Source organism: Acinetobacter sp. ANC_7682 (genome assembly GCF_056779795.1).
On sequence record NZ_JBWYIQ010000004.1, the window covers coordinates 57,672 to 115,103 of the forward strand.

55 protein-coding genes and 7 tRNA genes (1 of these 62 cut by a window edge) are annotated in these 57,432 nt (G+C 38.8%); 30 read left to right on the forward strand and 32 right to left on the reverse strand.

Going from position 1 to position 57,432, the window contains the following annotated elements:
* The 4 genes from carB to yhbY form a co-directional block, all read right to left on the reverse strand.
* Positions 1–155, reverse strand: partial view of a carbamoyl-phosphate synthase large subunit gene (gene carB, locus AC1M9D_RS02665; protein ID WP_481611445.1) — the 5' end (the start) only. It extends 3,079 nt beyond the left edge of the window; only the first 155 of its 3,234 coding nucleotides appear in the window; its start codon is at positions 153–155; the stop codon falls past the left edge of the window.
* Between the two features lie 14 nt (positions 156–169).
* Complete coding sequence (gene carA / locus AC1M9D_RS02670) at positions 170–1,312, reverse strand: glutamine-hydrolyzing carbamoyl-phosphate synthase small subunit (RefSeq protein WP_035266900.1); 1,143 nt, start codon at positions 1,310–1,312, stop codon at positions 170–172.
* 806 nt (positions 1,313–2,118) lie between these two features.
* On the reverse strand, positions 2,119–2,655 hold the full coding sequence (locus tag AC1M9D_RS02675; protein ID WP_092765927.1) for a DOMON-like domain-containing protein: 537 nt from the start codon (positions 2,653–2,655) through the stop codon (positions 2,119–2,121).
* A 15-nt stretch (positions 2,656–2,670) separates the two neighbouring features.
* Positions 2,671–2,994 carry a ribosome assembly RNA-binding protein YhbY gene (gene yhbY / locus AC1M9D_RS02680; protein ID WP_481611446.1) on the reverse strand — a complete coding sequence of 108 codons (324 nt, stop codon included), beginning with the start codon at positions 2,992–2,994 and terminating at the stop codon, positions 2,671–2,673.
* Between the two features lie 196 nt (positions 2,995–3,190).
* On the opposite strand from yhbY, the gene rlmE reads away from it, so the two are divergent.
* From rlmE to AC1M9D_RS02700, 4 genes are all read left to right on the forward strand, one after another.
* Entirely contained in the window at positions 3,191–3,841 is a 651-nt protein-coding gene (rlmE, locus tag AC1M9D_RS02685; protein ID WP_481611447.1) for a 23S rRNA (uridine(2552)-2'-O)-methyltransferase RlmE, read from the forward strand.
* 137 nt (positions 3,842–3,978) lie between these two features.
* Positions 3,979–5,868: an ATP-dependent zinc metalloprotease FtsH gene (gene ftsH / locus AC1M9D_RS02690; protein ID WP_035266907.1), complete on the forward strand. Its 1,890-nt coding sequence runs from the start codon at positions 3,979–3,981 to the stop codon at positions 5,866–5,868.
* A gap of 102 nt (positions 5,869–5,970) precedes the next feature.
* The gene (gene folP, locus AC1M9D_RS02695) at positions 5,971–6,825 is read left to right on the forward strand and encodes a dihydropteroate synthase (RefSeq protein WP_481611448.1); all 855 of its coding nucleotides are present in this window, start codon (positions 5,971–5,973) and stop codon (positions 6,823–6,825) included.
* Between the two features lie 162 nt (positions 6,826–6,987).
* Positions 6,988–7,299: a DUF5713 family protein gene (locus AC1M9D_RS02700; RefSeq protein WP_481611449.1), complete on the forward strand. Its 312-nt coding sequence runs from the start codon at positions 6,988–6,990 to the stop codon at positions 7,297–7,299.
* A 109-nt stretch (positions 7,300–7,408) separates the two neighbouring features.
* Here AC1M9D_RS02700 and AC1M9D_RS02705 read toward each other — a convergent pair.
* Positions 7,409–7,494, reverse strand: a tRNA-Leu gene (locus tag AC1M9D_RS02705).
* Between the two features lie 217 nt (positions 7,495–7,711).
* Between AC1M9D_RS02705 and AC1M9D_RS02710 the strand changes: the two genes are divergently transcribed.
* Positions 7,712–9,475, forward strand: a complete 1,764-nt coding sequence (locus tag AC1M9D_RS02710) for an alkaline phosphatase D family protein (RefSeq protein WP_481611450.1) — start codon at positions 7,712–7,714, stop codon at positions 9,473–9,475.
* A gap of 8 nt (positions 9,476–9,483) precedes the next feature.
* On the opposite strand, the gene AC1M9D_RS02715 is transcribed toward AC1M9D_RS02710, so the two are convergent.
* From AC1M9D_RS02715 to AC1M9D_RS02725, 3 genes are all read right to left on the reverse strand, one after another.
* Complete coding sequence (locus tag AC1M9D_RS02715) at positions 9,484–10,215, reverse strand: hypothetical protein (RefSeq protein ID WP_180028125.1); 732 nt, start codon at positions 10,213–10,215, stop codon at positions 9,484–9,486.
* A 119-nt stretch (positions 10,216–10,334) separates the two neighbouring features.
* A tRNA-Leu gene (locus AC1M9D_RS02720) sits at positions 10,335–10,420 on the reverse strand.
* A 9-nt stretch (positions 10,421–10,429) separates the two neighbouring features.
* A tRNA-Cys gene (locus AC1M9D_RS02725) sits at positions 10,430–10,503 on the reverse strand.
* 153 nt (positions 10,504–10,656) lie between these two features.
* Between AC1M9D_RS02725 and folD the strand changes: the two genes are divergently transcribed.
* Together folD and AC1M9D_RS02735 are read left to right on the forward strand one after the other, a co-directional pair.
* A complete protein-coding gene (gene folD / locus AC1M9D_RS02730; protein WP_481588548.1) occupies positions 10,657–11,505 on the forward strand; it encodes a bifunctional methylenetetrahydrofolate dehydrogenase/methenyltetrahydrofolate cyclohydrolase FolD in 849 nt (282 codons plus the stop codon).
* A 131-nt stretch (positions 11,506–11,636) separates the two neighbouring features.
* The gene (locus AC1M9D_RS02735; protein ID WP_481611451.1) at positions 11,637–12,317 is read left to right on the forward strand and encodes a class I SAM-dependent methyltransferase; all 681 of its coding nucleotides are present in this window, start codon (positions 11,637–11,639) and stop codon (positions 12,315–12,317) included.
* Positions 12,318–12,328: 11 nt separating this feature from the next.
* Here AC1M9D_RS02735 and AC1M9D_RS02740 read toward each other — a convergent pair whose 3' ends face one another.
* Both AC1M9D_RS02740 and AC1M9D_RS02745 read right to left on the reverse strand, forming a co-directional pair.
* Positions 12,329–12,760, reverse strand: coding sequence for a hypothetical protein (locus AC1M9D_RS02740; RefSeq protein WP_481593189.1), 432 nt, complete (start codon positions 12,758–12,760; stop codon positions 12,329–12,331).
* A gap of 143 nt (positions 12,761–12,903) precedes the next feature.
* A complete protein-coding gene (locus AC1M9D_RS02745; protein ID WP_481611452.1) occupies positions 12,904–14,733 on the reverse strand; it encodes a phosphoenolpyruvate carboxykinase (GTP) in 1,830 nt (609 codons plus the stop codon).
* 407 nt (positions 14,734–15,140) lie between these two features.
* Here AC1M9D_RS02745 and AC1M9D_RS02750 point away from each other — a divergent pair, with 407 nt between their 5' ends.
* From AC1M9D_RS02750 to AC1M9D_RS02770, 5 genes are all read left to right on the forward strand, one after another.
* On the forward strand, positions 15,141–16,064 hold the full coding sequence (locus AC1M9D_RS02750; RefSeq protein WP_180028129.1) for a diacylglycerol/lipid kinase family protein: 924 nt from the start codon (positions 15,141–15,143) through the stop codon (positions 16,062–16,064).
* Positions 16,061–16,837 carry a metallophosphoesterase family protein gene (locus AC1M9D_RS02755; protein WP_180028130.1) on the forward strand — a complete coding sequence of 259 codons (777 nt, stop codon included), beginning with the start codon at positions 16,061–16,063 and terminating at the stop codon, positions 16,835–16,837. Before AC1M9D_RS02750 ends, AC1M9D_RS02755 begins: the two co-directional genes overlap by 4 nt.
* Before the next feature lie 169 nt (positions 16,838–17,006).
* Positions 17,007–17,297 (forward strand): co-chaperone GroES, encoded by a 291-nt coding sequence (locus AC1M9D_RS02760; RefSeq protein WP_004810787.1) that lies wholly within the window; start codon positions 17,007–17,009, stop codon positions 17,295–17,297.
* A 69-nt stretch (positions 17,298–17,366) separates the two neighbouring features.
* On the forward strand, positions 17,367–19,001 hold the full coding sequence (gene groL / locus AC1M9D_RS02765; protein WP_035266940.1) for a chaperonin GroEL: 1,635 nt from the start codon (positions 17,367–17,369) through the stop codon (positions 18,999–19,001).
* A 149-nt stretch (positions 19,002–19,150) separates the two neighbouring features.
* Positions 19,151–20,320: a LuxR C-terminal-related transcriptional regulator gene (locus tag AC1M9D_RS02770; protein ID WP_481588543.1), complete on the forward strand. Its 1,170-nt coding sequence runs from the start codon at positions 19,151–19,153 to the stop codon at positions 20,318–20,320.
* A 35-nt stretch (positions 20,321–20,355) separates the two neighbouring features.
* Here the strand turns inward: AC1M9D_RS02770 and AC1M9D_RS02775 are convergent, their stop codons facing one another.
* The gene (locus AC1M9D_RS02775) at positions 20,356–21,585 is read right to left on the reverse strand and encodes a hypothetical protein (RefSeq protein WP_481611453.1); all 1,230 of its coding nucleotides are present in this window, start codon (positions 21,583–21,585) and stop codon (positions 20,356–20,358) included.
* Between the two features lie 329 nt (positions 21,586–21,914).
* Here AC1M9D_RS02775 and AC1M9D_RS02780 point away from each other — a divergent pair, with 329 nt between their 5' ends.
* The 3 genes from AC1M9D_RS02780 (at position 21,915) to AC1M9D_RS02790 (ending at position 27,134) form a co-directional block, all read left to right on the forward strand.
* A complete protein-coding gene (locus AC1M9D_RS02780; RefSeq protein WP_481611454.1) occupies positions 21,915–25,022 on the forward strand; it encodes a multidrug efflux RND transporter permease subunit in 3,108 nt (1,035 codons plus the stop codon).
* A 158-nt stretch (positions 25,023–25,180) separates the two neighbouring features.
* Entirely contained in the window at positions 25,181–26,518 is a 1,338-nt protein-coding gene (gene mgtE, locus AC1M9D_RS02785; protein WP_481593205.1) for a magnesium transporter, read from the forward strand.
* Between the two features lie 40 nt (positions 26,519–26,558).
* A complete protein-coding gene (locus AC1M9D_RS02790; RefSeq protein WP_035266953.1) occupies positions 26,559–27,134 on the forward strand; it encodes a DUF4112 domain-containing protein in 576 nt (191 codons plus the stop codon).
* 60 nt (positions 27,135–27,194) lie between these two features.
* On the opposite strand, the gene htpX is transcribed toward AC1M9D_RS02790, so the two are convergent.
* The gene (htpX, locus tag AC1M9D_RS02795; RefSeq protein WP_035266954.1) at positions 27,195–28,100 is read right to left on the reverse strand and encodes a protease HtpX; all 906 of its coding nucleotides are present in this window, start codon (positions 28,098–28,100) and stop codon (positions 27,195–27,197) included.
* A gap of 123 nt (positions 28,101–28,223) precedes the next feature.
* Complete coding sequence (locus AC1M9D_RS02800) at positions 28,224–29,081, reverse strand: lytic transglycosylase domain-containing protein (protein WP_416202016.1); 858 nt, start codon at positions 29,079–29,081, stop codon at positions 28,224–28,226.
* Between the two features lie 514 nt (positions 29,082–29,595).
* Here AC1M9D_RS02800 and ttcA point away from each other — a divergent pair.
* Complete coding sequence (gene ttcA, locus AC1M9D_RS02805; protein ID WP_035266955.1) at positions 29,596–30,519, forward strand: tRNA 2-thiocytidine(32) synthetase TtcA; 924 nt, start codon at positions 29,596–29,598, stop codon at positions 30,517–30,519.
* A 340-nt stretch (positions 30,520–30,859) separates the two neighbouring features.
* On the forward strand, positions 30,860–31,243 hold the full coding sequence (locus AC1M9D_RS02810; protein ID WP_092765941.1) for an SCP2 sterol-binding domain-containing protein: 384 nt from the start codon (positions 30,860–30,862) through the stop codon (positions 31,241–31,243).
* Between the two features lie 47 nt (positions 31,244–31,290).
* Here the strand turns inward: AC1M9D_RS02810 and AC1M9D_RS02815 are convergent, their stop codons facing one another.
* A complete protein-coding gene (locus AC1M9D_RS02815) occupies positions 31,291–32,406 on the reverse strand; it encodes a transglycosylase SLT domain-containing protein (protein ID WP_481586567.1) in 1,116 nt (371 codons plus the stop codon).
* A 366-nt stretch (positions 32,407–32,772) separates the two neighbouring features.
* Between AC1M9D_RS02815 and greB the strand changes: the two genes are divergently transcribed.
* A complete protein-coding gene (gene greB, locus AC1M9D_RS02820; protein WP_092765943.1) occupies positions 32,773–33,267 on the forward strand; it encodes a transcription elongation factor GreB in 495 nt (164 codons plus the stop codon).
* A 90-nt stretch (positions 33,268–33,357) separates the two neighbouring features.
* A tRNA-Ser gene (locus AC1M9D_RS02825) sits at positions 33,358–33,447 on the forward strand.
* A 141-nt stretch (positions 33,448–33,588) separates the two neighbouring features.
* Here AC1M9D_RS02825 and AC1M9D_RS02830 read toward each other — a convergent pair.
* Both AC1M9D_RS02830 and AC1M9D_RS02835 read right to left on the reverse strand, forming a co-directional pair.
* Positions 33,589–34,287 (reverse strand): pirin family protein, encoded by a 699-nt coding sequence (locus tag AC1M9D_RS02830; RefSeq protein ID WP_481611455.1) that lies wholly within the window; start codon positions 34,285–34,287, stop codon positions 33,589–33,591.
* 148 nt (positions 34,288–34,435) lie between these two features.
* Entirely contained in the window at positions 34,436–35,665 is a 1,230-nt protein-coding gene (locus AC1M9D_RS02835) for a L,D-transpeptidase family protein (RefSeq protein ID WP_481611456.1), read from the reverse strand.
* A 205-nt stretch (positions 35,666–35,870) separates the two neighbouring features.
* Between AC1M9D_RS02835 and hemE the strand changes: the two genes are divergently transcribed.
* From hemE to AC1M9D_RS02855, 4 genes are all read left to right on the forward strand, one after another.
* Complete coding sequence (hemE, locus tag AC1M9D_RS02840) at positions 35,871–36,944, forward strand: uroporphyrinogen decarboxylase (protein WP_092765946.1); 1,074 nt, start codon at positions 35,871–35,873, stop codon at positions 36,942–36,944.
* A gap of 17 nt (positions 36,945–36,961) precedes the next feature.
* Positions 36,962–37,762 carry a DUF817 family protein gene (locus AC1M9D_RS02845; protein WP_481611457.1) on the forward strand — a complete coding sequence of 267 codons (801 nt, stop codon included), beginning with the start codon at positions 36,962–36,964 and terminating at the stop codon, positions 37,760–37,762.
* 150 nt (positions 37,763–37,912) lie between these two features.
* Positions 37,913–38,383: a DUF3015 family protein gene (locus tag AC1M9D_RS02850; protein WP_035266978.1), complete on the forward strand. Its 471-nt coding sequence runs from the start codon at positions 37,913–37,915 to the stop codon at positions 38,381–38,383.
* A 59-nt stretch (positions 38,384–38,442) separates the two neighbouring features.
* Positions 38,443–40,320: an Lnb N-terminal periplasmic domain-containing protein gene (locus AC1M9D_RS02855; protein WP_481611458.1), complete on the forward strand. Its 1,878-nt coding sequence runs from the start codon at positions 38,443–38,445 to the stop codon at positions 40,318–40,320.
* A gap of 45 nt (positions 40,321–40,365) precedes the next feature.
* On the opposite strand, the gene AC1M9D_RS02860 is transcribed toward AC1M9D_RS02855, so the two are convergent.
* From AC1M9D_RS02860 to AC1M9D_RS02885, 6 genes are all read right to left on the reverse strand, one after another.
* The gene (locus AC1M9D_RS02860) at positions 40,366–40,725 is read right to left on the reverse strand and encodes a cupin domain-containing protein (RefSeq protein WP_481611459.1); all 360 of its coding nucleotides are present in this window, start codon (positions 40,723–40,725) and stop codon (positions 40,366–40,368) included.
* A gap of 72 nt (positions 40,726–40,797) precedes the next feature.
* Positions 40,798–41,346 carry a GTP cyclohydrolase I FolE gene (gene folE / locus AC1M9D_RS02865; RefSeq protein WP_171076769.1) on the reverse strand — a complete coding sequence of 183 codons (549 nt, stop codon included), beginning with the start codon at positions 41,344–41,346 and terminating at the stop codon, positions 40,798–40,800.
* A gap of 94 nt (positions 41,347–41,440) precedes the next feature.
* The gene (locus tag AC1M9D_RS02870; protein WP_481611460.1) at positions 41,441–42,124 is read right to left on the reverse strand and encodes a Smr/MutS family protein; all 684 of its coding nucleotides are present in this window, start codon (positions 42,122–42,124) and stop codon (positions 41,441–41,443) included.
* Between the two features lie 283 nt (positions 42,125–42,407).
* The gene (gene trpC / locus AC1M9D_RS02875; protein WP_481611461.1) at positions 42,408–43,214 is read right to left on the reverse strand and encodes an indole-3-glycerol phosphate synthase TrpC; all 807 of its coding nucleotides are present in this window, start codon (positions 43,212–43,214) and stop codon (positions 42,408–42,410) included.
* Positions 43,215–43,232: 18 nt separating this feature from the next.
* Entirely contained in the window at positions 43,233–44,279 is a 1,047-nt protein-coding gene (trpD, locus tag AC1M9D_RS02880; protein ID WP_481594150.1) for an anthranilate phosphoribosyltransferase, read from the reverse strand.
* 9 nt (positions 44,280–44,288) lie between these two features.
* Positions 44,289–44,873, reverse strand: a complete 585-nt coding sequence (locus AC1M9D_RS02885) for an anthranilate synthase component II (RefSeq protein WP_092765952.1) — start codon at positions 44,871–44,873, stop codon at positions 44,289–44,291.
* Between the two features lie 951 nt (positions 44,874–45,824).
* On the opposite strand from AC1M9D_RS02885, the gene glnA reads away from it, so the two are divergent.
* Together glnA and AC1M9D_RS02895 are read left to right on the forward strand one after the other, a co-directional pair.
* Positions 45,825–47,240 carry a type I glutamate--ammonia ligase gene (gene glnA / locus AC1M9D_RS02890; protein ID WP_481610727.1) on the forward strand — a complete coding sequence of 472 codons (1,416 nt, stop codon included), beginning with the start codon at positions 45,825–45,827 and terminating at the stop codon, positions 47,238–47,240.
* Between the two features lie 96 nt (positions 47,241–47,336).
* Positions 47,337–47,615: a hypothetical protein gene (locus tag AC1M9D_RS02895; RefSeq protein WP_481610726.1), complete on the forward strand. Its 279-nt coding sequence runs from the start codon at positions 47,337–47,339 to the stop codon at positions 47,613–47,615.
* 102 nt (positions 47,616–47,717) lie between these two features.
* Here AC1M9D_RS02895 and AC1M9D_RS02900 read toward each other — a convergent pair whose 3' ends face one another.
* Positions 47,718–48,212, reverse strand: a complete 495-nt coding sequence (locus AC1M9D_RS02900; RefSeq protein ID WP_481610725.1) for a polysaccharide deacetylase family protein — start codon at positions 48,210–48,212, stop codon at positions 47,718–47,720.
* Positions 48,157–48,561: a polysaccharide deacetylase family protein gene (locus AC1M9D_RS02905; protein WP_481611462.1), complete on the reverse strand. Its 405-nt coding sequence runs from the start codon at positions 48,559–48,561 to the stop codon at positions 48,157–48,159. Before AC1M9D_RS02905 ends, AC1M9D_RS02900 begins: the two co-directional genes overlap by 56 nt.
* A 158-nt stretch (positions 48,562–48,719) precedes the next feature.
* On the opposite strand from AC1M9D_RS02905, the gene AC1M9D_RS02910 reads away from it, so the two are divergent.
* The 4 genes from AC1M9D_RS02910 (at position 48,720) to AC1M9D_RS02925 (ending at position 51,774) form a co-directional block, all read left to right on the forward strand.
* Positions 48,720–49,211, forward strand: a complete 492-nt coding sequence (locus AC1M9D_RS02910) for a chorismate--pyruvate lyase family protein (RefSeq protein ID WP_481610724.1) — start codon at positions 48,720–48,722, stop codon at positions 49,209–49,211.
* A gap of 10 nt (positions 49,212–49,221) precedes the next feature.
* A complete protein-coding gene (gene ubiA, locus AC1M9D_RS02915) occupies positions 49,222–50,100 on the forward strand; it encodes a 4-hydroxybenzoate octaprenyltransferase (protein ID WP_481610723.1) in 879 nt (292 codons plus the stop codon).
* 107 nt (positions 50,101–50,207) lie between these two features.
* Positions 50,208–51,431, forward strand: coding sequence for an alpha/beta hydrolase family protein (locus AC1M9D_RS02920; RefSeq protein ID WP_481594153.1), 1,224 nt, complete (start codon positions 50,208–50,210; stop codon positions 51,429–51,431).
* Positions 51,432–51,543: 112 nt separating this feature from the next.
* Positions 51,544–51,774 (forward strand): hypothetical protein, encoded by a 231-nt coding sequence (locus tag AC1M9D_RS02925; protein ID WP_481610722.1) that lies wholly within the window; start codon positions 51,544–51,546, stop codon positions 51,772–51,774.
* Here the strand turns inward: AC1M9D_RS02925 and AC1M9D_RS02930 are convergent, their stop codons facing one another.
* From AC1M9D_RS02930 to AC1M9D_RS02960, 7 genes are all read right to left on the reverse strand, one after another.
* Positions 51,775–52,227 carry a DUF2726 domain-containing protein gene (locus AC1M9D_RS02930; RefSeq protein ID WP_481591272.1) on the reverse strand — a complete coding sequence of 151 codons (453 nt, stop codon included), beginning with the start codon at positions 52,225–52,227 and terminating at the stop codon, positions 51,775–51,777. It abuts the gene before it with no gap.
* A 65-nt stretch (positions 52,228–52,292) separates the two neighbouring features.
* A tRNA-Asn gene (locus AC1M9D_RS02935) sits at positions 52,293–52,368 on the reverse strand.
* Positions 52,369–52,474: 106 nt separating this feature from the next.
* Entirely contained in the window at positions 52,475–52,777 is a 303-nt protein-coding gene (locus AC1M9D_RS02940) for a hypothetical protein (protein WP_481610721.1), read from the reverse strand.
* A gap of 95 nt (positions 52,778–52,872) precedes the next feature.
* Positions 52,873–52,948, reverse strand: a tRNA-Asn gene (locus tag AC1M9D_RS02945).
* Positions 52,949–52,954: 6 nt separating this feature from the next.
* A tRNA-Asn gene (locus AC1M9D_RS02950) sits at positions 52,955–53,030 on the reverse strand.
* A gap of 153 nt (positions 53,031–53,183) precedes the next feature.
* Positions 53,184–53,810 carry a superoxide dismutase gene (locus AC1M9D_RS02955; RefSeq protein ID WP_092765960.1) on the reverse strand — a complete coding sequence of 209 codons (627 nt, stop codon included), beginning with the start codon at positions 53,808–53,810 and terminating at the stop codon, positions 53,184–53,186.
* Between the two features lie 161 nt (positions 53,811–53,971).
* Positions 53,972–54,730 carry a Nif3-like dinuclear metal center hexameric protein gene (locus AC1M9D_RS02960; protein ID WP_481611463.1) on the reverse strand — a complete coding sequence of 253 codons (759 nt, stop codon included), beginning with the start codon at positions 54,728–54,730 and terminating at the stop codon, positions 53,972–53,974.
* A gap of 169 nt (positions 54,731–54,899) precedes the next feature.
* Here AC1M9D_RS02960 and AC1M9D_RS02965 point away from each other — a divergent pair, with 169 nt between their 5' ends.
* The gene (locus AC1M9D_RS02965) at positions 54,900–56,087 is read left to right on the forward strand and encodes a trypsin-like peptidase domain-containing protein (protein WP_481611464.1); all 1,188 of its coding nucleotides are present in this window, start codon (positions 54,900–54,902) and stop codon (positions 56,085–56,087) included.
* A gap of 235 nt (positions 56,088–56,322) precedes the next feature.
* On the opposite strand, the gene AC1M9D_RS02970 is transcribed toward AC1M9D_RS02965, so the two are convergent.
* Entirely contained in the window at positions 56,323–57,327 is a 1,005-nt protein-coding gene (locus AC1M9D_RS02970) for a Tim44 domain-containing protein (RefSeq protein ID WP_481611465.1), read from the reverse strand.
* Positions 57,328–57,432: the final 105 nt, after the last annotated feature.

Below are 57,432 nucleotides of genomic sequence, written 5' to 3' on the forward strand. Positions count from 1 at the left end.
GCAGGGTTAGAGTTTACCAGAATTACACGGTAACCTTCTTCACGTAATGCTTTACATGCTTGTGCACCTGAGTAGTCAAACTCACACGCCTGACCGATAACAATTGGACCAGCACCAATAATTAAGATGCTTTTAATATCCGTACGCTTTGGCATTATTTGCTCCTCAATTACTTCTTAGATGCTTCAATAAGTTCGATGAAATGATCGAACAATGGTGCGCAGTCATGTGGACCTGGGCTTGCTTCTGGGTGACCTTGGAAACTAAACGCAGGCTTATCTGTACGATGAATCCCTTGAAGAGTTTGATCGAACAATGATTTGTGCGTCGCTTTAAGGTTTGCAGGTAATGTTTCTGCATCCACTGCGAAGCCATGGTTTTGAGAAGTAATCATCACTGTACCATCTTCGATGTTTTGTACAGGATGGTTAGCACCATGATGACCATGAGGCATTTTCACCGTTTTAGCGCCAGAAGCGAGAGCAAGAATTTGGTGACCCAAGCAAATACCAAATACAGGTACGTTACGAGCGTCTTCAACAATTGTTTTTACAGCTTCAATTGCATAGTCACATGCTGCAGGATCGCCAGGACCATTCGATAAGAATACGCCATCTGGATTTAGAGCAAGAACTTTTTCAGCAGGAGTTTGTGCAGGCACGACAGTTAATTTACAACCGCGGTCTGCGAGCATACGTAAGATGTTGGTTTTGACACCGTAATCATATGCAACAACATGAAATTTTGCTTCTGGTTGGGAGAAACCTTGACCTAATTTCCAAGAACCTTCAGTCCATTCGAAACCGTTTGGATCACAGCATTCTTTCGCAAGGTCTAAACCATTCAGACCGCCGAATGCACGAGCTTTTTCTAAAGCTTCTTCTTCTGTAATATTTTCACCAGCTAAGATACAACCGTTTTGTGCACCTTTAGCACGTAAAATACGTGTCAGTTTACGTGTATCAATGTCAGCGATAGCGACAACATTGTGAGATTTTAAGTATTCGCCTAAAGATTGCGTAGATCGGAAGTTGCTGTGCAATAAAGGTAAGTCACGAATGATCAATCCGTTTGCCCATACTTTATGAATTCGACCTGACTCAGCGTCTTCATCATTACAACCTGTGTTACCAATGTGTGGATAGGTAAGCGTAACAAGCTGTTGTGCATAACTTGGGTCAGTCAAAATTTCTTGATAGCCAGTCATGGCAGTGTTGAAAACGACTTCACCAGTCGTACTACCCGATGCACCGATTGACGTTCCTTTAAAGATCGTACCATCGGCAAGGGCTAAAATTGCTGGGGTGCTCAAACCAAAGCTCCTGAAATTTAGGCTGTAAAAAAGCGAGTAGACGAAAAAAAAGGAAGGCTACTTTAAAACCCACCCTCCTTACATCTGCTCGCTTGAACTTAACACGGCATTATACGCAAACACCTTGATAAAGTCCACGTAAATAAACCTGAATTCGTCAGATATATACCTTGTAATTTGTTTAAAAGTCTGCTTTTTAAACTTTGGACAAAAGTCTAAGAATGTAAGAATTGTTTAATAATTCAAAAGTTAAGTTTTATCACGATGTATCAAAATTTATGTAGACTTACAATTAATAAGCTAAGTTTCTGAAACAGAATAACAAAGCTTCTAAAAAGCTGATTTGTTAAATAGAACAAATGTTGAAGTTGCTCCAAATGCTTCCTAAAAGTTCGAAAAAAGTACTGATTAGGTCAATTTACCAGTATTTTAGAAAGGACTGATTAAATATGGAAAATAGAGGTAAATATTGAATTGCTTGTTAAAAGCGTAGGTTCAATTATTCAAAGATGAAATTGGTAGTTAGCATGTTGGGATTTAAAAATTAAACCGAGATCGAATTTAAAGAGATTTGAGGCTACTTCGGTGTCTGTGAAGAAATATTTAAGAGCAGATTTGGCTGTTCAAGTGATTAAGGACAATTTTGAAAATTAAAAATGAATAACAGGAATTACAAATATAACTAGATATAACACGTTGAGATCAGTTGTATAAAACTTAACTCTAAAAGAGGTGGGAAGAGTCTACAACTATAGAACTTAAATATTGGGGTAAAAAAATAGTGAGATTAAATCTCACTATTTTTTTTAAAACTGATGCAACCAATCGCGCTTGTTATGGAAGTCAGCCTCAGGACTACTATGCTGCATCGCATAATAATGTTTAGCTTGCGATGTGTTTAATACAGCGGATAAGCCAATAAAAATATCCTGCCATTTCAATTTATGTTTTAACATAAACTCCGTTAGATCAAGGCTCACATTTAAACCATAATGCGTCTTTTTGAGTGAATTCAGTTCTATGTCATAAGCTGCTTGCGGTGGCATATCTTCAGGGTAACGATACTCTTCAAATTGATACGCTTGCCAAGCTTGAGAAGGGGAGAGATTGACTTCACGATAAAAGTCCTGATCTTTCACCCCAATGAAAATTTCAAAGCAGGTTTCTTCCCAAAGAAAATCTCGTCGTGGATGTCCAGCTACAATTTCCGGATAGACTAAGTATTGATTTGGGTCACGTAACCAATAGCCCACATTTAGTGTATATGGACTCACTTGTTCAATTGCACCAACCAAGGAGATATCAAAGTAACGGTCAAAAGAATTTAGTTCGTAACTTGCCATTCAATGCAACTCAAATTAATCAGAAAGATGTGCGTGGCGAACAAGATTCGAAAGTTTAGGATTTTGTTTTGCCGCTTTCTTGTATAAAAGTGCAATTTTTCCAATGGTTTGAACAACTTCTGCACCAGTAACTTTGGCGATTTCAGTAATGACTGCTGCACGAGCATCACGATCTTCACCGCCAATTTTTACTTTAATTAACTCATGATCATTTAAAGCACGTTGAGTTTCTTCAATGACATTTTCAGTTAAACCTTGACCACCTAACATTACCACTGGGTTAAGTGCATGTCCGATTTGACGCAAACGTTTGCGTTCCTGAATTGATAAAGCCGCCATAAAGATAACCTAATTTTAAAAACGACTTAGTATAGCAAATCAAGAGATCAAACGCTTATGTTTCTCAGAAATAATCGATCAACTTAAATCAAAAAAACATAAACGATAATCTTGAATTAGATACAGATGAATACTGCAAGGGGGACAAAATTCACGTACAATAAAAAGTTAGAAGATTACGTGTATTTAAAGAGTTATGGCAACACGCATTACCAATCAGAAGTTATCCAAAAGTAGTCGTGCGTGGATGAGAGAGCATTTAGATGACCCGTTTGTGAAAAAAGCACAAAAGGAAGGTTATCGTGCGCGTGCTGCATATAAATTGCTTGAAATCCAAGAGAAATACAAAATCATTAAACCTGGTATGACTGTTGTAGACCTTGGTGCTGCACCTGGTAGTTGGTCCCAAATCGCTGGAAAATTAGTGGGTGATAAAGGTTTAGTGATTGCATCAGATATTTTGGAAATGGATGCACTTCCAGATGTGACGTTCCTGCAAGGAGACTTTCGAGAAGTGGAAGTTTTCGAAAAATTGTTAAATATTTTAAATGGACGAACTGTAGACGTTGTAATTTCAGATATGGCCCCCAATACATCAGGTAATAAGGCCGTTGATCAACCTCGACAAATTTATTTGTGTGAACTTGCATTAGACTTTGCCAATAAAGTTTTAGGTCCGAAAGGACAGTTTGTTGTCAAAGTTTTCCAAGGAACTGGTTTTGACGAATTCCGTAAGGAAGTTGTAGACAGTTTTGAAGTATTAAAAACTGCAAAGCCTGCTGCCTCGCGTGCTCGTTCGAAGGAAGTTTTTTTAATTGGACAGGGCCGTAAAAAGAATTCGCAATAAAGTGACTTGCCAAGTCGCTAAAAAATGTGCATTTTGTACCTTTTGAATATTTTATTGCGAAATTGATTTACTCGCTTTTTGTTAAAGGTCACCCAATTTTGGGCATGATCAAATTAGATTGATATGGGAATAAAGCTTTGAGCGATCTCTTTAAGAATGCCGTTTTATGGCTTGTTATACTTGGTGTGCTGATATTAATTTTCAGCAACATTAGTGACCGTGATAAGCCTGCTGCATTGAACTATTCAGAATTTGTTGCAGCGGTTAATGCTGGTCAAATTAAACAAGTTACCATTGACGGTGAACGAATTAGTGGCGAAAAAGTAAATGGTTCTCCATTTGAGAGTATTCGTCCTGCGGTTCAAGATCCTGAGTTAATGCCGAATCTCATCAAAAATAATGTCGTTGTTGAGGGTACTGCTCCGCAACGTCAAGGTTTATTGATGCAGCTTTTGATCGCAAGCTTTCCAGTACTTTTAATCATTTTGTTATTCATGTTCTTTATGCGCAACATGGGTGGCGGTGCTGGTGGTAAAAACGGCCCGATGAGTTTTGGTAAGTCAAAAGCAAAAATGCTTTCAGAAGACCAAATCAAAGTCACTTTCACAGATGTTGCGGGTTGTGACGAAGCGAAACAAGAAGTCGTTGAAATTGTTGATTTCTTGAAAGATCCAACAAAGTTTAAGCGTCTTGGTGCTAGCATTCCTCGCGGTGTCCTGATGGTAGGTCCACCGGGTACAGGTAAAACTTTACTTGCAAAAGCGATTGCTGGAGAGGCTAAGGTTCCATTCTTTAGTATCTCAGGTTCAGACTTCGTGGAAATGTTCGTTGGTGTTGGTGCATCACGTGTACGTGATATGTTTGAGCAAGCGAAACGCCATGCGCCGTGTATCATTTTCATTGATGAGATTGATGCGGTGGGTCGTCATCGTGGTTCAGGTACTGGCGGTGGTCATGATGAGCGCGAACAAACCTTGAACCAGATGTTGGTAGAGATGGATGGTTTCGAAGGCAATGAAGGTATCATCGTTATTGCTGCGACTAACCGTGCTGACGTGCTAGATAAAGCTTTACTTCGTCCGGGACGTTTCGACCGTCAAGTGATGGTTGGACTTCCAGATATTAAAGGTCGTGAGCAAATCCTGAATGTGCATTTGAAAAAATTACCTTCAGTGACTGGTGTAGATGTCAAAGTATTGGCACGTGGTACTCCAGGGTTCTCTGGTGCGCAATTGGCAAACTTAGTCAATGAAGCTGCATTATTTGCTGCACGTCGTAATAAAAATACGGTCGATATGCATGACTTTGAAGATGCAAAAGATAAGCTTTATATGGGGCCAGAGCGTAAATCAATGGTTCTTCGTGAAGAAGAGCGTCGCGCAACGGCTTATCATGAAGCAGGTCATGCGATTGTAGCTGAAATGCTTCCAGGCACAGACCCAGTACATAAAGTCACGATCATGCCACGTGGTTGGGCATTAGGTGTAACTTGGCAGCTTCCAGAGTTTGATCAAACCAGTCATTACAAAGACAAAATGTTGAATGAGCTTTCTATTCTGTTTGGTGGTCGTATTGCAGAGGAAATTTTCATTAATCAGATGTCGACTGGGGCTTCTAACGATTTTGAGCGTGCAACAAAAATGGCGCGTGCAATGGTGACTAAGTACGGTATGTCTGACAAGATGGGTGTCATGGTTTATGAAGAAGATGCTCAACAGTCATTTATGGGTAGTCTAGGTGGTCGTACTATTTCTGAAACGACTCAACTTGAAGTTGATCGTGAAATTCGCCGTATCCTAGATGAGCAGTACAAAGTTGCACGTGATATCTTAGAAAATAATAAAGATATTGCCCATGCGATGGTAAAAGCTTTGCTTGAGTGGGAAACGATTGATCGTGATCAAATCCGTGACATTATGGAAGGTCGTGAACCTCAACCACCTAAGGTATATGTGGCTGAGAATCCAATCGTAGATGTAACCCCTACAGATGGTCCTTCAACGCCTCCACCGTTACCTGCAAGCTAAAATGAAGGAGCCTCTTATGAGGCTCTTTTTTTGTGTTGAAATTATCCCTCATGTTTAAATTTTACTTGATATCATGTGAATGGATTTTCTAGGGACATCAATATGCAACTTATCTCTTTACCTAATCAGATTCTTAAATGTGGTGCATTGGAACTTGATTTGTCAAAGCCTCATGTAATGGGTGTGTTAAATGTAACGCCAGATTCGTTTAGTGATGGTGGTAAACACAATAGTGTAGAGGCGGCACTAGAGAGAGCAAAGCAAATGATTGCTGAAGGGGCGAGTGTTATTGATGTAGGTGGTGAGTCAACTCGCCCTGGCGCATCTGCTGTTGATGTTCAGGATGAAGTAGATCGTGTAGTTCCGGTCGTTGAAGCGTTGTCAAAATTGAATGTAGTGATCTCAATCGACACTTCTCAACCAGAAGTGATTAAAAAGGCGGTTAAAGCTGGAGCGCATATTTGGAATGATGTCAGAGCATTAACAAAGCCACATGCTTTAGAAACAGCTGCGGAATTAGATATTCCAGTCATTATCATGCATATGCGTGGTGAGCCAACCACAATGAACCAGTTGGATCAATATGATGATATTACTTTAGATGTGATTTCAGAATTGCAAACTCGATTAGATGCAGCATTAAATGCGGGAATTAAACCTGAAAATATCATGATTGATCCGGGTTTCGGATTTGCAAAAAATGCACATCAAAACCTGAAATTATTAAAAGAGTTGTATAAATTAAATGAGTTGCGATATCCAATGCTTTCTGCGTTATCTCGTAAGCGATTTATTGGTGAAGCTTTAGGTGGTGTACCTGCCCATGAACGTGCAGTGGGTTCGGTGACGGGGCATCTGTTAAGCATACAGCAAGGAGCATGTATGGTCAGAGCACATGATGTAAAAGAAATGGTGCAAGCTATACAAATTTGGACAGCAATGAATAGTGTCAGTTAAATTAAAGGGTGATTTAAGGCAGTTAAAATCATCAATGAAAATATTGGCTTAGTTATACTTTGACTCAAAGTGAGATTTACTCCTCGTTTTTATTGTTGGTTTAATGTCTAGCTTGTGTTATATAAGCTCGGTTTTTGTTAATGCTATTACTTGAGCTTTAATATGTTGAATGATGTACTTCTCCCGATGTTCGACGATGAATATTATCCTGATATTCTCGTGGCTGAAATTCAGCAACTCATTAAAAAATTCTCAAAGAAGGTATCTAAGGTGAATTCCGATGCTGAGATTTATCAAATCGCCAATGATATTGTGGCGGAAATTAATGAGATGAAACCTCAGTTCGAAGATCTTGACTCTTCTCTTGACGATGCAGCAGCAGACTATATTGTTGAGGCAATGATGATGGTCGTTCAGGAAGAGGGATTCTTAGATATCGAAATGGAAGAACTTGTTTCAAATAGAGAGTGGTAAATCGCTCTCTATTTTTTTGTGTTGTTATTGTTGTGACTAAACACTAGGCATAAAAAAAACCAGCTTACGCTGGGTTCTTTATTTACACCATTATTCTCTATTAGAAGAATGGTGCCCGAGGCCAGACTCGAACTGGCACGCTTTGAGGGCGGGGGATTTTAAATCCCCTGTGTCTACCGATTTCACCACTCGGGCATGTGCGCAATAATAGAGGACACTTTTAAGCTTGGCAAGAGAAAATCGTATTATTTGCTTTCTTTTCAATCAACTTGCATTGATTAGGTTAAAAATTATAACTTTGGGGGCGATGGTTTAAGATATTTGTACATTAAATTGTCATCTGATTGCAATTTTAACTTCATAAATATGGTTTAAGTTCGAAGTTAAAATAACTCGCCAATTCATAAATAAAATGAAAAATAAAATCTCAAGACGCGCATTAATTAAAAACTCATTGGCTGGATTTGGTGCGATTTCACTGCCTGTTTCGATTACAGCATGTAATGGCGATGGTCAAACCAGCAATGAGCATAAAGTTGAATTTTTGCATGGAGTGGCGAGTGGAGATCCATTACAGGATCGAATAATTCTTTGGTCGCGAATAACACCTACAGATGTGACGGCAACATATGAGTTAGATTGGGAAATTGCACTTGATGAAAATTTTTCAAATATTGTTCAGATGGGGAAAATCAAGACTTCTGCTGCTAAAGACTTTTGCTTGAAAGTCGATGTACTTAATTTGAGTGCCGATACTCGCTATTATTACCGATTTAAATATGGGCAGATACATTCTCCAATTGGTCGTACGAAGACCTTAGCAACCAAGTCCAATGCGGTTAACTTTGCCGTATGCTCATGCTCAAATTATCCTGCTGGTTATTTTTATGTGTACCGTGAAATTGCGAAGCAGGACGTGGATGCTGTGCTGCATCTGGGCGACTATATTTACGAATATGGCAAAGATGGGTATGCAACTGAACAAGCCGAAAAGCTTGGTAGAACACTCGATGTGGATAATCAAAACGAGATTTACCGTCTAGAAGATTATCGAAAACGTTATGCAAAATATCGAACAGATCCTGATTTACAAGCGGTTCATCAACGTCATCCATTTATTCTGATTTGGGATGATCATGAGCTGACAAATGATGCATGGCGAGCTGGTGCGCAGAATCATCAACCTGATTTAGAGGGAGATTTCGTAGCACGAAGAACAGCAGCCCTAACCGCTTATTTTGAGTGGATGCCAATCCGCGAAAAAAGCAATAACGATATTCTTCATATTTATCGTCAGTTTAATTTTGGTGATTTAGTTCAACTTAATATGCTAGATACACGTATGTTGGCACGAGATGAGCAACTGGCTTTTGCTTCATTTATGGATGGTGAAAATCTAAATGTTGAGCAATTTAGAGTGGCATTAATGAGTGAGCAGCGACAGCTAATAGGGATAGATCAGTTAAATTGGTTGGCGAATAGTCTGCAGAGTTCTCGTGCAATATGGAATGTATTGGGTCAGCAAGTATTGATGGCGAAAATGTTGGTACCTGCTGAAGTATTGCAAATATTAAATGTTGCCAAAAGTGGAATGGTAGATGACAACTTTTTAATTGAAGCTCAAAAACGTCTCATGGAGTTGGTTGCAATTAAGTTGCGTTATAAAAATAATGATCCAAGCTTAATTGACGCTGAATTATCAAGAATACTAACCGTGATTCCTTATAATTTAGACGCTTGGGATGGTTACTATGCTGAGCGTGAGCGTGTTTATGCTTTATATGAGCAGTACCAGAAGAAAGTTGTTGTGTTGGCTGGAGATACCCATAATGCGTGGGAGTCTGCATTACATCAACAAAATGGTGAGAAGGTGGGGATTGAATTAGCAACAAGTTCAGTTTCTTCACCGGGTATGGAGAAATATCTCAATTTACCTGAGAACTTAATGCAACAATTTGAACAAGTGTTTATCCAATTGATTGATGAATTAAGTTTTTGTAATTTGAATCAACGAGGCTATTTAAAATTGAGCTTTGATTCTACGCAATTGAGTGCAGATTGGTTGTTTTTAACAGATATTCATTCACAGAAGTATCAAGTTGATCAACTCAGATTGCACTCAACAACGTATGATACCAATTTGAATATAATTAAAGTAATGCAGCAAGCAAGTTGATCGTAGCGCTACATGATGCTATCGATATATTTTTCTATATCGGTATGCTTGTAGCGCATACACAATTTGTTTTCATAGTTCATCAAATGAACATAAAGTTGCGCATTTTTTTGTTTTTGTTCAATCAATAATTGATGCTGCTTTGAGTTTTTGGATGAAAAGATTAGTTTTAAGTAAAGCTTAAAATTTTGTTTATAACTCCAGAAAGCCACTCTACGAATTTCTTGAATGTAGTAATAGTTTTCTTTAGAAGTATTTTCTCGGAATAAATTCTCTTTATAAAATTTAACGAAACCAAAATTCATAGCGAAATAAAACAAAATTCCCTGTAAGAACCAACTTTCCATAAAAGCGATATTTAAACTTTGTAAAAGAATGAGGATGGTCAGTTTGAATGGGGTATTTTTAAGTTGCTGGTAAGTTGAGATGCTACTATGCTTGATCTGTTTGAGGATGATTGGCGTAATCAGCATAAAAAATAACATGATACACAACACAGCACTCCCGCCAGATTGAAAGCCTTCTAAAAAAACAATGTGTTGTTTAAGCAAAAGGGTTAACAAATATGAGCAAGGGAGGAAAATCATTAATGCAAGTGCAAGCGGGATCAGTTCTTTACGCTCATCTAGAATTCCTTTGGTCTTTAACTGACTATAGAGCAAGAAGTTTTTTTTAAACGCTTGAGGATATTGTTGTTTTAGTTCTTGAAGATATTGAGCAACTTGCTGATTTTGATTCATTTGAATATGAAATTCTGAAGATGAGTGATTATAGCAGATGAGTTTAAAGAAAATGCAGACATAAAAAAACCAGCTTACGCTGGGTTCTTTATTTACACCATTATTCTCTATTAGAAGAATGGTGCCCGAGGCCAGACTCGAACTGGCACGCTTTGTGGGCGGGGGATTTTAAATCCCCTGTGTCTACCGATTTCACCACTCGGGCTTAACAAGATGGAGGCGGAGGTCGGAATCGAACCGGCGTACACGGAGTTGCAGTCCGCTGCATGACCACTCTGCCACCCCGCCATGTCTTGTTGATGCGTATATTAACAAGCTCTGAAAAAAAAACAATAGTGCTTTTATTCGTATGTGCAGAAAAACAGCATATAACGGAAATTATTTAAAATATTCATGTAGAATGTGTGAAATTGATTCATATCAACACTTGGGAGATGTGCCGTGGCATTAGTTTTAGATGGTCGTGCATTGGCAAAACAAATTGAGGCTGATTTGTTAACTCGCGTAGAAGCGTTAAAAGCAAAATCAGGACGTACTCCAATTCTTGCGACGATTTTAGTAGGTGACGATGGTGCATCTGCAACTTATGTGCGTATGAAGGGTAATGCATGCCGCCGTGTTGGTATGGATTCACTTAAAGTTGAACTACCAAAAGAAACGACGACAGAACAATTGCTTGCTGAAATTGAAAAACTCAATGCAAATCCTGATGTTCACGGTATTCTTTTACAACATCCAGTACCTGCGCAAATTGATGAGCGAGCGTGTTTTGATGCGATCTCACTTGAAAAAGATGTGGATGGTGTTACTTGCCTTGGTTATGGTCGTATGGCAATGGGTGAAGCGGCTTACGGTTCTGCGACACCTGCTGGTATTATGACGATTCTGAAAGAAAACAACATCGAAATCGCAGGTAAGCATGCGGTTGTTGTAGGTCGTTCTGCAATTTTGGGTAAACCAATGGCAGCTATGCTTCTGGAGGCGAATGCTACTGTAACGATTTGTCACTCTCGAACACAAAACCTTGCTAGCTTTGTGAAGCAAGCGGATATCATTGTGGGTGCAGTCGGTAAAGCTGAATTGATTCAAAAAGATTGGATTAAACCTGGTGCAGTAGTTGTTGATGCTGGTTTCCATCCACGTGATGGCGGTGGTGTGGGCGATATTCAACTTGTTGGTATTGAAGACATTGCTTCAGCTTACACACCAGTACCGGGTGGTGTAGGTCCAATGACAATCACAACGTTGATTCGTCAAACTGTAGAAGCGGCTGAGAAAGCACTAGGTTAATTTAATCCTCCCTAACCCTCCTTTTTCACAGTAGGGGATAAACTTCAAATCTAAAATTGAAGTGTCTTTTTTTTCTAAAGAGGGTTAGGGAAGATTCCTGAAAGATATAAATACCAATTAAAAGAATCTAAATGAGCTGTACTTTCCAATTTCCTAAAGCGCCTGAACATTTACTCAAAGCCTTAAATGATGTGATTCCACATTGTGAACTTCATGCACAGCAATTGCCTGATACACCAATTTCACTTTGGCTCATTCCACCAGTTTTTCCAACCGATAAGCTAGATGATGAAGTTATTCGTCGAATTTGGAATGATACGCCATATTGGATTTTCTGTTGGGCATCAGGTTTAGCAATGTCACAATGGTTATTGGCTGAACCGCATCATGTGAAAGACAAAGTGGTTTTAGACTTTGGCGCAGGTTCAGGCGTAGTTGCGATTGCGGCGAAAATGGCTGGGGCAAAACGTGTCATTTGTTGTGACATTGATCAAATTAGTTTGGATGCGTGTCGTGCCAATGCTGAATTGAATGATGTTGAGCTTGAATATTTGGATGACTTATATAAAGCTGAGCAAGTTGATATCTTGTTGGCGGCTGATGTGTTATATGACCAGTGCAACCGTTTCTTCTTAGATGAGTTTTTAAAATTTGCACCCGAGGTATGGGTGGCGGATAGTCGTGTGAAAAACTTTAGTCATCCGAAATATGAAAAGCTTGATGAGCGCAGTGCAACGACATGGCCAGACTTAGATGAATCACCTGAATTTAGAAATGTCAGTTTTTATAAGACACTCAATGAAGTACATTGAGTGTCTTAAGTTTAGAGTGTGCAGTTAAAGCGAACGACTTGTAAGAGACTAGGCTTAGTTTCTAAAGAAAGACGTGTATTGTAGTCTTCATTGCTGTATAGACTTTGAGTGTTTGAGAGTCCGAATGATGTTCGTGATTGGCCAATTTGAACCTGTTGAGTTTCTTGAGTTTTGTAATTGGGATTAGCAATTTCATTTACACTCAAAATGGTGGTTTTATACTGTTGAGTATGTCCTAAAACTTGTTGGCAAGTGCGTTGCAATTTGTGTTCATCAATATTTTGGTTGGCACGTGCAGAGAGGGTATACGAAATAGTGGCAAAATTTTCTGATTTGTTTTCAATTTGATATCCTGTAGCTCCATTGTGCTGTCTCGGAACAGATTGACAGGCTGTAAGCATAAGTACGATTAAACAAGAGCCAATCATTTCTATTTTTTTCATTATTTGATCCTAATAAGCTGTTTAAATCAGTATGCCATAAGTGTGACAACTTATTGGTACTAATAAACGTTACTAAATACACTTTATTCAGTTTGTTTGAAGTAAAAAAAAGGTCACCGAAGTGACCTTTTTTCTCATCATACTTAAGCAGATTTAACCGCTTCTAAAAGCTCAGTTTGACGTTTTTTCAACGCTTCTGGTAAACGATCACCAAGTTTGTTGAATAATTCAGTGTGGCTTTCGAGTTCTTTGATCCATTGCTCTTTGTCTTGAGAAGTCACAAGGTCAAATTGCTCTTTCGTAAAGTCTGAACCAGTCCAGTTCAACTGTTCGTAAGTTGGAACACGACCAATTGGAGTTTCAACAGCGTCAGCACGACCTTCACAGCGATCGATAATCCACTCAAGAACACGCATGTTTTGACCGAAACCAGGCCATACAAAGTTGCCTTCAGCATCACGACGGAACCAGTTCACGTTGTAAATACCAGGAAGCTTGTTACCAGCAGCTGCAGCTTTCTCGCCAACTTTCTCACCCATTTCTAACCAATGTGTGAAGTAGTCAGCCATGTTGTAGCCAGCAAATGGAAGCATCGCAAATGGATCGCGACGAACAATACCTTGTTGACCAACAGCAGCAGCAGTTGTTTCAGAACCCATCGTTGCAGCTTTATAAACACCGTCAACCCAGTCAAATGCTTCTGAAATTAGAGGCACTGTGTCCGCACGGCGACCACCAAAGATGAACGCAGAGATTGGAACACCTGCTGGATTTTCCCAGTCAGCATCAATAGAAGGGCATTGACCAGCTGAAACTGTGAAACGCGCATTTGGATGAGCTGCTTTTTCTTCACCAGTATGTGGTTGACCTTTCCAGTTCGTTAGGTTGGCAGGTGCTTCTTTAGAAAGACCTTCCCACCATACTTCACCGTTGTCAGTCACGGCAACGTTTGTATAGATCACGTCTTTATGAAGCGTAGCCATACAGTTCGGGTTCGTCTTTGTATTTGTGCCAGGAGCTACACCGAAGAAACCTGCTTCAGGATTGATTGCATATAAGCGACCATCTTCACCTGGTTTGATCCAAGCAATATCGTCACCTACAGTTTCAATCTTCCAACCTTCATAACCTGTTGGTGGAATTAACATTGCAAAGTTTGTTTTACCACAAGCAGATGGGAATGCAGCTGCGATGTAGTGTTTTTCACCTTGTGGATTTGTCACACCAAGGATGAGCATGTGTTCAGCTAACCAGCCTTGCTGACGACCCATGAATGATGCGATACGTAATGCTAAGCATTTTTTACCAAGCAATGCGTTACCACCATAACCAGAACCAAATGACCAAATTTCACGAGTTTCTGGATAATGAACGATGTATTTTTCTTTGTTGCAAGGCCAAGCAACGTCTTTTTGACCTTCTTCCAATGGTGCACCTACAGTGTGTACACATGGAACAAATTCGCCATCAGTGCCTAGAACGTCATAAACAGCTTTACCCATGCGAGCCATTTTAGACATGCTGACTGCAACATAAGGAGAGTCAGTAAGTTCGATACCAATGTGAGCAATATGAGAACCTAAAGGTCCCATAGAGAAAGGTACAACGTACAAAGTACGACCTTTCATAGAACCGTCAAATAAACCGTTTAATTTTTCACGCATAACCGCTGGAGCTTCCCAGTTGTTAGTTGCGCCAGCATCTTCTTTGTTTTCAGAGCAGATAAAAGTACGGTCTTCAACACGAGCAACGTCAGAAGGATCAGAGTTTGCAAGATATGAACCAGGGTGCTTTTCTTGGTTAAGCGCTTGCATTGTGCCGTTAGCGATCATCAAGTCGATATAACGTTGATATTCTTCTGCGCTACCGTCACACCATTCAATTTTTGCTGGTTTTGTTAGTTTAGCAATCTCTTCCACCCAAGCAATAAGCTTAGGGTGACGAACGAATTCTGGTGCGTTCACTTGGGTCATGGTGAGGCCTATATCAAAAGTGTACAATGTGGTGTACAAATAATATCTAGATGCTGGTTTGCAGACTCTAGATTCAGTATGAAAAAAAAGTGGCTGTATTAAAGCATATTTTCTTAAAAAAAATAAGACCAAAGGCTTAAATAGTGCTTAAGACTTGTTTGGTGTTAAGTTTATGTAATTATTTGATATTTTTTTAAAAAATGAGTAATTTCTTATTCATTTTTAAATTTTATGTTTGGTATTTGTAGTTAAAATATTTATTTAAAATAAAAACTTAATTAAATTATGAGATCAATTCTCATCATCGAAAAATTAAATGAACATCATTTAAAAATTACATAAATTGGCTTTTAATTGAGTAGTAAATAGACGAAATTTTAAAGTAATTCAATTTTTAAAGCCATAAAATGAATTCAATGCTTAAGCCTTTGTCTATGATTTTTAATGAAAAATCTGGATTCCATGCCACCAATAATGATCAAATTTATGAGCAACTCATGCATTACTGGACAGATCTAGGTTTTGAAATACAAGTTTTTGATATTGCATCAGAAATGAGTGTTCAAGCACTCATTGAAAAAGTTCATCTTCGACATTTAAATCACGATAATCAGGGGGTGATTGTGGTTGCTGGCGGGGATGGAACGTTAAATTCTGTGGCTAATTATTTATTACATCAAACCATCCCTTTGGTAATTTTACCTTTAGGGACATTCAATTATGTTGCACGGGTTTTGAATATTCCTTTAGATATTCTCGAAGCTGCAAAACTGGTGGTTGAAGGTAAGCCTAAAGCGGTACATGTGGCAAAAATTAATGATGCCATTTATCTAAATAATGCGAGTTTGGGTCTTTATCCATTGTTTATTAAAAAAAGAGAGTTATATAACCAAAAACTAGGGCGTCTACCATTACATGCCTATACTTCTGGCTTAGATGTGTTGATTCGTGATCGTAAAGAATTAAAGTTAGAAATTGAGGTGGATGGTGTGAATTATGCAGTTAAAACTCCTTTATTATTTTTAGGCAATAACCAACTTCAATTAAAAGAAATGAACCTCAATATCGCTAAAACGGCAGAAGAGGGTCGGGTTGCGGGAGTTGTACTTGCTCGCACGGATAAGCTGAGTATTTTTAAAACACTCATCCAACTCATTCGTGGAAAATTAGATCAGGCAGCAGACGTATATAGTTTTAGTGCGGATCATGTGCGAATACGTTCTCATCAAAAAAAAATGACAGTAGCAATCGATGGAGAAATTATTCAACTGGATTCACCATTAGATATTCATGTTGAAAGAAATGCACTGACCTTAATGGTGCCACAATGATTTTACATTTGTCTGATTTGCATTTTGGAACTGAGCAACAAGACTGTTTAGATGCAATTGCTCACTTTGTTGCAGAACATTTGATCGAAGCTGTTGTGGTCAGTGGTGATCTCACTCAAAGGGCAAGATTTTCACAGTTTTATCACTGCAAAAAATTTCTAGAAGAACTTAATGTTCCTTATATTGTGATTCCGGGTAATCACGATATTCCTTTGTTTCATTTATGGCGCAGATTTTTAAGTCCGTTTCATCGGTATAAGTTGTTTTTTGGTGAAATGGAACAGACCTTAGAAACTGAGCATTTTTATATTATAGGAATCAATACAATTCATCCTAAGTACCATACGAAAGGTCGTATTACTGAGTTTCAAATTCAGGAAATTGATCAAAAAATGAAATTGGCTCCTCAAGATAAATTAAAAATTCTGCTTACGCATCAACCTTTCTATAGTGGTGATCACGGTATAAATATGTCTAAAGATCGTCCTAAAAATACTGAAAAAGCCCTAAAGACATGGGCAAGCTCAGGGTTGAATGCAATTCTACATGGTCATTTACATGTATCTGCTGTTTATGATCTGAATAAGATTTTCCAACTTAATGCTCAGCATCCAATATTGGATATTCATGCAGGTACCGCTACGTCACATCGTTTACATCATGACTTTTCTAATAGTTTTAATCTAATTGATGAAAAACTGAAGGTGCGTGAATATCGCTTTGATTCGAGATTCAAGAAATTTTATTTAGTTGCAAATCGGAATGAAGGCTAAATTATCGAAATGCCTAAAAAAAATACAAAAAATTAAATTTTTTTTCATTTTCCCCTTGAAGCAATTTTTTCCATCCCCACAAAAGTGACATCAAATAATTTTGGTGGTGATCTAAGGAAATTAAGATCACGACTATTAATCAAAAGACTTAGTCTGATGGAGTATTTTTATGAGCAACATTCGTCCATTACATGACCGTGTAGTAATTCGTCGTGTTGAAGAAGAAACAAAAACAGCTGGCGGCATTTTATTGCCAGGTTCTGCTGCAGAAAAGCCTGCTCAAGGTGAAATTATTGCAGTTGGTAATGGTCAGATCACTGACAATGGCGTTCGCGCTTTAGATGTAAAAGTAGGTGACAAGGTATTGTTTGGTACTTATGCAGGAACAACTGTGAAAGTAGATGGCGAAGAACTATTAATCATGAAAGAGTCAGATATTTTAGCTGTTTTAGAAGGCTAATTGATTCTTTTTAATACTACTCATTTAATCAATCAGATTTAGTAATTTTAATAATATTCGGAGTCAAATATGTCAGCTAAAGACGTTAAGTTTGGTGATTCAGCTCGCACAAAAATGATCGCAGGTGTGAATATCCTTGCAGATGCGGTTAAAGTTACACTTGGTCCTAAAGGCCGTAACGTTGTTATCGATCGTTCATTCGGTGCGCCACACATCACTAAAGATGGTGTTTCTGTAGCGAAAGAAATCACATTAAAAGACAAGTTTGAAAACATGGGTGCTCAACTTGTTCGTGAAGTTTCTTCTAAAACAAATGACATCGCAGGTGACGGTACTACAACGGCAACTGTTTTGGCTCAAGCAATTTTGAACGAAGGGATCAAGTCAGTAACTGCGGGTATGAACCCAATGGACTTGAAACGCGGTATTGATATTGCAGTTAAAGCTGTTGTTGCAGATATTAAAGCAACGGCTAAACCAGCATCTGATTCGAAAGCGATTGAACAAGTTGGTTCGATTTCTGCGAACTCTGATACGACCGTTGGTTCACTGATCGCTCAAGCGATGGAAAAAGTGGGTAAAGAAGGTGTAATCACTGTTGAAGAAGGTTCAGGCTTTGAAGATTCTCTAGATGTTGTAGAGGGTATGCAGTTTGACCGTGGTTATATTTCTCCATACTTCGCAAACAAACAAGATACATTGACTGCTGAATTGGAAAACCCATTTATCCTTCTTGTTGATAAGAAAGTAAGCAACATCCGTGAGTTGATTACTGTTCTTGAGGCAGTTGCGAAAACAGGTAAACCACTTCTAATCATCGCTGAAGATGTTGAAGGTGAAGCACTTGCAACGCTTGTTGTAAACAACATGCGTGGCATCATCAAAGTATGTGCTGTTAAAGCACCAGGCTTCGGTGATCGTCGTAAAGCAATGCTTCAAGATATCGCGATCTTAACTGGTGGTACTGTAATTTCTGAAGAAATCGGTATGCAGTTAGATCAAACAACACTTGAACATTTAGGTACTGCACACAAAGTAACTGTATCTAAAGAAAACACAGTGATTGTTGATGGTGCAGGCGATGCGAATCAAATTGCTGAGCGTGTTCAACAAATTCGTGCGCAAATTGAGGAATCAACTTCAGAATACGACAAAGAAAAACTTCAAGAGCGTGTTGCTAAATTAGCAGGCGGTGTAGCAGTGATCAAAATCGGTGCTGCAACTGAAGTTGAAATGAAAGAGAAGAAAGATCGTGTAGACGATGCTCTTCATGCAACTCGTGCTGCTGTTGAAGAAGGTGTTGTTGCGGGTGGTGGTGTTGCATTAGTACGTGCAGCTAAAGCACTTGACGGTGTAACGGGTATTAACGATGATCAAAACGTAGGTATCAACATCCTTCGTCGTGCGATTGAAGCGCCACTTCGTCAAATCGTATCTAACGCAGGTGATGAACCATCTGTAGTGATTAATGCAGTTAAAAATGGCGAAGGCAACTTCGGTTATAACGCTGCGACTGGTGAATACGGCGATATGCTAGAGATGGGTATCCTTGATCCAGCGAAAGTTACTCGTTCTGCACTTGAGCATGCTGCGTCTGTTGCGGGCTTAATGTTAACAACTGAGTGCATGATTACAGAGATCCCAGAAGATAAACCAGCTATGCCTGACATGGGCGGTATGGGTGGTATGGGCGGTATGATGTAATTCATCCCACAGCCTAAAAAATCCCCGCTTTAAGCGGGGATTTTTTTGTCATCTGTCTGATAAATATTTGAATACTATTGTAAATATTGAATAAAAGCCTAGTAGAGTGCTAATCTAATGGAACATTAACACCATGATTGGGGGTGATGATGTTAACTGTTCAAGAAAATCAAATCATAGAAGAAATTTATGAGGCTGCCTTAAAGCCACATCACTGGGAAAATGTTTTAAAACAGGTCGTGGAATTTACACAGAGTTCAACGGCGATCTTTACTTACTTTGATCAGCTTCGGCCCGAACAAAATTTTATTTACACCATTAATATCCCGATTGATGGAATTCAAAATTATCAAACGTATAACTTAGATGTCGTAGACATGCGTATTCACGGTCAGTTAATGAATACCTATGGATTAGAGCATGCCTATCAAATTGATTGTCGATCATATGCTGAAACAGATAATGAGGATTTGAAGAACTTTTATGAATATTGTTTAGTTCCTTCAAACATCTGTTATCTCAGTGGGGTATTGTTAGAGTATGGAAAATATAAATGGGGCGTGCTTGCGGTACATCGACCATCAGATGAAGCTGCTTATGATACTGCTGAATTACAAAGTTTAGAAAGACTCGCAAAACACTTTAGAAGAGCGATTCAAATTCATCGACAAATTAAGCTTCTTCAAAATGATAGAAGTAATTACACCGAAATTTTAGATAAGTTGAATGTGGGTGTGCTCGTCGTTCAATCTAATCTAGAAGTGAGATTTGTGAATCAGTATGCGAAGGATTGTTTGAATGATACGAGTATGATTGAAATAGATTTGCATAACAGATTAAAAATAATCGAGCCTTATAATGCTCAATTAAAAAAATTGGTGCAGAGCACATTCAAAAAGAATGAGCGTTATTCATTAGAGAGGCATGATCAAGAAGAAGTTGGGGGTGCAATGCAGTTATATAGCGATCGACATCAATCTGCTTACTTAATCACAGTCTCACCACTTAAGGTGCTGTCAGATTCAATGATCTTAGACAATAATCAAGTTGCATTATTCTTATCAAAAATGCAGGATCGAAAACGCTTGTCTAAAATATTACTGAAGTCAACATTCCAACTGACAGCTCGAGAAATTGAAATTTGTCAGCATTTTATGGACGATCAGCATCTTGAAAATATTGCTTTGAAATGTGGGATTACGCTGAGTTCACTGCGGACATATCTGAAAACGATTTATCAGAAGTTAGGATGCTCCTCACAAGCTGAAATGATGCGGATTTTGATCGAATTTATTGATGCTTTTCAGCATATTGAATAATCCCCCTTTAACGAAGATGTTGAAGGGGGATAAAATTAATTCATTCTGGTCAGTGTAAATGTGCCTTCATCTGCTACGGTAAAGCTTAAACTTTGAGTAGAAATTTGTAATGGTAAGCCTAAATGCGCGTCTGTATTGGATAATCCAGCACAACCATTTGTATCAATGCTGAGGGGCGTGGTAACAAAGAGCTTGTTGTCGCGTAATTGATAACGACCATACTCAATACCAGGGCCACCACAAGGTCCGTCATATGGATCTGGTTGATCATCGCCAACAGCATCAACCATAATAAAAGTGTTATTAGAATTAAATACGAAAATTTGTTTACCACTTGAGGACTGCCATGCGCCTACAATTCCACTATTATTTCGAGGAACTCGCGTAAACTCTGCACTTTCATCAGGATTTTCAGCTTCAGAAATCTTAAGTATAGAACCATCAAAAGATAGTTTCATTGAACGCGATTCCCCATGATCGAGAAGTCCCCAATCTTCATTGGTATCAATCACAGGCGTAGTAATATTTATTGAAGAAGCGTATAAACTTCCACTTAGGGCATCTAGATTTATTTTGGCGTATTCCATGCCATTTGAAGAACTATTAGGCTCGTTCGGGATTGGTTCACCGAGCATATATTCGCCATTCTCTCCAATAAATAACACAATTTCAGACTCATCATTTTTTGCATACCATACGCCTTGAATATCTTTGAGCAGTGAGCTGCTAAAATGTTCATTAGCTTGCTCTTCACTGACTACTATATTGGAGGCAATTTCAGGAATATTGATAATTTGACCTTGAAGTCGCTCTCTAAAATCACTTGTCGCATTGCTGAAATCAATCGATGTTGGCGAGAAATTTGAAACATCATCTGGGATTTGTATGGTCTCTTTATCCTCATCGATATCCAATGATTGTAAAAAAATCAGTAGATTGATAATTCTCTTGTTACGTTCATCTGCATTTAAATCTTCATTCACGAGTTCATTTGGTGTCACACGAGCTAAACCTTGTACGGTACCAATTTCGATATCACCAATTTTAAATGTAATGACATCTCCATCTCGATATTCAAACTCCCCATTTGCATTGGTCTTCTTCGCATTGTCATTATTGCCATTCACGATATATGTCGCACCTGCTACTGGGCTGTCAGTCAGTATTCCTATTTTAATCTGATCATCATTTTTTGCGGATTTATCCGAACCACCACAAGCTGCTAAACAGGTACTGAGCGCCAGTGTTATAAGAGCTTTTTTCATCATTTCCCCCAAATCATTCGTATTTTTGTACCTCGAATATAGTTTTAAAAAATTGAATATGACTATCCTCAAATTGGGAGGGGGTGATGGCATTAATGCTGCGTAATTTTAGAAATTTTTTACTTTTGAGAAATTGCGCATATTTTTTTTTGAAAGATCAGATAAGCGGTTCATAGGTGAGGGCTTCATATTTTCTTCTTAATTCGATCAATGTTGATCGTTTCTGTTATTAGTTCTTGTTTTTTTATTCATAGTCACTGAATATCAATTAAATTTTTATATATTTTAATGAAAACACTTTCTAGAATTCTTTTGACGGCTTAACGACTATGTTATCTAAGTTCTTTATTGAACGACCTATTTTTGCTGGCGTACTTGCGATTATTGTCATGGCAATTGGTATATTTGCGGTGATGAGCTTACCGGTAGAACGCTATCCTGATATTGCTCCGCCAAGAATTACTGTATCAGCAACTTACACAGGAGCTGATGCCGAAACAGTTGAGGAAAGTGTCACACAGGTCATAGAACAACAAATTAAAGGAATTGATAACTTACTTTATTTTAGCTCTACCAGTAATGCATCTGGGAATAGTCGAATTAGTTTAAGTTTTGAAAACGGAACTGATCCAGACACAGCACAAGTCCAAGTTCAAAATAGCATTAATGGGGTGATCAATCGTTTGCCTGAAGACGTGCAGCGTCAAGGGGTCAATGTCTATAAATCCTTAGGTGACACCTTTATGGTGGTGGGGTTATATGACACTACGAACCAAAGTAATAATATTGCGTTGTCAGATTATTTGGCTGATCACATTGAACCAGAAATTGCGCGTGTAGAAGGTGTTGGTGAGGTTGATGTCTTTGGTTCTCAATATGCCATGCGTATTTGGCTAGATCCGAACTTATTGAAACAATATCAGTTGATGCCTAGTGATATTCGTGCCGCAATTGAAGCACAAAATACACAAGTTGCTGCAGGTGGAATCGGAGATTTACCGACAGTAGCAGACCAGTATCTTAATGCAAAAGTTACCGCTGGATCACGACTAAGAACAGTCGATGAATTTAAAAATATCATTGTCAAAGCGACCCCTGATGGAAGTTTTATTTATTTAAAAGATGTAGCACACATTGAGTTAGGTGCTGAAAATTATCAAGCTTTTAATACCATTAATGGATCACCTTCAGCAGGCTTGGCTGTTTCAATGTCATCTGGTGCAAATGCTCTTGCAACCTCAGCTAAAATTAAAGAAGTACTTGAGGACATTAAGAAAAAACTTCCTGAAGGCTATCAAATTGTCTACCCACGAGATAACACGCCGTTTGTTCAAGAGTCCATTAAAGAAGTTGTAAAGACCTTAGTTGAAGCCATTATCTTGGTCGTGTTGGTCATGTTTATCTTTTTACAAAGCTGGCGCGCAACACTTATTCCAACGGTCACGGTTCCAATTGTTATTTTGGGTACTTTCGCCGTCTTATTTGCGCTCGGAATGACCATCAATACATTGACACTTTTTGCATTAGTTCTTGCGATTGGATTACTTGTAGATGATGCAATTGTGGTGGTCGAAAATGTCGAACGTTTGATGCATGAAAAGGGGCTATCTGCAAAGCAAGCGTCTATCTTATCTATGCAAGAGATGACGGGGGCTTTAATTGGAATTACAGTGGTGCTAACTGCAGTATTTATTCCGATGGCTTTTTTTACAGGATCGACAGGAGTTATATACCGTCAGTTTTCAATTACCTTGATTGCAGCCATGTCACTGTCATTGTTGGTCGCGTTAATTCTCACACCAGCATTGTGTGCGATTATTCTTAAACCTAAACAACAAGAAGCAAAATGGGCGACATGGTTTAATACAAAAATGGAATCATTACGATTGCATTATCTAAAGTGGGTTGAAAAAAGCCTGTCACTAAAATGGATCGTTTTAACCAGTTTTTCTGGGTTAATTGTGATTTTTGCTTTGTTTTATAAGTCGCTTCCAACCAGCTTTATTCCAAGTGAAGATCAAGGTTTTATCAGTGTCCAATTCAGTTTACCTGAAGGCGCACCTATGACAGAAAGTCAGCTTGTTGGTGAAAGTATTCGAGAGTATTTTCTTGAACAAGAAAAACAGAATGTTAGGTTGGTTCAAATTCGTTATGGACGAAATTTTTCAGGAACGGGTCAAAATTTAGGAACAGGATTTGTAGCATTACATCATTGGGATGATCGTCCAGGTGAGGCAAACTCTGCACAATCCATTCGTGAACGAGCGATGGAGTTCTTTAGAAAAGACAGTCGCGCTCGGATTATGGTGAGTTTGCCAGGTTCTGTAAGTGGTCTTGGCGATACAAACGGCATCGAGTTTTGGCTGCAAGATTTAAATGGACAAGGACGACAGTATTTAGAAGATCAATTTCAAGCGCTAGAACGACAGGCAATCAACTTCACGACTTTTGAAAATTTGGGCAAACGCTCTAATCCAGATAAAGCCAAATTGAAAGTGAATATCAATCAAAAATTAGTGATGGCGAATGGTCTTTCACAATCTGCGATTAATAGCACTTTGGCTGCAGCTTGGGGTGGTTCTTATGTGAACGACTTTATTGATCGCGGACGTATTAAACGCGTCATGATGCAGGGGGATGCCGAGTATCGTTCAAAGCCTGAAGATCTCAATTTGTGGTCTGTACGAAATAATCAAAATCAAATGATTTCATTTGGTAATTTTGCCACTGTGGATTGGGATGGAGGCCCTGATGTGGTGACTCGTTTCCAAGGTTATTCCGCGCTACAAATGGAAGCAGACACTGCAAAAAATGTGAGCAGTGGTGCTGCAATGCGTGATATCAAGTCTATGGTTGATCAATTGGACGGGGTTGGGCTAGCGTGGAGTGGATTATCGTTTCAAGAGCAACAATCGAGTACACAAGCCATTTGGCTTTATCTCATCTCTGTTGGCTTTATCTTTCTATGTTTAGCTGCCTTATATGAAAGTTGGTCGATACCTTCTGTTGTGATTGCTGCTATTCCATTGGGTATTGGCGGTAATATTATTTTTAGTTGGTTGGTCGGATTTCCAAACGATATTTACTTCCAAATTGCGTTACTTACGACGATTGGGTTGTCATGTAAAAATGCCATCTTAATTGTTGAATTTGCGGCAATGGCTCAGGAGCGTGGAGCTAACGCGATTGCTGCTGCTTTACAAGGTGCAAGTTTGCGCTTACGTCCAATTTTAATGACCTCGCTTGCTTTTGGTGCAGGGGTTATACCTTTGGTATTTGCTTCAGGTGCGGGTGCTGCCAGTCGTCAAGAAATTGGTGTCAGTGTCCTTGGTGGGGTAATTTTCGGCACAATTTTAGTTCTAGCCTTTATTCCCTTTATGTTTGTTATCGTTCGGAATATTTTTAAATATAAATCAAAATCAGCATCTGAAACTTAATGTGGTATCCGCAGTATAAAGAGTATGGTACTGCGGTTGATTTAATCCATTTTTAAATATCAGTTTTTGACAAGATCAATACGCACTAACATTTTCAATTAGTGTTAGCATGCCTTGCGTAATTCTAAACGATAATAAATGAAGCGATTATGGATCAAATTAAACAAGATCATAAAATTGAAGCATTACAACAAGCATTGATCAATTCTGATGTCGCTCAGATTGATCATATTGCGGATACGATTAATCCTGCAGATTTGGCTTTGTATTTACAGCAATTAGAAATTGATCAACAAATACAACTTATCCACCATTTAGAAAACGCAGCATATGTATTTGAGTTTTTGCCACTCAATCATCAAGTACAGTTGGTTAAAAAAATGGACGGTAAAAGTACAGTCCAGTTAATTCGTTCAATGCATTCAGATGCTCGAACTGATTTGTACAAAGCTTTACCGGATCAAATAAAAACATTTGTTTTTGCGAATTTAGATCGAGAAACAAAGCAGCAAGTTCAATCTTTGGCACTGTATGCTGAGGAAACGGCTGGTGCGATCATGACATCTGATTATGTCACTTTGCCATCAGACATCTCAATGCAACAAGCTTTAGAGATTTTGCGTCATTCCGCCAAAGATACTGAAACCTTATATCTGATCTATATTACCAATCAATTTCAGAAACTTGAGGGTGTAATTTCTCTTCGAGAAATTGTGCAAGCACCTTTGGATAAAACAGTCCAAGAAGTCATGACCACTGAGGTCATTTACGGACGGGTAGATGAGGATCAGGAATCAGTGGCAAAAAAATTAAGCCACTATGATTTTATCGCCTTACCCATTTTAGATCATGATGATCATCTACTCGGTATCGTCACTTATGATGATGCTATGGATGTATTCCAAGAAGAATTTACCGAGGACTTTTTGAAAAGTGGGGCGGTAGAGCTTAAAGAAAATATCAGTATTCGTTCAGCACCAATATTATTGTTATTTAGACAACGTGTTTTTTGGCTAGTGTTTCTGGTCTTTGGCAGCCTACTTTCGAGTATTGGGATCGCCCATTATGAAGACATCATTGCTGCGCATATTGTTTTGGTTTTCTTTTTACCGCTATTGGTTGGGAGTGGTGGTAACGCAGGCTCCCAATCTGCAACCTTGATGGTTCGAGCAATCGCAACTGGCGATGTAAAAGCCAAGGATTGGTTTGTGTTGCTTGGTCGTGAAGCGATGGTTGCTCTATGTTTGGGTACAACGATGGCTGCAGCTGTTTCAATTCTTGGCTATATCCGTGGAGATATGATGGTCGCTTTAGTGCTTGCGATCAGTATGATGGGTATTGTCATGATGGGCTGTCTGATCGGGATGAGTTTACCATTTGTACTCAATAAACTAGGACTCGATCCCGCAAGCGCATCTGCACCCTTGGTCACTTCAATATGTGATGCAACTGGTGTATTGGTCTATTTATTTATTGCTTCACAACTCTTATTCTAAGGCTATGACTGATGGAGTATCTTTGCAGGATGTTGCTTAAATGACAAATAAAAATAAATTAACCCAAGCTGAAGTCATCAAAATGGAACGCGATCTTGCCAAGTTCGCAAACATGATGGATTCCGTCGTAAGAATTCCATTCACTAAACAAGGGGTAGGGGCTGATGCAGCATTGAGTACGATTCCTGTGGCGGGTGACGTAGCTGGATTTGTACTTACGTGTTATGCAGTATTACAAGCTCGAAAAATCGGTGTGCCCCAATCTAAATTGAATGGCGTGCTTAAACTTGCTGTGATGGATGGTGTAGTAGGTTTAATCCCTGTTGCAGGTACACTCTTTGATGTGTTTATTCGACCGAGTCGCAAGGCTTTAGATGTGGTTCATGATCATATTCGTGAAGAGTATCAGATTCATTCAGACCATCATGTGGTACACCCATTTTTACATGAAAACTTAGAGCGTAAACAGCAGAACTCTGCCTTCTGGCGAAATCCTGTCGTGGCATGGATTTGGATTCATATTCCTGATTTACTGGGTCTTCTGTTTTTAATTATTTTTGGTGTTGCCTTATGGTTTGGTGTCACGTTCTTATGGCAATGGTTTCAATCTATTTAAAGTCTTATAGATTGAGTCCATTAAAAAAGCCTCCGTATGGAGGCTTTTTTTAGATGCCGATTAAGGACAATCAAGTTGTTGTAATGCTGCTACACGTTGCTCAATTGTTGGGTGTGTTTGGAAGAGTGCAGCAAGGCTGAATCCTTCTTCACGACCTGATGAAATTGAGAACGCTTTCATTTCTTTAGGCATTTGATCTGGCATTTCAGTTTCTGCTTGCAAGCGAAGTAATGCACTGATCATGGCTTGTTTACCTGCTAAACGCGCGCCAGCCTCATCAGCACGATATTCACGATAGCGAGAGAACCACATGACAATTGCCGAAGCAAGAATACCGAATACGATATCTAACACGATTGTAATGAGGAAATAGCTCCAGCCCGGTGCTTCACCTTCTTCTCGACCAAATACGTTGCGATCTACAAAGTCGCCGACGATACGCGCGAAGAACATCACAAACGCGTTGACTACACCTTGCACTAAAGCAAGGGTGACCATGTCACCATTTGCAACGTGACCAATTTCATGCGCCAACACTGCACGTAATTCATCTTTATTCATGCGTTCCAATAAGCCTGTTGAAACAGCGACTAAAGCATCGTTTTTGTTCCAACCAGTTGCGAAAGCATTTGATTGATAAGATGGGAAAATACCAACTTCTGGCATTTTAATACCAGCACGTTGAGAAAGTTGTGCCACTTCATTGAGTAACCATGCTTCCGCTTGGTTGCGTGGAGCATTGGGATCAATTAACTCTGTACCTGTGGTTTTCTTTGCAATCCACTTTGACATGAATAGGGAGATTAAAGAACCCACCATACCAAAGACAAAACAGATCACAAGTAAATTGCCAAGATTCAAGCCACCCGCGCCATGGTAACTACCGACACCGAAGAGTGACAAGATTATGCCAGCTACCACCAGTACCGCGAGGTTGGTCAGCAAAAACAAACCAATCCGCATCATCGAGAAAATCCTCTTATAAATAAAATTTAATAAGCTTTTTGAATTAAAAAACCTACGTCAAATATGCTTTCGAATAGGGAAAATTTCAAGAAAAAAATAAAAAATATAACGAAAAAATTGATATTAATTCGAAATATAGATTTTCGCTGATGCTGTGGCATTATTTGTAGAATATGAACCAGCTGGTGCGTCAGTAAAACTGCCATCAGCGGCCACAATAATTTGGCGAGGAGGTGACTTTGGTTTAGCTGGTGCAGTCACTTGAGCTGATAAATTCTGATTGTTATAGCTCGGTGTACTTGACTTAGAGGATGCTGAAGCTGAATAACTATTGGTCGGATTTGAGCCTACACCATTGGCGTATAAATTATTGTAACGACTGAGTACACGTCTGACATAATCTTGAGTTTCACGAAAGGGTGGAATTCCACCATATTTAGCAACATTTCCTTCGCCAGCATTATAACCCGCTAATGCCAATTGCGTATTGCCATTAAAGCGTTTCAATAGCCAAGCCAAATATTTTGCACCAGCGAAAATATTTTGTTCAGGATCATATGCATTATTGACATTAAATCGTTGTGCAGTCGCAGGCATCAATTGCATAAGACCCTGAGCACCAACAGGGGAGCGTGCATGTATATTAAAACCAGACTCTGTGTGCATCACCGCTTTAATGAGTCCTTCAGAAATGCCGTGTCGTTGAGCTGCTTGGCGAATATAGCCATCAAACGCATTTCGATTTTTACTATGGCTTGGGAGAACAGATGCTTCGTTGCTTCCCCAATTGCTGTAACTATGAATATTGCTATCTGGATAGTAGGTTTTCTTTTCAACTTTAAGATGGTTGTATTTGTTTTTGCGGTTGGTCAGTACGGTAGTGCCGTTTGAATCTTTCAGCTGATAGATTGTTTGACCTGCAGAAGCCTGTGGCGAGAATATTAGAAAATTCACACACCCAAATAACGCTATGACTTTTATTTTATTTGTAGTTTTCATCATTCGAACACTATTTTTGTCCCTAAATGATATGTGGGTGATTTTTTGCAATGGAGATGTCTTTCGACTATGTAATGTTTTTTAACAATTCGTTGTGAAAAAATCAAGTCTTAATTGTTGGCTTAATATCCAAAAAAATTATTTATTTTTATTTATAAACAACTGCTTGACACATATAAGTTATTGAATTTTAAGGATATAGAATAGTGGCTAAAAAATGATCAATCTAAGGGAAAGCACCATCTTATCTTGCCAAAACTTTGTCAACCCCTAAAAAGTCCACAATTTTATCCACAGGTTTTGTGGAAAACTGTGGAAAAGTCCAAAAGATAAGCAATTCGACTAAAAAATGAACCCAAGCGTCCATTTTAGATGTGTGAATAAGACAGTGTTATGAAAAAATAAAAATTAGATGTAAAAAACAGATTCTTTAGATGCGATTAAGCACTGAATCGGCTAAAATTGCGCAGTATTTTTTTTATGGTTAATGTCGTCTATGTACTCGCCAGTTGAATCCAACCAAGGATTTAATTTTAAGCCAGAGCCACCTACGAGTTCTGCATATTATCGTTTATTGAAAAAACTTCGTCGTCAAGTAGGTCATGCAATCCGTGACTACAAAATGATTGAGGATGGCGATAAGGTCATGGTATGTATTTCAGGTGGTAAAGATAGCTATACCATGCTGGACATTCTCCTGCAGTTTAAACGCATAGCACCAATCAATTTTGATGTTGTGGCTGTGAATCTTGATCAGAAACAACCAGGGTTCCCTGAGGATGTATTACCCCGTTATTTAGAAGAAAACAACATTCCGTACTACATCTTAGAAAAAGATACATATAGCATTACCAAAAAGCTTACACCTGAAGGTAAAACCTATTGTGCAGTGTGCTCACGTTTGCGCCGTGGTTCTTTATATGGTTTTGCTCAAGAAATTGGCGCGACCAAAGTTGCTTTAGGTCATCATCGTGATGATATTATGGCAACGTTCTTCTTGAACCTCTTCCATGGCGGTAGTTTAAAGGCGATGCCACCAAAACTACTTTCATCGGATAAAAAGAATATTTTGATTCGTCCTTTGGCGTATGTTGAAGAGAAAGACATCATCAAATATGCTGAAATGCGCAAATTCCCAATTATTCCATGTAACTTGTGTGGTTCGCAGGAAAACTTACAGCGCGCAATCATCAATGATATGTTGCGTGAATGGGATAAAGCTCATCCAAAACGTTTACACAGCATTTTTGGCGCGTTACAGAATGTCTCGCCATCGCAATTGGCCGACCGAGATCTTTTCGATTTTGAAGCCTTAGATGGACAACGTGAAGTTGATTTTGATGTAACTTGTTCAACAGCCGAAGGGGACACACCAAATAAGCGTATTAGCATGGTCAATCTCGGTTTTGCTGCTGAGTAATTCGTCTTAATAAAAAAAAGCACTTTTCGAAGTGCTTTTTTTATTTCTTAGATTTTTACATTTTAATGAAGGTGTTGAGTCGATTTACAAAATGATGTTTTTTGTCACTTTAGGTCGTAGTACCGATACAAAAAATCATTGACAAACTTGTGAAAAAATAAAGATTTGATGATATTTAGGCGATTAGTTTTACTTACAAAAAAAATCGAACGCAGAGTACAAAAAAACGTATCGCATTTGGAAAATATCATGCTATAACTCTCTCAAGCGTAAAGCTTCTATATGTTGTTATCTTGGATAGGTAACGCAATAAATTGAATAAATACATCGAGGAAAGAACATGCCTGCATTTTTAACTGATGATTGGTTTGCAAACGTTGAGAAACTTACAGCTGAAGCTGGTGATTTGAACTTACCACCATCATTAGCAAATCTAGCATTGAATCTTGTAGTAACAGGTAGCGAAGGAACGACTGAATTAGCGCTTGATAGCGGTAAGATCCAAAAAGGCGCTTCTGCGAATGCTAAAACAACTTTAAACTTAGATGCGGATACTTTACGCAAAGTATTCTTAGAGTTTGACATGGCTGCTGCTATGCAAGCATTTATGACTGGTAAAATCAAAGTTCAAGGCGATATGTCTCAATTGATGGCTTTACAAACAGCGAAGCCAAGCCAAGAACAAAAAGATTTGTTCAAAAAAGTTTTAGAGCAAACTACTTAAGACTTTTTAAACAAAAAAAAGCTTACCTTTAGGTAAGCTTTTTTTTGTTAAATACTCACCAAACTTGGTGTCGTTTTAATATGTTCTAAATAAGCACGAATACGAGTGACGTATTGGATCGCTTGCTTATAACGCGTATTGTGCGATTGATTACGGTAAAGAAAATCATATACCTGTATCCAATCATTCGGATTTTTTCCTTGGGCTTTTAGGCGCTTCATAATCGCATCTGTGGCACCTGGCCCCATATTGTAAGCCACGAGGGCATACCAATAACGATCATGTTTAGGAATATAATCATATTTCGACATCATCAGATCAAAATACTTCGCACCACCTGCAATACTTTGAGCAGGATCAACACGATTCGACACACCCATTGCTTTTGCTGTGTTGTTGGTGAGCATCATGATGCCACGCACACCTGTGGGAGACACAGAATTCGGTTTTAAGAAAGACTCTTGATAACCTATCGCAGCGAGGAAGTGCCAATCTAAGTCGTATGTTTGAGCTGACTTCTTAAAGCTTGCTTTATAAATTGGCATACGTGTTTTCAGATTGCGCTGAATAGTATCCCAATCATCTTGTTTAACCACATTGCGGTTGTAGAAAGATGCCATTTGACGGATAGCACCATTTTGCTTGCTTTGACAAACAAAACCACTTGCAGTATCTGTTAAAGGATCAGCAGCATTTTTAAAAACCCAATTGATTTCTGGATTAAGTCCATTTTTGCGTAAGCTTTCAAGGTCACCACATGATGCGGAAAAACCTGTAAGATTCTTTTGCTCAATGGTCATGATCGATGCTGTGGTCACCGCAAAATGAGCTTTACCTTGCTGCACCATTTTCAAAGCGGCTTCATTACTTTGAACCGTTTTAAAATCTAGTTTTACATTTAAATTTTGAGCATAACTGCTCACCAAGTCATAGCCAAAGCCATGTTTGAAGTTACCATCTTTAAAAACCACGGTGGGATTTGACACGGCCACCACTGTAAGTTTGTTCGAATTTACAATGGAGTTGTATTGGTTATCGGTCTTTGTTGCATTTAATGCATGAAATGGGATAAATGCTGTAGCGAGGACCATCGCTTTAAACGAGAGAGAAGAAGTTAGTGAATTAAGGCAAAGCCTCGATCCAGTGTTTGAACTACTGCGCATGTTGTCTCCGCTACAAGTAATTTATGCCCAAAAAAAGCAAAAGCAGTACCGCCTTAAACTTTTATTTAAAGTTGATAAATTCAATTAGGGTGGGCGTCATGAACGTCATTCAAAATGACATGTGTGGGTGGATAAAATATTGAAGAAAAGATCTTCGTACAAAAAGTAATCAAGATAAAACATGGGCGCATATTAATGGTCAATTTTACTCATGTCAAATTTTGTACAAAAAAAAATAAAAAACATGGTTTTAAGATATTGATAAATAAAAAGAAAAAACTTTATAAAATTTTTCCATGTAGAAATGCGGTATAAAATGTTGCAATGTGTCGCTATAACGTAAGCAAAATACTCATTTTATCGCCTATGAAATCGAATTTAATTACCCGAAGTGGGCATGACAAATTGGTCGCAGAACTACAATACTTATGGCATGAGGAACGACCTGAAATCACCAAAAAAGTGAATTGGGCTGCCAGTTTAGGTGATCGTTCTGAAAACGCAGATTATCAATACAATAAACAAATTTTACGAAAAATAGACCGTCGTGTTCGTTACCTCGGTAAACGACTTGAAGAGTTGCGGATTATCGATTTTTCTCCTGAACAAGAGGGCAAAGTATATTTTGGAGCTTGGGTAGACATCGAGAACGAGGAAGGACAATTAAAGACGATTCGGATTGTCGGTGTAGATGAAATTTATGATCATCATCCTCAACATATTTCAATAGATTCACCTATGGCACGTGCAATGTTAGGTAAGCAAGTAGATGATGAATTTGAAGTACATACCCCCTTGGGGAAAAAAACATGGTTTATTAATTCAATTCGGTATGAAAAGCTCGAAAATTCAGCAAAATAGTGCTTTTTGATTTAAAAATAGGCAGGCGAGCAAAATTTCTTAGAAAAGTGTTTGCCAATTTTAAAAAATATTTATATGATAGCCGCCATTGGAAGCGTGGCAGAGCGGTTTAATGCACCGGTCTTGAAAACCGACGAGGGTGTGAGTCCTCCGTGAGTTCGAATCTCACCGCTTCCGCCAAATTTTTAAAAAGCCACTAATTATTAGTGGCTTTTTTATTTTCTTCATGTTGGTGCGATACTAAGACAGATATTTACTGTTTTATTTAATTTTTTGAGCATATTATAAAAAAACCACCCTAAGGTGGTTTTTCTACAGCGTTTAAGCCACTTTTTCTGGAAGATCGAACCAAATCACACGAGCATCTTCCGATGCTTTAATCTGCGCTGGATCAATAAATGCAATAGCATCTCCAGCATTCACAATGTGTTCAGCGACTTGAATTGTACCACTAATCACATGTAGATAGCTGACATGTTGTGTTGCAACAACTTCAAGTGAATGACCTTTCTCCAAAACAGCTGTTTTAACCTCCGCATTTTGGCGAATATGCATGGGTGCTTGTTCTGTCGGTCCACAAATCAGATGCCATTTGTTCGGTTGTTCAGCAGGATCGAGTTGAATTTGTTGGTAATTCGGCTCTGCATCGCGCTGATTTGGAATAATCCAGATTTGCAGTAAATGAACTGTTTCATCACCTTGGTTTATTTCACTGTGTTGAATGCCTGTACCTGCACTCATCAGTTGCCATTCACCAGCTTTGATATCACCGTGGTTACCCATACTATCTTTATGTGTAATCGCTCCCTGCAATACACAGGTGAGAATTTCCATATTGTCGTGTGGATGTGTACCGAAGCCTTGATGACCAGCTATGAGGTCATCATTAATGACACGGAGAGCACTGATGCCCATGTGGTTAGGGTCATACCAGCTCCCAAATGAGAAGCTGTGTTTGGATTCTAACCAACCCATTTTTACATGACCACGTGATTCACTGCGATGTAAATAAGCATTCATGATGATGCTCCTTTCATTATTCTTAAAGATGATGTTATTTTAATAGTTTAAAATGAATAAGATAGTAGGTTAGGACAACGTATCGTTCTAATTTTGAAACATAAAAAGGATAAAAAAGCCTGCTTGAAGCAGGCTTTTTAAAATTAGATTATTCTAAGAATTTTACTGTAACGCCAGAACGAACTTTGTTACCCAGATCATTCGCATCCCAGTTGGTTAAGCGGATACAACCGTGTGAAGCTGTCTTTGAAATGCTTGATGGATTAGGTGTACCGTGAATACCGAACGATTTTTTGCTTAAACCGATCCAGATATTACCTACAGGACCATTAGGACCAGGTGGTAATGAAAGTGGCTTCAAATTTTTACCTTGTACAAAGTTACTTGGTGAATAGCTATACCAAGGGTTTTTCGCTACACCAGTAATTTTATATGTTCCAGTCGGCGAAGGAGTGTCAGCACTACCGATGGTTGCTGGGAATGAGCCAACCATTTGGTTCTGTTGGTTAAACAAATAAAGTTGTTTAGCTCCTTTATGTGCCACGATTAAATGAATATTTTCTGGAAGTTCATTGCGAATGTTGGTCACAATAAGCTTTTCACCAGCTTTCTTAAATGTCGCTTTAGGATTTAGTTTCTTGAGAAACTCTTCATCCATATGAAATTTTTCAGCCAGCATTTCACTTACACGAGTGTAATAAAGACCTTTCATTTTCGCTTGTAAAGCATAGTCATGAGGAATTGAGGCTGCATAAGGACCTTTTAGGTCTGCTTCGGTAATCGTATATTCAACATAAGCAGGTTTACCAGCTTGGCGTGCAACTAGAGCATCCCAAGTTTCTTTCGTCAAAACACCTGTAGCCTTTAAACCATTCATTTGCTGGAATGAAGCAATAGCTTTAAGTGTATTTTTTCCACTTGTACCGTCAATAGCACCTGGTGAAGCATGTGAATTATTTAACATTACATGTGCACGGGCATATACAGGGAATTGACCTTTGCCAATATTTTCATACCATTCAGCATTATTCAAACTTTCTAGCGTCCATGAATTTGCTGTAGCAGGTGCTGATGTAGATGGAGCTGAATTTGTCACTGCTGAAGATGCAGGTGCACTGCCAATGTCCGCAGTGCTATCCTCAGTTCTTTCTAGGTTTTGAAGCGTATCTGCAGCTTGATTTAGATCATTTTGCTCTTGCTGGCTAATTTGGGCTTCAGAGCTAGATTCTACCGCGAGAGGATCAATTGGATCTTGAATAGTATCTAAACTCGTTTTTGTAATTGGAGAAAACGGTTGTTCAGCAGTACCAGAAGCAGCCAATGCAGTTCCAGACATAATACAACTTAAACTCAAAGCAAGAATTGAGCGAACGAACATGTAATTCAACCTTAAGAATTATTCATATTGATTTATAAAAACACGGATAAAGTATTGCAGAAAAAACACGGATATGCAGTATTTGTTTTGTTTAAATCAAATAAATTCCGATAGTCTCAATCTTTATTTTCATTCTAACTAAATACTTTAAAGTGCAGCTTTTTGGTATGATGAATGGAATTTCAATTTTGCATCGAGAAAGTAAATGACGACCTTAAAAAATGATCGTTTTCTGCGTGCCTTATTACGTGAACCTGTGGACTGCACGCCAGTTTGGATGATGCGTCAGGCTGGTCGATATTTACCTGAATATCGTGCAACACGCGCAACTGCGGGTGATTTTCTTTCTTTATGCAAAAATAATGACTTTGCTTGTGAAGTGACTTTACAGCCGCTTCGTCGCTATGACTTAGATGCAGCCATTTTATTTTCAGATATTTTGACTGTTCCTGATGCTTTGGGCTTAGGACTTTATTTTGAAGCTGGGGAAGGACCAAAATTTAAGAAAACAGTCCGTACTGAGCAGGATGTAGCCCAATTACCAAAAATTGATGCTAAATCGGACTTAGACTATGTCATGAATGCAGTGTCGACAATCCGATCAGCATTAGGTGGCCAGGTACCGCTAATCGGGTTTTCTGGGAGTCCATGGACACTCGCGACTTATATGATCGAGGGTGGGTCGAGTAAAGATTTCCGTTACACCAAGCAAATGATGTATGCACAACCTGAAGTTTTACATGCCTTGTTAGATCATTTGGCTGATTCAGTCATAGATTATTTGAACGCACAGATTGAGGCAGGTGCGCAGGCGATTCAAATTTTTGACAGTTGGGGTGGTGCACTTGCACATCGAGAATATCAAGAATTTTCACTCAATTATATGCACAAAATCGTGAAGGGTTTAAAGCGTGAAAATGAAGGCCGCAAAGTACCAGTAATTTTATTTACCAAAGGTGGTGGTCAATGGTTAGAACCTATGATCGCAACTGGCGCAGATGCGTTTGGACTAGATTGGACAACCCCTTTAAATGTTGCACGTCAAACTGTTGCTGGTCGCGCTGCCCTACAAGGTAATTTAGACCCTGCAACATTATATGGCTCTCCTGCGAGTATCGAAAAGTCAGTAAAATTAATGCTCGATGATGCATATGCTGCTGGTGAAAAAACGGGTTATGTTGCAAACCTTGGACACGGTATCACCCAATGGGTAGATCCTGCGAATCCTAAAGTTTTCATTGATACGGTACATGAGTACAGCGCAAAATATTTAGGCTAAACATTTAGGATGAATGTGTGAGCTTTTTAAAATCATTATTTGAGTTTCATTATAAGGCAGCATCCGCTGCCTTATTTGGTATTTTATTACTGCTAGCCTTTGCTATGACGGCTTCGATGGGGCATCAAGAATATTATGGATTGTACCGATACGACTACCTCCTGATTTATGCAGTGGTTATTCAGGTCTGTTTACTGCTTTTAAAGTTAGAGTCTTGGGCTGAAGCCAAAGTTATTGCAATTTTTCATATGGTGGCCATGGTCATGGAGATTTTCCTGACACATCCACAGATTGCATCATGGCAATATCCGCAACCTGCGGTATTTAAGATTATGACCGTACCACTTTTTGCGGGATTTATGTATTCTGCCGTGGGCAGTTTTTTTGCTCGTTCACTCAGGCTTTATCGTGTAGAAATTGAGAACTTACCTATTTTTTTTAATATGCTGAGTTTAGCGATCTTGTCCTATTTAAACTTTATGACGAAGTTCTTTATCCCAGATATACGATATTTACTGTTTGCATGGAGCGTGTTGATATTTTGGAAAACTAAAATAACGTTCAAGCTTAAATATCATGAAATGACCTTGCCAATGCTTCCTGTACTATTGTTGCTGGCATTTATTATTTGGATTGCTGAAAATATCAGTACTTTTTATCAAATTTGGTTGTATCCAACGCAAGTGGAACAGTGGCATATGGTGGGATGGGGGAAACTTGGTTCTTGGTATCTCCTATTAATGCTGAGTTTAGTATTGGTTTTAAAAATCTTAGGTGAACGGAATTCACAGGGTTTGTGGCGATTGAAGGGCGAATAAGTTAATTCATCAAAAAAACTCGATACTTGATGGCATTGGTAAGATTTGTTTTGCGTTCTTGGCTTGATATCGCTATGTTAAAGAAGTTCGTAAAAGAACAAAATTGGAACAATAAAGAACACTTGAGCACATCAAGTTTGGAGTGATGTTATGTATAAAAAATTAGCTTTAGCTGCGGTATTGGCAGTAGGATCAACAGCTGCATTTGCTGACCGTGATGTGGGTTGTGGTATCGGTTCACAAGTTTGGGCAGGTCAGTCTGGTAAAGTTGCAAAAATCTTAGCAGGTACGACCAACGGTTTATTTGCTAACCAATTATTCGGTATTACTTTCGGGACGTTAGGCTGTAGTGGTACAGGTACAGTAACAGCACAAGCAGTAACATTTACAAATGAAAATGCCGAAGCTCTTGCACGTGATATGGCGGTAGGTGAGGGGGAAAGTCTTAACGTCCTTGCAGAGCTTCTGAATATTAAATCTGAAGATAAAGCACGTTTCTTTGCAGTATCAAAAGAAAATTTCTCTGAAATTTATTCAGCGGACAATCAAGATGCATTCCAAGTCCTTGCATCTCTTCAAACTGTTATGTCTCAAGACGAAGTATTAAAAGCTTACGTTTAATTGCGAAAACCCTGTCTTATGGCAGGGTTTTTTTGTTTCATCATTATTAAGTTCATTTTATGAAATTTGCTTTTTTTTCTGCCTTGATTGTCAGTAGCTTTCTGACACATGCATATACTTCTCCAGTTGAACAATATATTGCACAAGCACAACACCATCAGCTTGATAAAAATAAAACTTGGCAAAGATTAATGTATGCACATCAAGAGAAGAGTGAAGTCAGCTATTCAGGATTTTTTTTTAGTGCAAATGGTGCAGATAATTTAGAAGAGGAGCTGAATGCAAATATTCGTGAATTATTTATAGATCGAGGACAAGATCAATCCATTTTATGTCGTTTCCCAGCTCGCTCTGCATGGTTAATAGAACAACTGAAAATAAAACAGGAAGAGCTTCCTAAAGCAGATTGTCCTGCTCTAGAGGAATGGATTGGACAGATCAAACCGTATCAAGCAACGTTGATTTATGCGACAGATTTCATGGGAAATCCAAGTTCGATGTTTGGTCATACCTTGCTACGTCTTGATCCTAAAGATCAAAAAGAGCTTAATCTTATTTCTTATGCAGTCAACTACGCCGCGACGGTCGAAAATAGTGATAGTTTTTCTTTTGCTTGGAAAGGTTTAACGGGTCAATATCCAGGTGAATACTCGTTAATGCCCTACTATCGAAAAGTAAAAGAGTATGGTGATTTCGAAAGCCGTGATTTGTGGGAATACGAATTAGCATTAAACCCAGAAGAAACAACACGTTTAGTACAACATATCTGGGAGTTAAAGCATGTCCAATTTCCCTATTATTTTATAAGTGATAATTGTGCCTACCGCTTATTGGGACTCATTGATTTGGTAAAACCCGATGCCAATCTACAAGTACAGTTTAGTCATACTGCAATTCCAGTCGAAACCATCAAAGCGGTGCAGCAGCAAGGCCTCATTAAAGATACTGTTTATCGCCCAGCACTTGAAACGCAGTTACTTCATCAAGCCAAACAACATGGTAATGACTTAGCACATTCGGCACATCAGTTAACGCTGGTGCAACCAGCACAAATGCGTGAATTTTTAGCTCAATTTACGGCCAAGGATCAGGCGCGTATTCTTGAGATGGCATATGATCATTTGTATCTACAGCTTATTTCTCAAAAAATCGAAGCGAGTATTGCGCAACCTAAAATACGACAAATTTTGAGTTTAAGAAGTCAACTCCCTGTTGAAAAACAACGTACTGAAGTGGCAAGACCACGAATTGACCCTGTGGATGGGCATCATGCTCGAAAAACATCGATTGAATTTGGACGAGTGCAGGACGATACGTTTGTGCAGATCAACCATCGACTAGCGTATCATGATTTATCTGATCCTCAGGGGGGATACCGACTTGGAACACAGTTGAAATTTCTTGAGGGAAGTCTTGAGTTTCGGAATGATCAACTCAAGTTGGCTGATTTGGATCTTTTAGAAGTGAATTCTTATAATCCAATTACGCCTTTTAAGACGCCGTTGAGCTGGGGATTTGGATTCGGTTGGAAGCAAATCTCAATTGATGATTCTGGAAATTTCAGTGATACCGAGCAACATGGTGTTTTGAATCTATCAACACAGTTTGGATATAGTTGGGCAGATGCAGATCGTGAACACCTGTGTTATGCGCAGATGCAGAATCATATTCAAGCTGGAAAAATTTTAGAAAAGGGCTGGAGATTGGGGCTAGGGCCAACTGTAGGTTGCCAAAGTTTATGGTCAGATCGAGTGAATAGCTTAGTGCAAATTGAAATCCCTTTTTGGGAGGATCAGCAGGCTTGGCAGCTCGGACTACGATCCTCAGTTCAGTATGCACTTAACTCGCAAAGTGCTATCTCTATTCACTGGAATTATCAATTACAAGAACAGCATGATTGGCATCAAACTAGTTTAGGATTTACACGCTATTGGTAAATACACAGTACTAGGAAGTACTGTGTTGAAAGGTGAAGCTTGTTTTTAAACGATTACATTCACATAGTACTTTTTTACTTGTTCAACGACTTCAAATGTGCCAATGAATCCTGGTGGGATTACACCTGCTTGACCTGCCGAAACTTCGATAAAGTGATTTTTACTTTGAGTGTGGATGCGAACTTTTCCTTCTATAATTTGAAAGAATTCTTGTTTATTGTCGGCAAATTGAATATTCCAAGCACCAACTTCACATTCCCAAATCCCACAGTCCATATGCTCGTGTTCATAAAGACTGTAGGTGTGACGTTCGGGATTGCCTTGGACGAGACGATCAGGACGCGGGAAGTCGACTGACTTTTCTGCGTGTTGTTGACCTTGACCTGCAACATGAAGAGATGTCATATATTCACCTTAAGAAATTGAGCCTTGGAATACGGTCTAAAAAAAACCTCAACAAGGTTGAGGTTTTATGAATTAATAACTTTCTGGAACAGCGCTCAGAAACTCGCGACGTTCATCTTTGTTAGTTTTAAAGTCCCCAACAAATGATACTGTACGAGTGGTTGACTCTTGTTTGCCTACACCACGCATCATCATACACATATGTGCTGAATCAATGACAACAGCTACGCCTCTAGCACCAGTCACTTGAGCCACAGCTTCAGCAATCTGTTGAGTTAGATTTTCTTGAATCTGTAGACGACGGGCAAACATTTCAGTAATACGTGCAAATTTAGATAAACCTAAAACTTGACCTTCTGGTAAGTAGGCAATATGCACACGTCCATAGAACGGCAGTAAATGATGTTCACAAAGCGAATAGAATTCGATGTTCTTGACCAAAACCATTTCACGGTTGTCTGAAGGGAAGACCGCATTGTTGGTCACTTCTTCAAGCGTTTGGCTATAACCTGACGTCAAATACGAAAAAGCTTTAGCAGCACGCATTGGTGTATCTTTAAGACCAGGACGAGTAAGATCTTCGCCAACGGCAGTTAAAATGTTGGCGTAGGATTGCTGCATAGACATAAGACGTGTTCACTTACACAGATGTTGAACAAGGACGGCATTGTATCAGAAAACGATTATAATGCCGTATATTCAGAAAAAATTCCGATTATTGAGTAAATTTTGGATTCTTTTCTGCACGTTTAAGCAGAACTAAGACCGCGCCAGTGCCACCTTGTTTTTCAGGCGCACTGACAAAAGCCAAAACATCACGATGTTGTCTGAGCCAACTATTAACATAGGTTTTTAAAACAGCTTCAGGGCCTTTACCATGAACAATTTTAATGACGTTTTGATTTTGCTCTTTCGCCATCTGAATAATTTGCAATACAGCTGAACGTGCTTCTTCTACGGTACAGCCATGCAAATCAACTGCTTCAAACCAACGTAAATTGCCAGCTTTCAGATCTTCAAATACTTTATGTTGTAAGGTCGCAATTCGATAACTCAGACTGGCCTGACTGCCAACCGGATTGAGCATGGCTTGAGTATCAGACATCACAGTTTCATCAGTAAGCATTGGGCCTTCAGCAGCAGCACGTTTTGCTAAGGTTTGAGCATCTAATTTCTTTTTGGCTGGTTTCTCAATTTTTGCAATATTGCCATGATCAATTTTTTGAACACCTTGCATCTGCTGACGAAAGAGTTCTAAATCTTCCTCATGCTCTTGTTCAACCGTCTTTTCAATAGGTTTAGGAGCTTCAACACGAGGAGCAGGATTACTGATTTGTTTCTTAAACTGTTTCAGTAAATTAAATTGATCTTTTGATAAAGAAGAATCATGTTTACTCATAACGTGCTTGTAACTTTAAAGTGGAAGATGAATGAATGTGATTATAATCCGAAAATCCCTCAACTTTGTAGTGAGAAGTATTTAAGTTGATTTTAAGGTGTTGAATTAAGTAGAGATAACTTAAGGGATAAAGCAAAAAAAGAGATTGATTATTAATCTAATTTATTTTGAATTTGTTCTAGCTATTGTTGTTGGCATTAATGGAGGCAAGAATGGATTCGGAAATCCATTCTTATGAGATTGAACTATTTTTAGTCGAACAATTTACCGCAGAAAATTAGAGTTAAATATTCTGAGGTTTGTCAAACAATGCGGTAAAGGCATGATCAGGACGAGGCTGTTTCATAAAACTTTCACCCACAAGGAAAGTGTGAATGTCATTTTCCTGCATCATGGTAACATCGGCAGGCGTAGCAATGCCACTTTCAGTCACCAGTAAACGCGAAGGATCAAGTAATTTTTTCAAACGTAAAGATGTATTTAAATCAACATCGAAAGTTTTTAAATTACGATTATTAACGCCTAATAAACAACGATCTGACAATTTGAGAGCACGTTCTAGTTCATATTCATCATGCACTTCAACCAGTACATCTAAATGATGTTCAAATGCAGTTTTCGACATTTCCTCAAGTTGTTGATCTGAAAGACATGCAACAATGAGAAGGATACAGTCTGCATGCAATGCACGAGCTTCAATCACACCATAAGGATCGATTAAGAAATCTTTTCTTAGTGCAGGCAAATCACAGTGAGAGCGAGCAATATGAATGTTTTCATCGGCACCATGGAAGAAATCAATATCTGTAAGTACTGATAAACATGCCGCACCCGCTGATTGATACTGTTCAGCTATTTCAGCAGGATTGAAGTTTTCTCGAATAATGCCTTTAGATGGAGATGCTTTTTTGATTTCAGCAATGACAGCAGGACGTTTGTGTTGTAGCGCTTGAGCAAAACCGCGAACAGGGCTAGCGGCTTGAGCGAGTTCTTCGACGTCCTTATAACTACGTTGTTTTAATCGTGCAGCAAATTCTTCTTGTTTACGGTCAACAATTTTGCCAAGAATAGTATTCGCGGTATCTAACATAAGAATGTCCTGACTTAATTAAGCTTCATAATGTTTTATTGTTTTTGTGAATTCAGAAAGCACATCCATCTTTTCAAGTGCCTGACCACCATAAATGATGTCATGTGCTAATGCCACACCTTGTTTATAGCTCGAAGTTAAACCTGAGACATAAATACCAGCACCAGCATTTAATGCAATCATACTGGCCGCTTTTTCACCTTTCGGTGATTTTTTCTTACCTAGTGCATCTTTGATCAGTGCTAAACTTTCAGCAGAGCTATCAACAGATAAATGCGTCAATGTTTGAGACTCAATCTCTACATCCTCAGGGAGGATTTCCCATTCAGTAATTTCACCATTTTTTAACTCAGCAACATAGGTGGATGAAGCAAGACTGATTTCATCTAGCCCATCTTTAGAGTGAACAACCATGACGTGCTCAGCACCAAGTTGCTTAAGAACTTCAGCAATAGGTCGACATAATTCTGTTGAGAACACGCCAATTACAAAGCGCTTTACACCAGCCGGATTCGTAAGCGGGCCAAGTAAGTTGAAAATGCTTCTGAAGCCCAATTCTTTACGAGGACCTGCTGCATACTTCATTGCTTTATGATGGTTTGGAGCAAAGAGAAAACCCACACCCAAATCGCGGATACAGCGTTCAGTCTGTGCCATATTTAGGTCGAGATTAATACCAGCTTGCTCTAATAGATCTGACGAGCCTGATTTTGATGACACACCTCGGCCACCGTGTTTGGCAATCGTTGCACCTGCCGCTGCAATCACAAAACTTGATGCAGTTGATACATTAAACAGGTTTTGTCCATCACCACCCGTGCCAACAATATCGACTAAGTATGGAAGATCACTGACATCAATCTTGATCGCATATTCACGCATCACACGTGCAGCAGCAGTAATTTCGTCAATACTTTCGCCTTTTAAACGCAACCCCATCATTAATGCACCGATTTGTGCATCAGTCGCTTCACCATCCATAATGGTGCGCATAACAGCTTCCATTTGAGGCTGTGTTAATCCAATATTTTTCGTAATGTTGTTTAATGCTTGTTGAATATTCATGTCTTGCTCTTACGCATAAATTTCTAAGAAGTTTTGGAAAATTTTGTGGCCATGTTGGCTGAGTATCGATTCTGGATGGAACTGAACACCTTCAACGGGAAGGGTTTTATGTTTCACACCCATAATTTCTTCCATAGAACCATCTTCTTCATTGGTCCAACACGTCACCTCTAAACATTCAGGCAAAGTCGCTTGATCAATGACTAAAGAATGATAGCGAGTCGCTGAGAATGGAGAGGGTAGATTGCTAAAGATCCCTTGATCAGAGTGGTACATGTCAGATAAACGCCCGTGCATGACTTTTTTTGCACGAACAATATCTCCACCAAATGCTTGCCCGATACTTTGGTGACCTAAGCACACCCCAAGCAGTGGAATCTTGCCTGAAAAGTGTTGAATCGCTGGGATTGAAATACCTGCCTCAGAGGGAGAGCAGGGACCAGGTCCAATGACGAGATATTTTGGTTGCCATCGCTCAATATCCTCCAAAGTCACGGCATCATTACGGACCACTTTTACTTCCTGATTTAACTCGCCAAAATATTGGACGATGTTGTAGGTAAAAGAGTCATAGTTGTCGATCATCAGAAGCATTTTAAGCTTAACCTCTTGAAATTTATAATTTAACTTAATTTAGCTTTGTTATTCAGGTTGATAAGATGCATCACAGAGTGTTGACTGCATCCTTGTCTAGTAACTCAAAGCGATTAAGTGGCAGTTATCATAGCAGATTCTTTTATCAGCGCAGGTTAAATTTTGGGGTTCAATACATCAGCAATATTGATCACTTAAATCAAATTAATGTGTGAATGAATGGTTCTAGGTGAAGAGCGCTAATAAATGAAATATTGATCTGAATCTAAAAGCTCATACGTGTTATTCATAAGTTTTTTAATCATTGTGTTTGATGAATAAGATTTGTTTTAAAAACAAACAAACAAAATGCAGTCAGTAAATTTATAATTTATAAGATTTAGTCTCGCAGTCGTTCACTTTTACATCATTTAGCGAAGATATTTAATTTTACTGAACTAATATGATGCACAAAATTTAGATTCATCATGGCTCGATGTGTATTAATAAAGTTATGATTGAGTTGGATTATTTGTCTTTCAAATAAAAATAAAATATTAAAAATTTTTATTTAATGATATATAAAACAATGTGTTAAACGCATGTGTCTGAAAATTTGATCCATTTTTCTAATTTATAAAAATTTATAAAATATATCGTTTGGTAAATTAGGTAATTAAATCCCTGAATAAACTTGACTTTAAGTTTAATAATTAAACGTTCATGCTCTGAGATGCACCATTTTGATACAGGTTGTAAATAAATATTTTTTATTGCGATGAACTGTGCCTGAATATGGTGCATTTAGTTTTAAGCACAGTATAATAGTCGCAAAGCAAAGTGAATAAAGCTGTTAATCTGATAAGGATTTCAAGATTTTAGCTTTGCTTTTAAAAGTTGGTACGGTAATTGCTTTAAAACTACCAACTACTAACACGCACTAAATGTGCAACAAAAAATCATCGGAGCAAAATGAGCATGGCGAACAAGGTCCTACAACTCATCCAAGAAAGTGGCGCAAAATGGGTAGACTTCCGTTTTACGGACACTAAGGGTAAAGAACAACATGTTACTTACCCAGCAGATACTATCGATGAAGATACTTTTGAAGATGGTAAAATGTTCGACGGTTCTTCAATTGCTGGTTGGAAAGGTATCGAAGCGTCTGACATGATCTTACGTCCAGATGCTGAAACAGGTTTTATCGACCCGTTTTTTGCAGAGCCAACTGTAGTGGTGACTTGTGATGTTATTGAGCCATCTACTGGTCAAGGTTATGACCGTGACCCACGTTCAATTGCTCGCCGTGCAGAAGAATATTTAAAATCTACTGGTATTGGTGATACTGCTTTCTTTGGTCCAGAACCAGAATTCTTCGTATTTGACGAAGTTAAATGGGACATCGATATGTCTGGTGCTCGCCATACATTAATCGCTGAAGAAGCTGCTTGGTCTACAGGTAATTCTTACGAATCAGGTAACTCAGGCCACCGTCCACGCGTTAAAGGTGGTTACTTCCCAGTGCCTCCAGTTGATTCTCACCACGATATGCGTGCAGAAATGTGTGCGAAAATTGAAGACATCATGGGGTCAGGTCGTGTAGAAGTACATCACCACGAAGTTGCATCTTGCCAATTAGAAATTGGTGTGAGCTTCAACACAATGGTTCGTAAAGCTGACGAAGTACAACAGTTTAAATATGCTGTTTGGAACGTTGCTCATCAATATGCTAAAACTGCAACGTTTATGCCTAAACCAATGGTTGGTGATAACGGTTCTGGTATGCACGTTCATATGTCAATTTCTAAAGACGGCAAGAACTTGTTTGCTGGTGATGAATATGCAGGCCTTTCAGAAATGGCATTGTATTTCATTGGCGGTATCATCAAGCACGCACGCTCATTGAATGCGATTACTAACCCTTCTACAAACTCGTATAAGCGTTTAGTGCCACATTATGAAGCGCCAATTATGCTTGCTTACTCAGCGCGTAACCGTTCGGCTTCTATCCGTATTCCATACGTTTCTAGCCCGAAAGGTAAACGTATTGAAGCACGTTTCCCAGATCCAATGATGAACCCGTACTTAGGTTTCGCTGCATTGTTAATGGCGGGTATCGACGGTATTCAAAACAAGATTCATCCAGGTGAAGCTTCAGACAAGAACTTGTATGATCTACCTCCTGAAGAAGAAGCAAAAATTCCTACAGTTGCACACAGCTTGGACATGGCTTTAGAAGCTCTTCAAGCGGATCACGATTACCTTCTTAAAGGTGGCGTATTCACTAAAGAAATGCTTGATGCTTACATTGAGCTTAAAACTGAAGAAGTTCGTCGTCTTAATACGACAACTCACCCAGTTGAATTTGATATGTACTACAGCCTCTAATTCGTTCACGAATTTCGCTGTAAAAAACCCGCGCATTGCGCGGGTTTTTTTGTGTTTTGAGTTAAAATAAATATAGTCTAATATGAGAAATATTTCATGGCAAAGCCACGTAAGAAGCACACGGGATTTTTTCCTTGGAATGATCCAAGTGATCACGAAAAAGGATTTAAGCTCAATTTTTCTGAAGTGACCTATTTGGAAGTTGGCAGAACCGTCGAAGGCTATAAACAGGCACAATTTCTTGAACTAAGAAATCCTGATTTGGCTTTACAATTTGATTATCCAAATGAATTTTATATCAGTGCCGAAGGTTTTATTTTAGTAAAAACAGCACAAGGTAAATTTGAAGTGATTGCAAAATCAGACAATGCTTGAATGTGTGAGTCTGCGCCTAAAAAATAAGATTTATTCCTTGTGATCATCCAAGTCATATTTGAGTGAGTTTTCACGCTCATAAGGTGCATCCTCAGCAGGATATCATAAACTTTCAATATCTTGGCTTTTGGCGATAGACCATATAACACTCTCCCCAGCGGGGATATTAGGGCTGAAATTCTGATATAGCGGATCAACATAAGCATCTGTTGCATTGATTATTGTCCACCCTTTGCTTTCTAAGGCTAAAATAATCTCGCCTAGAAACTGTCCATTAATCGCATTCGTGTGGAGTAACAATACATGCTGAGGAGAGCGTTGAAGGGTTTGCAATGCGAGTGAATCATAATATTCAGCTCGATCAAGAAGATGATCAATATAAGCACGCTTCAATCTTTTAATGTGTGACGTTTTTCCTGCTTTTAGATACGCTAGATATTTTTGATTATAAAACCAGTCACTTGCATCAATACTGACACCACCATGCTGGTAATGATTTTGTTTTAACCAGTTTTGGACTTGATCTCTTTTCGCAATATTATTACCTATCTTTGAGATAGGGATATCTAAAAATTTTCCTAAAGTTTTGTAAATCATAAAAAACCAATTCATTAATTTTAATGCTTTTGATGTAGTCTTTCGCCAAAACTTCAGGTTTATTTAAATTTTCGTGAAAAGCACTGTGATTGCCAACAATGTGTCCGTGTTTATCCCATTGACGTATTAAGTCTTTACCCGCATTGTCACCGATTTTGATGTAACTTGGGAAAATGATAGATTGAATATTTTTGTTTTTTAAATGCGCTAGTATTTGTTGATTAATGTGTGGAGCAGTAGGATCAATAGTTGGATTTAATCCATCATCAAAACTCAGTGCTAATTGACGAGCATGAGCTTGGGAAAGAAATAACAGTGATATAAATAAGTACAAGCTAAATTTAAGCATGTTGACTGAAGTTGTTTATGAATGAATATTTATAGCATTTTTTGGGAAGTGCAGTATGAAATGTGTGAGTGTGATGCCTTAAACTAGGCCATAGGTTTGGTGCATTAGTTCTAAAGCTTGGGTACACTTGAGTGTATAAAATAATGGTAGTCTGAAATATGCTTGAAAGCCGTCAATTTAATCATCAGGAAAAATTAATGTGTCCTGAGTTAAAAAAATGGTTGTACGCCTCAGGCTCACTTACCCAACAACTGACAGATTTGGCTGATGGAATATTTAAAGTTCAACGAATCCAAGAGCGATTTCAACGTTTAAACTTTAATGATGCTAGCTGGATGGGTGTATCACATCAGCATACTTCATGGGTTAGAGAGACTCATTTATTTGGTTCTGATTGCGAACCTTGGGTAAAAGCGAAATCTATTTTTCCAATTACCAGCCTTCAAAAAAAAGCACGTCTTTTTCAACATATTGGAAATCAGCCCATAGGTCGATTCCTGTTCCATCGCACAGAACCGCAATGCCAACGTCGCGTGATCTTACTTGAGGATGGATGGACTAGACAGAGCTGTTATACTTGGCATGGCTGTAAATTTATTGTCCAAGAAACATTTTTACCAGCATTTGAACGTTTTATAAAAACTCATTGAGCTAGACTTTATGGCAACCGCACAAGCAATCACCTGGCGCGAGCGTTTAAGCGCTTATTACTATTTATGTCGTTTCGATAAGCCAATTGGTACTGAGTTAGTCCTGTGGCCCACTTTATGGGCGCTATGGATTGCAGCTGGTGGAATACCTGATTTAGTGACACTGCTTGCCATCGTATGTGGCACTATATTTATGCGTGCAGCGGGATGTGCCATTAATGATTTTGCTGATCGTAAAGTGGATGCACACGTAGAAAGAACCAAAAATCGTCCATTAGCCACAGGTGTGATTTCGGCAAAAGAAGCAGTTTGGGTGTTTATCGTACTGGTTGCTGCAAGTGCTTGTACATTGTTTTTCCTGCCTATTGAAACTTTTTATTGTGCTTTAATTGGGCTGGTACTTGCTTTCATCTATCCATTTATGAAGCGCTATACGCATTTACCTCAAGTGGTACTGGGGATGGCATTCTCATGGGGAATACCGATGTCATTTACGGCAATGGGCAAGCCTTTGGATTGGACGTGTTGGCTACTTTATTTCGGTAATTTGGCTTGGACTGTGGCTTATGATACTCAATATGCAATTACGGATCGCGAATATGATTTAAAGATTGGGGTTAAGTCGACGGCTATTTTGTTTGGAAAAAATGATATTAAAATTATCAGTTTATTGCAGGCGATGAGTGTCATTTTAATTGGTGCTGCACTATGGCTTGAACATATACTTGTCCCTTTTGGATTAATCGCATTAGTGCTCGTGGTAGGTGATTTCATCTATCAATGGACCAAAACACGTGATAAAGATCCGCAATGGTGCTTCTGGGCATTTAGACATAACCGATGGGTAGGGGTGATGATCTTTATGGGTATTTTTATTGCATTCATATAAACTGAATATTAAGTAAAAATAAAGTTATTAAGCATCCTAGTCGGATGCTTTTTTTATGTTTAATTAAAAGTACTCATGGAGAGTGATAATAATGAAGGGAGAGAATGATGAAGTATGTGATTAAAAAAACAGTTATCGCAATGTACTGTACGGCAGCATTACTCTTAACGGCTTGTAATAGTGATGATGATAAAAATATTTTTCAAGAAAAAGTGTTTGTTGCTGAGAAAGCTTATCAAAAAGATAGTCTAGAGCAAGCTTCCAAAATCCAAATTATGACTTATTTAATGCCGAATGTTCTGGGTCAGAAAACTGAGGCTACAGCTATGGTCATGTTTCCTAAGACTGCTCAGCCAGCAGCAGGATGGCCAGTGGTGGTATGGGCACATGGAACAACTGGTGTTGGAGACGAATGTGCACCAAGCAATAATTTACTTAATTCGAATTTTGAAATTTTAGCGAACAGTCTTCTTAAAGAAGGTTATGTAATTGTAGCCCCTGATTATGAAGGTTTGGGAGTTAAAGGGATTCATCCTTATCTTCATCTATCTAGTGCTGCACAATCTGCGATTCATGCAATAAAGTCAGTTCACCAAGCATATCCATCACGATTAAATAAATCTTGGATGTCTGTCGGCCAATCCCAAGGTGGTCATGCATCATTAGGAATTGCACAATATGCCAATAATGATCCGTATTTCAAAGGGGCTGTAGCGACTGCTCCAGCATCCAGTTTGGGTTACATTATTACCCAAGTCGCACCAAATGCCATTTCAGCGATAGAAAGTCAAAATAGAGATTTGGCAATCGCTATTTATTCAGAGCTATTAGCTTATGCTGCTTATACAGGTGTAGGGATTAAAGCATATGAACCTAGATTTTCATTAGCAACGATATTCCAAGCTAGGTCTCAAGCTGTGGCAGAGAAAGCTGAGGGGTCGACTGGTGAAAATGGCATATGCTTGATGCCATTAATTGATGAGTTTAGAACAGATATTAAGACTTATTTGGAATCAAATTCAACACAAAAAGTAATGGACTATCCTGGGTTAAAGGTTGGCTTTGAAAATGATCCAGTGGTGAGTAGTTTTTTAAGTAATAATCAGCCTGGAACTCAAAAACTCATGAAACCAGTTTATGTGGTTCAAGGTGAAAATGACACCGCTGTGCCATATCAAGTAACACAACAATTAGTAAATCAGTTAAATGGCTTGGGGACTCAACCTCCAGTTGTATTAGATATTGTGGCAGGAGCATCGCATACACAAGCGATTGTTGAGAAAAATGAAGAGGTTATTGATTTTATTAAATCGTATTTACCGGTGCGCTAAACGTGACTATGTCAGCTAGGGTGTTGCATCCTGGTTGACACTTAAAGCTAAAGTTTTTTCTATGACTTTATTCTGTTATATTGCCTCGGACTCAATAACACAGGTTTTGTTGATGACTTCATCAAAAAAGAAATTCACCACTAAATTTATTTTATTGGCAAGTCTTGGTCCCCTTATCCCGTTGCTTATCATTGCGATCGCTTTTTTTGCAGTAAAGAGTGATGCAAAAAACAAAGCTGAGTACGATCGTTTACGTGCAGAACAGGCCGCGCGAATTGAAGCTAGAGAAAAACAAGAGCAACTTGAGCAGAATGTTTCATCTGTTGCAGAGCCTTTGAATTAATTATTTTTTAGCAAGAATGTCTTTTCTGAGACTTTGAATACTTGGGATATCGTTATAGCGAAATACTCGATATCCTGCTTCATAAAACATTTGATCGCGTTCAGCATCTTCTTGTTCCTTACCAAGATGACTTGGATCATCGAGTTCGATAATGGCGATAACTTTAAGCTGATCATCCAGTAAGACAAAGTCAGTCACTTTTCGATTAAATTTAGCTCGAATCTTTAGACTAGGGTTTGTGATTAAAGCGCTAAAAGCGACTTGAGCAAGCACATGGTATTGCGGAAAACTCTCTTTTAATCTAAAAAACATTTTACTTTCAAATGCGGTAATAATGCGTTTTGGGTAAAAGCGTTGTGGCTTTTTAAATAATTGTTGAAAGATAATGGTGAGCAGGGCAAGGGTTGCAATAACACCAATAATTAAGAAAGTAATTTGACTGGATTGAAACACAGGAATTCGTAAATAAAAGCACATATAAGAAAAAACCCACTCGATTGAGTGGGTTTTTAGAATCTTGGCTCTCCAACCTGGGCTCGAACCAGGGACCTGCGGATTAACAGTCCGTCGCTCTACCGACTGAGCTATTGGAGAATCTGGTACGCATTCTATGAGTCAAATGAAGAGAGGTCAAGCCTTAACATTGAAAAATATTAGAAATATGAATCAATTGATTTAAATTTAATCTAAGTGAAACGATCTATAGCTTTTTTAATAAATGGACATACTCTGCTTTGCTTTTCAGTGGGTTCGCTTTACGACATAAACTCATGAGTTCCATCATGGTCTGTTGTGATGATTCCACATTTAACTCATTTTGAATTTTTTTGATCAGGAGTGCGTGTTCAGAGGATAATTCCGAAGTACAGTGATACAAACGTTCATACATAAGTGTAGGGGCTACTTTATTATGTTCAGATTTCTGAGTGCATTGAAATATAAAGATGAGACTGCCAACAAGTAGAGACCAGAAAATCAGTGATTTAAGCCAAGATGTATTCATTTTTAGACTTTTTTAGAAAATTAGAATAATTCTATAGCAAATCAAAAATTTAGGCATAAAAAACCCAAGTCATTATGCTTGGGTTTTTGGAATCTTGGCTCTCCCACCTGGGCTCGAACCAGGGACCTGCGGATTAACAGTCCGTCGCTCTACCGACTGAGCTATGGGAGATTAGATTGGCTCTCCAACCTGGGCTCGAACCAGGGACCTGCGGATTAACAGTCCGTCGCTCTACCGACTGAGCTATTGGAGAATCTGATGCGCATTTTAGGGTTGAAATTACTAGTCGTCAACCAATTATTGTAAAGAAATGAATAGTTTGATTTATTAATACTCAAATTGATGTAAATAACAAAAAAACCATCCTAAAAGGATGGTTTTTTAAACCTAATAAGACGGTTAAATCTTATTTTTCTACGCCAGCTTCTTGACCAGCATATTTTGCGTTAGCGTAATCCCAGTTCACTAAGCTTTCTAAGAAAGTAGAAATATACTTAGGACGAGCGTTACGGAAGTCGATGTAGTAAGCATGTTCCCAAACATCGATCGTTAATACAGCAACTTTACCGTGAGCAAGTGGAGTATCAGCATTTGAAGTTTTCATAATAGAAAGTTTACCATTTACTTCATCAGCAACTAACCAAGCCCAACCTGAACCGAATTGAGTTGTAGCAGCAGCAGCAAATTCTTCAGCAAATTTTTCGTAAGAACCGAAAGCTTCGTCAATTTTAGCAGCTAAAGCACCAGTCGCTTTACCACCACCATTTTTAGCCATACAATTCCAGTAGAATGTGTGGTTCCAAACTTGTGCTGCGTTGTTGAAGATACCCGCTTTAGAAGCATCACCAGCAGAAGCTTTGATGATTTCTTCAAGCGTTTTACCTTCAAGATCAGTACCTGCAATAAGGTTGTTTAAATTAACAACATAAGTATTGTGGTGTTTGTCGTGGTGGTATTCTAAAGTTTCTTTGCTGATGTGTGGAGCAAGATCTTCGTAACCGTACGGAAGAGCTGGTAAAGTAATCGTTGTCATGTTTTAAGTTCCTTGCATTGTGCTGGGTTTTACATCGAAGTGCACTTATTGTAATAGATTCTCACCATATTTTGCGCATTACTTATAAATAAGAATACAGAATAAAGCGTGAATTAATACGTATAAGCTCACTCCAATTTAAAACGCGTGGTTAAATCAATTTAAATAGGATTATTGAGTTCAACGTAATGATATTCAAGACCAAATTGTTCACAAATTGCTTGACCTAGTCGTTGAACACCATAACGTTCAGTCGCATGATGTCCACATGCGTAATAATGCACATCTAATTCTAAAGCTTGATAAAAGGTACGCTCACTAACTTCACCTGAAATATAAGCATCGCAATTTTGTTCGGCAGCTTTAGTGATAAAGTCTTGAGCACCGCCAGTACAAAATCCAACTTTTTGAATGCTTGGTTTATCAGCCATTAAATGTATCGCATCATAATTAAGTTGTTGTGAAACAAAAGCTTTGAACTCATCTGGTGTCATTGCATTTTTTAAATAGCCGATATTTCCAATGGGATGACGTTCATTCGGATCAAGTGCTTCAAGTTGATCAAGATGAAGTAAATCCGCTATCGCAGCATTATTTCCCAAGGTAGGGTGGCTATCTAGAGGTAAATGATAAGCTAATAATGAAATATCATGTTGAATGAGTGATTTAATACGTTTGCCACGCATTCCTGTAATCGGAGATGGCTCACCTTTCCAAAAATAGCCATGGTGAACCAATAAAACATCAGCTTGCAGCTCGATTGCAGCATCAATGGCTGATTGAGAAGCCGATACAGCGCAAACAATTCGCTTTACTTCTGTTTTGCCTTCGATTTGCAGACCATTGGGAGCGTAATCTTTAAATTCATTGGCTTTTAGAGTCTGATCACACCATTGGATAATGTCGTTTAGCTTTGCCATAATGTTCTTAAGTCTGTGAAAATATAAAGATCAAAGCATATTTTTAATATTAACTAAAGCCGAACAAAACTATTTTCACAATTTTAGGTATATAAATTTTTTTTGATTACAATATGCTGTCATAAATACTTTTCTCATCAATAAATTAAAATTCTCAGAGGATATTAAAGTGCGCCGGTCCTTTACATGGTTACCATGGGTGTTACTCATTATTGTCATTATTAGTTTTGTCACGTGGCAAAAGCTAAATCAACCAAAGCCTCAAATAGCAGCTGATGGATATAAAATGCCAGCTGAAAAAGTAGAACCTTTGGTGGATACGACGCGTTCTGGGGGAGTGGTTTCATACAATGCTGCGGTAAAGGTTGCAGCACCTGCAGTCGTCAATATTTTTACAACACAAACTGTTAAAAAAATTGATCATCCGATTCTAAATGATCCTGTTTTTAGAGAATTTTTTGGTGGTCAATTACCAGAACGTTTTGGACAAGGACCAAATGAAAATAGTTTGGGTTCAGGGGTGATTGTTCGACCTGATGGTTATATTCTGACTAATAATCATGTGATTGCACAGGCTGATCAGATTATTGTGGCGTTGTATGATGGTCGTCGAGCAGAAGCCAAAGTGATTGGAACAGATCCTGACACTGATTTAGCAGTCATTAAAATCGAAATGGACAAACTACCAGTGCTTCCTTTCAAACTGAGTGGAAACGAGGTTGGAGATGTTGTACTCGCAATTGGTAATCCATTTGGCGTGGGGCAAACAGTCACGCAAGGGATCATTTCTGCGACAGAGCGTTCGGGATTGGGTATAAATTTCTATGAAGATTTCATTCAAACCGATGCTGCTATTAATCCAGGAAACTCTGGGGGGGCACTCATTGATGTTGCGGGTAATTTGATTGGGATTAATACCGCAATATTCTCGCAATCGGGTGGTTCTTTGGGAATTGGTTTTGCTATTCCTGCTAAAGTCTGTCAGCAAGTTCTGAATTCAATATTAAAAGAAGGCAGAGTGATTCGTGGGTGGCTAGGTATTGGTTTGGCGAATCCAGCGCAACTCGATGTATTACAACCTCGTGAGAAGGGGGTAATTGTGAGCAGCGTCTATGAGTCTGGTCCTGCAGATAAAGCTAAGATTAAAGTCGGTGATCGGATCATGAAAGTAAATGATCAGGAGATCAATAATCCATCACAATTGATTAATTATGTTGCGATGCAATCACCGAATACCTCTGCAAAAATTGAGATTTTACGTGAAGGTAAGAGCATCAATACTGAAGTGGTTATTGGTGAACGACCAGCTGAAACCAGCGATCGTAATAGCCAGTATATTCCATTACCTCGTCGTTAAATTAACAAGCCCCAGTAATATGGGGCTTTTTTATAATTCTTAGATTCTATAATGTTTCAAACCTTTGAATGGATCTGAATAAATCTGCTACTTAGTAATTAAATGCGGTCATGCATTCTTAAGTGACGGTGAGATAGGGTTTTAACACATGCAGAATTGAATTCACTCAACAGTGATTAAACAGTATACGAAACAAAAAAAGCCAGTGGTTCACTGGCTTTTTAAGAGAATAAAATTAGCTTTCCTGTTGAATACCCGCAACCAACCAATCTTGACTAGAACCCGCTGGTTTAACGAAATGCCAGACTTCAGCAAACGGTTGTGGAAGGCTGTTTAAGTCTTCACTTACCGTACCCGTGAAACGAACGCTAACAACGTATTGACCATTTTCAGTTGCAGAATCAACAACCATAGCATTCAGATTTGAAAACTCAGCTACGTCTTGATCTTGGTTAGCCATGATATCATTATACATCGATTGATAAAGATCAGGCGTCAAATAACGTTGAATCTCAGCAATATTACTTGCCGTATTCATCGATTGAATATGGTTGAAGCGTTGGCGTGCAATGCGTAAGAAAGCAGCTGGTTCAGTTCCGTCAGGTAGCTGACTTCCACTAGACATTGTTGCTGCACCAAAAGGAGCTTGTGGTGCTTGACCAAATGGGGCTTGAGATGCAGCTGTACCACCGCCCACAGATTGACCAAAAATATTGGTATTGTCATTAGACACTGAAGGGCGAGGTGCAGCAGTTTGACCAAACGGTGCAGATTGAGGACCTGAACTGTTTGGTGCATATGGGTTGTTAGCCGCTAATTTTTTTTTTGCTCCGAATTTACGGAAGATGAAGAACGCAGCAGCAGCAATAATCAACAACCAAACCCAACTTGGGATACCACCTTCTTCCTCAGGTTGTGCAGCAACTTCTGCTTGACTCGCTGGAACAGTATCATCATCTGCTAAAGCATTTGCTGCGACTGCACCAATTGCAGCACCAGCAACACCAGCAGCGACCATACCACCCACACCAGGACCAGACTTTTGAGGCGCAGTCGCTGGAGCAGCAGGTTGTTGGGCAGGAGTAGCTTGACGTGGTTGCTGATATGATTGGGTTGGAGCAGCAGAACGGCTCATACCATGGCTTTTACCACCACCAGCACGTTTTGCTTCTGCAAAAGGCGCTACCATGAGTGTCGCCATTAAAATACCCGCAACTAAACTACGCTGTCGAACTTCCATCTAAAATTCCTATTTTAAAAAGTTAATTTCACACTGTATTTATGCAGTCTTTTGGCTTAAATTTCAACTTAAACCTCAATTTTTTTCAGTATTCATACACGGTGT

What these genes read in the sequence shown, in the direction of transcription:
- AC1M9D_RS02675 (WP_092765927.1), bottom strand. Translation starts at nt 2,655, where the DNA reads ATGGCAAGTTACGAACTAAATTCTTTTGACCGTTACTTTGATATCTCC.
- yhbY (WP_481611446.1), bottom strand. Translation starts at nt 2,994, where the DNA reads ATGGCGGCTTTATCAATTCAGGAACGCAAACGTTTGCGTCAAATCGGA.
- rlmE (WP_481611447.1), top strand. Translation starts at nt 3,191, where the DNA reads ATGGCAACACGCATTACCAATCAGAAGTTATCCAAAAGTAGTCGTGCG.
- folP (WP_481611448.1), top strand. Translation starts at nt 5,971, where the DNA reads ATGCAACTTATCTCTTTACCTAATCAGATTCTTAAATGTGGTGCATTG.
- AC1M9D_RS02700 (WP_481611449.1), top strand. Translation starts at nt 6,988, where the DNA reads ATGTTGAATGATGTACTTCTCCCGATGTTCGACGATGAATATTATCCT.
- AC1M9D_RS02710 (WP_481611450.1), top strand. Translation starts at nt 7,712, where the DNA reads ATGAAAAATAAAATCTCAAGACGCGCATTAATTAAAAACTCATTGGCT.
- AC1M9D_RS02715 (WP_180028125.1), bottom strand. Translation starts at nt 10,215, where the DNA reads ATGAATCAAAATCAGCAAGTTGCTCAATATCTTCAAGAACTAAAACAA.
- AC1M9D_RS02735 (WP_481611451.1), top strand. Translation starts at nt 11,637, where the DNA reads ATGAGCTGTACTTTCCAATTTCCTAAAGCGCCTGAACATTTACTCAAA.
- AC1M9D_RS02740 (WP_481593189.1), bottom strand. Translation starts at nt 12,760, where the DNA reads ATGAAAAAAATAGAAATGATTGGCTCTTGTTTAATCGTACTTATGCTT.
- AC1M9D_RS02745 (WP_481611452.1), bottom strand. Translation starts at nt 14,733, where the DNA reads ATGACCCAAGTGAACGCACCAGAATTCGTTCGTCACCCTAAGCTTATT.
- AC1M9D_RS02750 (WP_180028129.1), top strand. Translation starts at nt 15,141, where the DNA reads ATGAATTCAATGCTTAAGCCTTTGTCTATGATTTTTAATGAAAAATCT.
- AC1M9D_RS02755 (WP_180028130.1), top strand. Translation starts at nt 16,061, where the DNA reads ATGATTTTACATTTGTCTGATTTGCATTTTGGAACTGAGCAACAAGAC.
- AC1M9D_RS02760 (WP_004810787.1), top strand. Translation starts at nt 17,007, where the DNA reads ATGAGCAACATTCGTCCATTACATGACCGTGTAGTAATTCGTCGTGTT.
- groL (WP_035266940.1), top strand. Translation starts at nt 17,367, where the DNA reads ATGTCAGCTAAAGACGTTAAGTTTGGTGATTCAGCTCGCACAAAAATG.
- AC1M9D_RS02770 (WP_481588543.1), top strand. Translation starts at nt 19,151, where the DNA reads ATGTTAACTGTTCAAGAAAATCAAATCATAGAAGAAATTTATGAGGCT.
- AC1M9D_RS02775 (WP_481611453.1), bottom strand. Translation starts at nt 21,585, where the DNA reads ATGAAAAAAGCTCTTATAACACTGGCGCTCAGTACCTGTTTAGCAGCT.
- AC1M9D_RS02780 (WP_481611454.1), top strand. Translation starts at nt 21,915, where the DNA reads ATGTTATCTAAGTTCTTTATTGAACGACCTATTTTTGCTGGCGTACTT.
- AC1M9D_RS02790 (WP_035266953.1), top strand. Translation starts at nt 26,559, where the DNA reads ATGACAAATAAAAATAAATTAACCCAAGCTGAAGTCATCAAAATGGAA.
- htpX (WP_035266954.1), bottom strand. Translation starts at nt 28,100, where the DNA reads ATGATGCGGATTGGTTTGTTTTTGCTGACCAACCTCGCGGTACTGGTG.
- ttcA (WP_035266955.1), top strand. Translation starts at nt 29,596, where the DNA reads ATGTACTCGCCAGTTGAATCCAACCAAGGATTTAATTTTAAGCCAGAG.
- AC1M9D_RS02810 (WP_092765941.1), top strand. Translation starts at nt 30,860, where the DNA reads ATGCCTGCATTTTTAACTGATGATTGGTTTGCAAACGTTGAGAAACTT.
- AC1M9D_RS02815 (WP_481586567.1), bottom strand. Translation starts at nt 32,406, where the DNA reads ATGCGCAGTAGTTCAAACACTGGATCGAGGCTTTGCCTTAATTCACTA.
- greB (WP_092765943.1), top strand. Translation starts at nt 32,773, where the DNA reads ATGAAATCGAATTTAATTACCCGAAGTGGGCATGACAAATTGGTCGCA.
- AC1M9D_RS02830 (WP_481611455.1), bottom strand. Translation starts at nt 34,287, where the DNA reads ATGAATGCTTATTTACATCGCAGTGAATCACGTGGTCATGTAAAAATG.
- AC1M9D_RS02835 (WP_481611456.1), bottom strand. Translation starts at nt 35,665, where the DNA reads ATGTTCGTTCGCTCAATTCTTGCTTTGAGTTTAAGTTGTATTATGTCT.
- hemE (WP_092765946.1), top strand. Translation starts at nt 35,871, where the DNA reads ATGACGACCTTAAAAAATGATCGTTTTCTGCGTGCCTTATTACGTGAA.
- AC1M9D_RS02850 (WP_035266978.1), top strand. Translation starts at nt 37,913, where the DNA reads ATGTATAAAAAATTAGCTTTAGCTGCGGTATTGGCAGTAGGATCAACA.
- AC1M9D_RS02855 (WP_481611458.1), top strand. Translation starts at nt 38,443, where the DNA reads ATGAAATTTGCTTTTTTTTCTGCCTTGATTGTCAGTAGCTTTCTGACA.
- AC1M9D_RS02860 (WP_481611459.1), bottom strand. Translation starts at nt 40,725, where the DNA reads ATGACATCTCTTCATGTTGCAGGTCAAGGTCAACAACACGCAGAAAAG.
- folE (WP_171076769.1), bottom strand. Translation starts at nt 41,346, where the DNA reads ATGCAGCAATCCTACGCCAACATTTTAACTGCCGTTGGCGAAGATCTT.
- AC1M9D_RS02870 (WP_481611460.1), bottom strand. Translation starts at nt 42,124, where the DNA reads ATGAGTAAACATGATTCTTCTTTATCAAAAGATCAATTTAATTTACTG.
- trpC (WP_481611461.1), bottom strand. Translation starts at nt 43,214, where the DNA reads ATGTTAGATACCGCGAATACTATTCTTGGCAAAATTGTTGACCGTAAA.
- trpD (WP_481594150.1), bottom strand. Translation starts at nt 44,279, where the DNA reads ATGAATATTCAACAAGCATTAAACAACATTACGAAAAATATTGGATTA.
- AC1M9D_RS02885 (WP_092765952.1), bottom strand. Translation starts at nt 44,873, where the DNA reads ATGCTTCTGATGATCGACAACTATGACTCTTTTACCTACAACATCGTC.
- glnA (WP_481610727.1), top strand. Translation starts at nt 45,825, where the DNA reads ATGAGCATGGCGAACAAGGTCCTACAACTCATCCAAGAAAGTGGCGCA.
- AC1M9D_RS02895 (WP_481610726.1), top strand. Translation starts at nt 47,337, where the DNA reads ATGGCAAAGCCACGTAAGAAGCACACGGGATTTTTTCCTTGGAATGAT.
- AC1M9D_RS02900 (WP_481610725.1), bottom strand. Translation starts at nt 48,212, where the DNA reads ATGATTTACAAAACTTTAGGAAAATTTTTAGATATCCCTATCTCAAAG.
- AC1M9D_RS02905 (WP_481611462.1), bottom strand. Translation starts at nt 48,561, where the DNA reads ATGCTTAAATTTAGCTTGTACTTATTTATATCACTGTTATTTCTTTCC.
- AC1M9D_RS02910 (WP_481610724.1), top strand. Translation starts at nt 48,720, where the DNA reads ATGCTTGAAAGCCGTCAATTTAATCATCAGGAAAAATTAATGTGTCCT.
- ubiA (WP_481610723.1), top strand. Translation starts at nt 49,222, where the DNA reads ATGGCAACCGCACAAGCAATCACCTGGCGCGAGCGTTTAAGCGCTTAT.
- AC1M9D_RS02920 (WP_481594153.1), top strand. Translation starts at nt 50,208, where the DNA reads ATGAAGTATGTGATTAAAAAAACAGTTATCGCAATGTACTGTACGGCA.
- AC1M9D_RS02925 (WP_481610722.1), top strand. Translation starts at nt 51,544, where the DNA reads ATGACTTCATCAAAAAAGAAATTCACCACTAAATTTATTTTATTGGCA.
- AC1M9D_RS02940 (WP_481610721.1), bottom strand. Translation starts at nt 52,777, where the DNA reads ATGAATACATCTTGGCTTAAATCACTGATTTTCTGGTCTCTACTTGTT.
- AC1M9D_RS02955 (WP_092765960.1), bottom strand. Translation starts at nt 53,810, where the DNA reads ATGACAACGATTACTTTACCAGCTCTTCCGTACGGTTACGAAGATCTT.
- AC1M9D_RS02960 (WP_481611463.1), bottom strand. Translation starts at nt 54,730, where the DNA reads ATGGCAAAGCTAAACGACATTATCCAATGGTGTGATCAGACTCTAAAA.
- AC1M9D_RS02970 (WP_481611465.1), bottom strand. Translation starts at nt 57,327, where the DNA reads ATGGAAGTTCGACAGCGTAGTTTAGTTGCGGGTATTTTAATGGCGACA.